Raw genomic sequence first — 57,671 nt, 5'->3', positions numbered from 1 at the left:
AAGCTTCAGGACAAGTACAAGGGCAAGACCGACCAGCTGTCCCGCCAGGCCATGGCGCAGGAACAGATGGCCATGTACAAGAAGCACGGGACCAACCCGTTCTCGGCCTGCCTGCCCATGCTGATCCAGATGCCGTTCTTCTTCGCGCTGTTCCAAGTGCTCTCCGGCATCAGCACTGCCCGCGACCAGGGCAAGGGCATCGGGGCGATGAGCCACGACCAGGTTGCCCAGTTCGACGAGTCCAGCATCTTCGGTGCGCCGTTGTCGGCAACGCTGCTGCACAATCCTGAAGGCAACCCGGTAGCGGTAACCATCCTGACCATCGTGATGATCCTGGCCATGACGGCCTCGCAGTTCATCACGCAGAAGCAGATCATGGCCAAGAACATGTCCGAGGAGGCCATGGCCAGCCCGTTCATGCGCCAGCAGAAGATGATGCTCTACATCCTGCCGATTGTGTTCGGCGTGGGTGGCATCAACTTCCCCATCGGTGTCCTCATCTACTGGACCACCACCAACCTGTGGACCATGGCGCAGCAGTTCTTTGTCATCCGCCGGATGCCGACGCCGGGCTCCCCCGCCGCCAAGGCCCTCGCCGAGCGCCGTGCCGCCAAGGGCCTTCCGGCCCTTCCCATCCTGGGCGGCAAGAAGGCTGACCCCGAAGCGGAAGCTGCTGCCGCCGCGTCGGTTGCCGAGGCCCGGACGCAGCGCATTCAGCCACAACGCAAGAACAGGAAGAAGAAGTAATGTCTGTTGAGAGCTCTGAGCACGCACTTTCCGCTGAAGCCGGCGAAGACCAGGACTCCGGTGCCGCTACCGCAGATGCGGGCAAGGGCACGACGGCAAGCCGCCTGGAAGAAGAGGGCGATGTAGCCGCCGATTACCTTGAGGAACTGCTCGACATCGCCGACATCGACGGCGACATTGACATTGAGGTCCGCAACGGCCGCACCTACATCTCGATTGTGGCCGAGGAAGAATCTGCCGGGTTGGATAGCCTCGTCGGGCACGACGGCGAGGTCCTGGAAGCCCTTCAGGAACTGACCCGGCTGTCCGTTCTTTCCGCAACGGAAAACCGCTCGCGCCTGGTGCTCGACATCAACGGCTACCGCAAGGAACGCGCGGGCCACCTGCAGAAGATCGCCGAAGACGCCGTCGCCTCGGTCAAGGAAACCGGCGACGCCGTCGCGCTCGAACCCATGAGCGCGTACGAGCGGAAGATCGTCCACGATGCCGTCGCCGACCTTGGATTCGTCAGTGAGTCCGAGGGCGAGGGTGCAGGCCGGCATATCGTCGTTTCCGCCGACTGAACCGTTGGCTGATTTACTGATGGTTGAAATGACGCCAGCCGAGCGCCAGGCGGCGGAAAAGATCTTCGGCGGCCGCCTGGGCCTGGCTGAACGGTACGTTGAACACCTGGCGACGTCAGGCACCGAGCGCGGGCTCATCGGACCGCGGGAAATCCCCAGGCTCTGGGGGCGCCACGTCCTGAACTGCGCCGTGATCGAGAGTGAAATCGCCCAAGGCAGCCACGTGGCCGACGTCGGGAGTGGCGCCGGACTTCCGGGACTTTGCCTGGCTATCGCCCGCCCTGACCTCGAACTGACGCTCATCGAACCGCTGGAGCGCCGGGTGATCTGGCTGCAGGAAGTGGTTGACGACCTCGGTTTGAGTAACGTCACCGTCATGCGCACGCGTGCCGAACTTGCCGTTGGGATGGTGACGGCCGACGTCGTGACCGCCCGGGCGGTGTCCGCCCTGAGTAATCTTGCCGGCCTCACCATTCCGCTGCTCGGCGGCGAGGGTGAAGTCGTGGCCATCAAGGGCCGCAGCGCCGCCGATGAGATCGACAAGGCGGCTAAGGCCATCCGCAAGCTTGGTGGCGTGGAGACGTCGGTGGTCACTGTTGGCCAGGACCTGCTCGAGGAGCCCACCACTGTGGTGCGCATCGTAGTTAAGAAGACCCAAAAGAGGGCCTAGCCCCGCAAGGTGCCGCGGGTCCTTAGGGTGTAGCGGTTAGGCTAGAGAACGGCAGTGAAAGCCGAACGAGAGTGAGTGTGTCCCAGTGACCAGTAGCGAAACCTCCACGCAGCGGATCCCCCCGTTCGTGTCTCTGGGGTCGGCGCGTGCCTTTGGCGTATCACCGGTCGCTACGACGCTAAATCAGCCCAGTCCGGTTGCAGCCACGAGTGCCCCCAAGGTTTCACGTGAAACCGCGGCGCGGGGCAACGTCCTGGATACCCTCGATGACTCGAGCCCCATCGCGCGGGAACTGGCGCACGAGAACAGAAGGCGGGAACGGCTCCTCGGGCGCAACCTGCCCAAGCCGGAGAAGACGCGCATCTTCACGGTTTCAAATCAAAAGGGTGGAGTGGGAAAGACCACCACCACCGTCAACATCGCTGCGGCGCTGGCGGCTGCTGGCTTGAACGTCCTGGTCATCGACATCGACCCGCAGGGCAACGCGTCCACGGCACTGGGCATTGAGCACCATGCCGACGTCGACAGCATCTACGATGTCCTGATCAACGATCTGCCTCTCGAAGACGTCGTTGCACAGTGCCCGGACATCAGCAACCTCATCTGCGCTCCGGCCACTATCCACTTGGCCGGCGCCGAGATCGAGCTCGTCTCCCTGGTGGCACGCGAGCAGCGCCTCCGCCGAGCCATCGACGTCTATGCCAAGGCACGGCAGAAGAAGGGCGAGCAGCGGCTCGACTACATCTTCATCGATTGCCCGCCCAGCCTGGGCCTGCTGACGGTCAATGCCTTCTGTGCGGCCGGCGAGGTGCTCATCCCCATCCAGTGCGAATACTATGCACTCGAGGGACTGAGCCAGCTGCTGAAGAACATAGAGATGATCCAGAAGCACCTGAATGCAGATCTGGAGGTTTCCACCATTCTGCTGACCATGTACGACGGGCGGACCAACCTGGCCGCTCAGGTCGCAGCTGAAGTCCGCCAGCACTTCCCGGATCAGGTCCTCGGCGCCGTCGTGCCGCGCTCCGTGCGAATCTCCGAAGCGCCGAGCTACCAGCAGACGGTCATGACCTACGATCCATCCTCCAGCGGCGCGTTGTCCTATCTGGAAGCCGCAGCGGAAATCGCTGAGCGTTAGAATTTTCCAAACACAGCAACAGCCGGAGCCCGGCATAGCCGGGCTCTTCCGATGGAGGGAATCATCCATGAGCGATAAGCGACGCGGGCTCGGTCGCGGTCTTGGCGCACTCATTCCAAGTTCCGCGTCCGCAAGCGCTTCGGGTAACGGAGCAGCTCCGTCGCGCCCCGTGGATCTGTTCTTCCCCGAGGCGCGCAAGACGGCTGAACCCGCCCCGGCCGTTGAGCCGGATACGCCAGATCTCGACGAAACGCCTGCACGCCGCTCCGGTCTGAAGGCTTTGGCCGAGGCGGGTACGGATGCAGCGGGTACGGATGCAGGCACCGAGAGTACTTCGGATGCGGCGAAGCCCTCCCCTGCCAAGTCCGCGGCGAAGACCGCCGCTTCCAGGAGCGGTGACTCGGAGGCCGGCGCGGTTTCTGCAAAGGCCGGGGCGACCAAGGCCGACAAGGATGCTGGGAAGTCTGAAGCCGTCCGCCCTGGCACGCCGTCGGCGGATGAGAAGCTTGCCGCTTCTGCCCGGGCCGCCGCTGCCGGGGAGAACGTAGACTCGGCTGCTGTCTCGGACAACGGCGTCGATCTCGTCGAGGTACCGGGCGTCCGTTTTGCCGAGATTCCTGTCACCGACATCCACCCAAACCGTAAACAGCCCCGTTCTGTCTTCGATGAGGACGACATGGCGGAGCTCGTTCACTCCGTTCGTGAAATAGGCGTCCTCCAGCCAATTGTGGTGCGGACTTCAACCGAAAAGGGTGGAGAACCGTATGAACTTGTCATGGGTGAACGTCGGTGGCGGGCAGTCCAAGCCGCTGGACTCTCCACGATCCCCGCGATTGTCCGGGACACGACGGATGACGACCTGCTCCGCGACGCACTTCTGGAGAACCTGCACCGCAGCCAGCTTAATCCGCTGGAAGAGGCGGCCGCCTACCAGCAGCTGCTGGAGGACTTCGGAACAACGCACGAGCAGTTGGCTGACCGTATCGGCCGTTCACGCCCGCAGGTGTCCAACACTCTGCGGCTGTTGAAGCTCCCGCCGCTGGTGCAGCGTCGTGTTGCGGCCAATGTGCTGTCCGCCGGCCATGCCAGGGCTCTCCTCTCGCTTCCCGACGCTGCCTCCATGGAACGCCTGGCGCAGAAGATTGTGGCTGAGGGCATGTCGGTCCGAGCCACCGAAGAAGCGGTCACCCTGCACCGTGAACCCGCGACGCCGGCGAAGAACAATATTCCGCGCCCAGGCGCACGTCACGAGCGGCTGGATTATCTGGCCTCCTCGCTCTCGGACAGGCTCGACACCAACGTGAAGATCTCGCTCGGAGCGCGAAAGGGGCGCGTGAGTATCGAATTCGCTAGCGTTGAAGATCTGAACCGCATCATGGACGTTCTCGCGCCAGGCGCGGAAAACTAAAGAACCTCTATCGAAAAGGGCCCGTTCAGGTGAACGGGCCCTTTTCTGTACCTTGAGGTCTTTTTCCTTCGCTGCTTCTACAGACGCTATTGCCGTGGGACCAAGGTTGGGCTGTGCGGCACCTGTCTTGGTCGTACAGTCAAGATGAATTGAGCTTCAGCAACTGGCTGACGGCTCGTGGGTTGCGGATTCCACGGTTGCCTTGCGGACAACCAGCACCCATGTCGGTGGGGACGAAACCTGGCTCAGGGGTTGGACGCAACAGAGCGGCCGTCGTCCTTTTCATGTGGCTGCGGCCCGAGACTTTCCTGCGCCATTGGGAATTCGGCCGACCGCAACTGTCTGCCACCATCACGCTCGGTGCCGCATTCCTAACAATTTGCCGGAACCACAGTTGCTTGTCTTCGGTCCCTGGCGGAGGATGGTGCACTGCGGACGCGAGAGCGCGGCGTTAGGGGCCAGAGAGACGTCCTTGGCTGCTTTCAGGGCCGCCTAGTCGCTTCTGCAGCCATTCTGCCTTCTACGGTGCTGCTAGCTCTTAGCGTGTGCCCTGCGTGTCCTTGGTGATGTGAAAGCGCCAGGCAGTCGGCCTCGGTTCGGCCGCGCGACATCAGCACTAGTGCCGCCGCCGCGTCTGTTGCGCTGTTTCACGTGAAACGTACACGCACGTGGTCCAATAGACGGCTGAGCTTCTGCTCGAGGTGCATTTCCGCGATGGCCTTTGTGTCCCCTCTTCTCCAAACATCCGGCCCGATAGATACACCAGTACAGTCCCTTGGACTGCACTTTTTGCAGTCCGCCCGTCGGAACTAGGGCGATTTGGCTGAATGCCGCAAAAGGATCAGCGTCCTACTTGCACTCAAATGATCGATCAACTCGCTGCATTGCTAGCAGATTTCGTCGCCACAGAGATGGACGAGAGTTGACCTCTAGCGGCGTAACTCAAGGGCCGCCAAAGGTGTAGGTTGGCGTGCCAACGGGGTTGGTGGCGCTCCGACGAAGCGGACCCTTGTCCGGCGCTGTTTCACGTGAAACGCGGCAACCAGTTGGCCGCCCGCCTGACAGCCAACGAGGGGTGTACGAGTTCTGCAGTGTCGGGCCACTTCTAGCCGGGCTGGCCCCTTCGATTTTCGATGTGCCATAGTGAGAGTGGCTCGGCAGCCGCGCATGGGTCCTACGGCCGACTGGAAAGCCAACGGCCGGGCGCCTCAGCGCTTGCTGCAAAGCGCGTCAGCTCGAAGGCCCAACTGAGGGCAGGCGGAACCATGGTCAGTATTCGGGGAACAGAGGAGCCACGGCGAGAACCTAGACCTAGAAGGAGGACGGTGTACAGCAGTTCTGTGATCCTCCCGGCCCCTCAATCGTAGCCCCTGGGATGCGTGTCCCCCGGCCTACAACTGGTCCTACCCTGGGCCCGCTTGGTGGTCCGGGGGTACGCAGATCCTGGACGCTCGCGCATGCGGCGGCGAACGGTACGGCATTCCTTGGTCCCCACATCGCGCGTTCACTGACCTCCCCTGCCAGCCGCTGCGGAAACGCAAATGATCCTCTTCTCCCTCCTCCGCAGCTCGGCGTGAAGCGCGGGCCAGCATGCGATTCACGTGAAACGTTCCGGCATGCGCCGTTCGACTGATCAGCAGTCGCGCCGGCGCCCATCGCCTTCACTGGGTGACTCGCCCAAAGTTTGGGATTTATGCAGCCATTCCCGCCGAAGGTCCGTGCCCGGCGACAGACAGAAGTTGCGACGCCCAACAACCGTAAGGCTCTGACGAAAGGAGACCATGACGGATCGCAACGGCGTTTAGCACATGCCGCGAGTGGCTGACAGATGTTGCTGCGAATGTGCCCGTGCATACCACTCACCCATCGACTGGATTTCCCAGTCTCTGAATGGGCCTGCGCCGCGAGGACCTATTCGTGGCTTCTGTAAAGGCGAGCCCCGACCGATGGGTGGGATGTGCCGCGAGCTGAGACCGCAGGATCGGTCTGCATCGAGCACGACGATGCCAGCGGGTTGCGCTGAGGCGGAGGCTGTCGCCGGACGAGCTCTGGCACCGGACCGACCAGTTCTGACCGACAGGTGACACAGGCTCCTACACAAGTTTCCGCCCCGGAAGCTAGGTGATAAGCCGGTGGATAAGCATGTGGATAACCTTGTGGGTATCGGGGTGGATATCGTGCTCCCGCTTTCCCCCAGGAGCCGCCTAGAGGAGTTGTCCTGGCCCGCGTGACACCCGAAGACGCTAGGCGCTCACTTGTTGTTTCACGTGAAACTGAAGACTGGTTTCCCGCACACCTGGTTTCGATTCTCCTCCATGTGCTCCACGAGCAGTTCACCGAATCAATATGGTTACCTACACCGCGTTTCACTGCCCGAGCCGGTCCCCGTGCTTGCCGACCGACTATCCGAAAACCGCGACACTCGGCCGGTGACGTGACGTCCCTTGAATAGCGCGCGCTGTGAGGCTCTTCACCGACTGAGCGAATGTGCCGTTGCCTTCCGCCATGCGTTGTGGATAAGCCTGTGGATTCGCCTGTGGATAACACTGTGAATAATGTCATGGTGAGACCTAGTACATGGCGCCCGTCAGCCACGATTCACGCTCGTGGCTCATTTCATTGTCATCGAAGGGACCTGTGTTGCGGTTGCGGAGCAGCTGCAACGAAGGATTTGTACTGTCCGCTGTCGCCCTCTTCGGCGCTGGTCTGACCAGCGAGGGGCCAGTCTAGTAACGTCGATTCCGCCCCAGGCATTCGCTGGTGCCAAGGGGCAGTACAGCAGGGGGTGCCGGGGCCCAGGGGGTCCCTGGTGATTGGGTCATCGGCCGATCGAGGTGGTTAAAAATGTCTCGGCCCTCATGATCGTTGAGCTCCTCATCAAGCAGCAGAAACGCATGCCCCGCAGCACGGTGGTCGAGCCCATGAACCTATGTCGTCTTACCTTCTTCGTCCTGCGTCCTACAGTGCAGAGCCCGTTCGAACAGTTCTGCGCGCAGGATCCCGATCCAAATGCAACGGTCCCTGGAGTGCGGTGCGAATCTCACGAAAGATTGCAGGTCCCATAGGACCCCAGTGAGTCCTCTCTGGGCTGTAGTCGAAACACCGGGAGCATGGGCGGCGCAGTGATGGAGCTCTATTCTGACGTCCTGCGTGGTCTTCGGGCGTGTGCGGTAGCCGCTGGCGGCACTGCCCGTGCGCTGCAGCCAGTATGAACGGCACCACAAAGAAGGGAGTTGCGAGCTGGCCACGGGCTAGCCTTCGCTCGTTCACACTTGATTGCCTTCCGGTTCGCCAGCCGTCGCGCCAGCCGGGGGCCGGAGGCACGCGCTGCACTCATCCCCCTACCGGAAGCCGCGCGGAAGCTATCGTGGCTATGGGCGCGGTTCGGCTCCTCTAACGGTGAGGTCTGCACCGGACGCTGAGGAGCCTAAATGAGACGGCGGTGACGACCCCGCCCTGTGGTCCCTAGAGCTTAACGATGGGGTGATCTTGCTGCTCTCGCTTCCGTGCATAAAGGAAGGCTGGGCACGCACGCATGTGGCTTCCCATACCTGAGACCTAGAGCAGGGCAGCCAAGTCGAAATCCGCCGAAGTCTCAATTCGAATTCCATCGCGCTCCCCCTAGTGGACTCGGTGCCGCGTCTCGTAAGACAGGGGCGGGAAGGGCCAGGCATGGTCGTGGAGTCAGCGGAGGCACGTGGCGCGGATCCCACCGCGATTGTGGTGATGCTACAGATCGAAGGCCACCAGCACTCCACGCGTGGTTTCACGTGAAACCTTGCAACCCACCGGGACATCAGCAGGTCCCTATCAACAGCTGAGCCGACGCGCAGGTCAAGGGGCATCATCCGGCGGCATCCGTGCATGCCCGCTGGTCCCAGATAAGCAGCGGCGGCCTGCGCGCAATTTTAGAGCCAGAAACGTGGCCGATACCTGCATAGCCCCTCGCTTAGGTTGTTCGAGTGGTTACCCGACGCCGGGTGGAGAGGGGCCCCCAATGTTGGGAAGAGGTCGGCTGGTAGCTACGCTTCCGCCGGAGTTTGCCTGCCTTGTTTCACGTGAAACACTGTTCCTGGCGTGCGGGTGCACCATCGTGGTGTAGGTCACGTTTCACGTGAAACTGGCCGGACGATAACTCGTGGCCACGAGCAGCGCGAAATCGGACTCTTAGTCGCGGGACAGACGGGCACTGCATCATAGCCCAATGGAGTGGCCCGGCCCCGTGCATCTGGCCGCCATGCTAGGAGCGCTCCGGATGCTCCCGAGACCGGAAGCTCCTGAGGACATGCCCGGTGGTTTCTTGGTACCGGTGCTGGGCGACTACAGTGGCGGCACGATGAGAAGTGCGCATGATGGTACCGAGTCGACATTTCAACTAACGCCCATTCCGCACTCGGCGTTAAGTGTTAGCAAGGAGGCTGGTGACCGCACTATGATGGTCGGTCCGGACGGACGCTGGCGCCTGCTTTTTTGCGGCGCACCCTCAGTGTTGCCCCGTGGTGGAGTAGGAAGCGGGTCGCGCCGGCGTTCCTAGAAGGGAAGTATTACGTGCCCGTGTGAGCTGAGAGGTCGGGCCGTACCCGGACACTTATCGCGTCCAGTTGGGGTGAGTTTCGTCTTAGCCCTTTGCCTGGGTGCGTTCTGCTCGGCGCGATCTGCCTTATACAGTTGTCATGCGGCCCAACGGCTGCATTGCGGCGTGCGCAATGGCCTACGTTGGGCATGGCCTGCATGCTGCGATTGTGGTGGTCGAGGCGCTTAGGGTGCTGGACGTTGTTGGTGGGGTTCCCGTTTTGGTGAGTGAGGGGCGACGTCGGCATTCCTCATTGGACGGGCACAGGGGGCGACATGGCCGAGACGGTGGTGAGCAGTGTTCGGCTTTGGTTCGTTTGAGCGCCGCCCCGACCGCGAAAGCGGGGAAAGCTCAGCTCTTCTCGCTGGTTTTGCCGTCGACACGGTCATAAGGAGGCAGCCTAGCGCGCACCCTCACCTTTGGGGGGCTGTAAACCTAGAACTTCCAAGGACTCGAACACGAAATCCCGCCCGGCTTACGGTTCATGTTTCACGTGAAACAAGTGCACTGCGTGGCATCCCCTTACTGAGGACGCTCGTGGGATGCCTCGGCGCGCATGCGGTTGCGGCTCTAGATGACGCTCGAGCGTAGTGCTCGTCCAGCGAACGCGGCCCAAGGGCCACCGCGTGGTATCGCTCAACTGGAGAGTGATTCGAGAGCTCACAGGGTAACTACTGGGTACTTCTGTACGCACTGATGTCGTACCCCCAGCGGGCGGCGGGGGCAGACACAGTTGTCTTCCCAGCGCTTGTGCAATGACAACCCCTGTCACGGTCTATTCAATCCGCCCGGGTGGCTTAGACAGTGACGCGTACCTGGCATTTCCCCGTGCGCTAGTGCTCGTCCATGCTGCCCTGCTGAACAGCGGATTTCGCCAGTTTGAGCAACGAGAGTGTCGACAGCGCAGACTGTAATGTTCATCCTGTGCTCTTGTGGACGTGGTGTGGCACCCGCCTCAGGGGGCCCGGAGGTGCGGCTGGTTTCACGTGAAACATCGTCCTCTGGGGCGGCGTGTCCCAGGCAGGAGCCTGGCAGTTCGCACTGGGGCGGGTAGTGTGCCTTCGTCGAGTCCCCCGAATCCGGATCGAGCGCGGCGCGATAAGCCGCGGTTGGCGGCGGTGGGTGCGCAGGAAGCATGAAGCGCGAACGCGGATGTCTGAGGGATTCTCGGCGAGGAACTGCTGTGAACGAGACCGCGAAAGGTTTCCTTCCGTCGCCTGACAGCCCGCAGCGGAAGGCGCTGGCGCAATGGAGGACCCTAGACGCGGCGAATGATGGGCCAGAGGGTGGCGGTGGCCTCCGGTGACTGGCGAGTCGACTGTACCCGGAGCTTGCCCGGCCGTGCAGTGGCCTTGGGCACCTTGCCCAAGATGCCTTACAGAAGGAGCGGGGCCCATGGTTACTTCGTCACCGAGAAATACCTGAGGAACAAAAAGGTGGCCACCACTCCCCTTGGAGTAATGGCCACCCTTTGGGCGGAACCCTGACCAGCGTTCCCGATCAGGTTCCCCGTCCGGCGTCTGGCCTTAGGACAGGACGTCCGCGAACTCCTTTTCGAAGAACTGCTTCGGCTTGGCACCGATGACAGTGCTCTTCACTTCGCCGCCCTGGAACAGGTACACGGCAGGAATGGAGGTGATGCCGTACTCGGCGGCGATGGCAGGGTTGTCATCAACGTTCACCTTGACGACATTGACCTTCTCGCCATACTCAACGGAGATCTCATCAAGGATGGGACCCAGCTTCCGGCACGGACCGCACCATTCGGCCCAGAAGTCAACGATTACCGGCTTGTCGGCGGCGAGTACGTCACTGCTGAAACTTGCGTCTGTTACGTCTTTTGCGTTGCTCATAACCCTTGTCTCTCTCTTCGAATGGTTCTCAGCGCCGGTTAGGCGTGAAGGTCTGCGAGGTAGTGCTCAACATCGATCGCTGCGACACAGCCGGAGCCTGACGCGGTGATCGCCTGGCGGTAGGTCGGGTCCACAACGTCGCCGGCGGCGAAGACGCCCTTGATGCTGGTGCGGGAGCTGCGGCCCTCGACGGCAATGGTCCCGGCGTCCGTGATCTCCAGGCTGTCCTTGACGAGTTCGGTGCGCGGATCGTTGCCGATAGCCACGAAAACTCCGGTCACGTCAAGTTCGGACTCGGTGCCGTCGACCAGGTTCTTCAGCTTCAGGCCGGTGACTTTGTCTCCGCCGAGGACGTCATCGACGGCGGTGTTCCACACGAAGTTGATCTTCTCGTGGGCCTGTGCTCGGTCTGCCATGATCTTGGAGGCCTTCAGCGTGTCGCGGCGGTGGACCACCGTCACGGACTTGGCGAACTTGGTGAGGAAGAGCGCTTCTTCCATGGCCGAGTCGCCGCCGCCGATCACTGCGATGTCCTGGTCCTTGAAGAAGAAACCGTCGCAGGTTGCGCACCAGCTGACGCCGTGGCCTGAAAGCCGCTTTTCATTGGCCAGGCCGAGTTCGCGGTACGCCGAGCCGGTGGACAGAATGATGGCGCGGGAGCGGAAGGTCTCCCCCGTTGCGATGGTGACGGTCTTGATGTCGCCGTCGAGATCCAGGGCGGTGACGTCCTCAAACTGGATTTCGGTGCCGAAGCGCGCAGCCTGCTTTTCGAAGTTCTCCATGAGGTCAGGTCCCATGATGCCCTCTGGGAAGCCGGGGTAGTTCTCGACGTCGGTGGTGTTCATGAGCTCACCGCCCGCGGTGACGGAGCCAGCCAGAAGCAGCGGCTTCAGGTTGGCACGGGCCGTGTACACGGCGGCCGTGTAGCCTGCGGGGCCGGAGCCGACGATGATGACATCACGTACTTCTGACGCGCTGTTTTCTGCGGTGCTCACTGAACGGTGAACCTCTTCCTTTGTCGATGCGCCAGCCTTCCGGCCGGCCACATGGCACAACTGATTGGCAGTGTGGAATATTCCAAACGTGTTTGCAGGCAGCCAAAAACGCCCGTGCCTGCACGAGAACACCGCCACGGGACTTTCCACAAGGGTACCGTCTCCGGCCATCCAGGGCATGCCCGTTACGCCCTGGAGGAACGTGGCCGCTGAACGGCAGTATCCGCTACTTAGGGCTGTGCCCTATTGGGCAGTGTCCTCTACTGGACCTTGATCTCCGCGAGCCGCAGGCCGTAGCCAAAGCGGGTCTTCGGGGCTGCGAGCTTGGGCAGGTTCTTGATCGAGACGATGACGTACTGGGCAGTTACCGGTTCGGCCAGAGGCATGGTGAGGTCAGGCGAGGTGAAGCTGTTGGTTCCCACCTGTTTTGCACCGTCCAGCGAGGGGCGGTCGTTGGTGAAGACCGTGATGTTTCCGCCCGAGGCGCCCAACTGGTTCAGGGTGATCGAGGAGACCTTGGAAGGGGTCTTGAGCTTGACCACCAGGGGGACACCCTCGGGGGCAAGGCCGCCCCAGTCCTCGGTGGCAAACTCCATGTCTGACCAGTAGCTCGCCGCGTTTCCGTCCGACGCCTTGCCGAGGTCGCCGTCGTACGTCGAAGCGAAATCAAAGTTGCCCTGGCGGGTGATCCCCTCGATGGCCGGCGGCCCTGCCGCCGGAGCGGTGCTTTGGGCCGGCGTACCGGTACTCGGCTGGGTGGCAGCCGACGGCGGGGCGGTGGCTCCGGGGGTTGCTTCCGATTGCGGTGCACTCTTGAAGAGGCTGCCGAGGTTGGTCACGGCAAAGATAAGTCCGACGATCAGGACGGCCGCGAGAAGGCCACCAACGAGCCAACGCATGGAACGCGGCTCCTTCTGCGGCTCGTCGTCTTCATCGTCGTAATAGTCGGCTGCGGGAGCAGTGCCGGTGCGGGCGACGGGAGGGAAATTGCCTGCACGGCGGTCCGGCTCGTGCGCGTCGCCGCCCTCGTCGTCATACCCGTCTTCGGGGGCGTAGTCATAGTCGTTCTCGGACCACAGCGACACCTTGGATGAGCCGCGGCCGTCGCCGGAAGCCCCCGCGGAACCTGCTGCCGCCGCACCGGCACCGGCCGCACCGCGCGGGGCGCTTCCGGAACGGTTGTTGTCGCGGTGCAGGAGCGCCTGCTCAACGTTGTCGTGCTGGACGGACTCGCGGCCGGCGTCCTGCTCGTAGCCTCTGTCCGGCTGAACCGGCTGCGGCGCAGTGGTTTCCGGGACGCCCTGCCGGTTTCCCCGCGAACCAGCCGCACCAGCTGCTGCCGCACCAGCCGCACCCGCTGCCGGCCCCGCTACGGGGCGGGCAATCGGAAGCGGCGGCACAACGGGAGCCTTCCGGACTGGCGCTGCGGGTGCCTGCGCAGGAGCCTGCTGCCCGCGGCCCTGCGGAGCCGCTGCCCCGTGGGTGGACCGGCCGCCGGCAGGGGCCGGGGCGGTGGCAGGGTACTGCCCGCCCGGCCCGGACTGGCCTTCGCTGTAGTTGATGTACCCGGCTTCGACCTCGTCGTCTTCGTCGTAGGTTTCGGGTTCGTGGGAGCGCGCCTGGCCGAAGATCTCGCTGCCCAGGGTGTCCGTGAAGAAGGGCTCCACGTAGGGCGGGTTGGAGGCAACCACAAGGTCCAGCAGGTCAGCCGCGGAGGTGTGGTTGGTGATCAGATAGGTCGTGGCGTCGCTGACACCAAGGTCCAAGATCTGCACGTTCCCGGGGCGCTCCCCCGTGGCAACTTCGCGGGCACTTTGAGCCACCTGGTCGGCGTTGTACGGGCCGGCCACCAGGATGCTGACCGAACGGTTCAGCACCTGGTCCACACCGTCCAGCACCAGATCCTGGTCATGCGAGCTCAGCACAGTGGCCGTGACCTTGTAGCGGCCACCAAGTACTGATCCGACATCGATCGGGTGGGACACGTGTTCCTCCTAGCCTGTCCGGGAAATGCTTCTGGCCCTGGCGATGCATCGCCCTGAAAGGCCTCCGGCGCGCCGGCGGACCCGTGGTCTGCAACTACCTTTGTTCCCCCTCGATCCTAGCCGATGCTGTGCAACGGCCGCGGAAGACGGGGCTGACCGGCTCTCTGCCGGGCTACTTTTTCTTCCTCCGCCGTGACGGGAAGTGGGGGTTATGGCCGGGGGATCCCTGGTAGGTTCGGCGGCCCGGGAGCGGGATTTCCCCGCGCAGGGCGTTCCCGCGGGCCGTCCCCGGGACGTCCTCCTCAGGAAGGTAAGCGGCGTCGTCGTAATCTTCCGGTTCCGGCTGCGGGGCGGGCCCTGCGCGGAAGGAGGCGGAATCGAACTCGCCGGAAATCCGGGGAATCAGGCCGGTGTCCGACGAGACCGTGGCGCGTTCCGGCCTCGGACGCCGCAGTGCAGCAGTGCCAGAGGACGCTCCGGCTGCCGAAGGGCCAGTGGCAGCGGGAGCAGCCGCCGGTGCACCGGAATCCGCGCCGGTACCGCGGCCCAGCCGCCCCAGCAGCGGCCGCAGAAGATCGCGCAGCTCGGTGACACGGAACAGCTTCAGCAGCAGCAGGTACACCGCCAGCATCACAGGCCCGACGACGATGATGGTCGCCAAGGCGGCGGGCCGGCTGCTCCAGGCGAAACCCACCGGGCTGTAGCTGCCCATAAGCCACAGCGCACCGACACCCGCGATGGCCGAGCCGAGGGCCGCGTAGCCCATACGGATGTATGAGCTGATGATCCGCGGACCGTCCAAGTGGCCCAGCAGGCGGCGCAGGAAGATGGCAGAGACGACCACCGAGAGGACGTTTCCTGCGGTGTAAAGGACGGCGATGGCGAAAATGATCTGGTCGAACGGCAGGAACTGAATGAAGAACGCGGCCACCACATTGACCAGGGCCAGCACCAGCTGGATGTAGAACGGCGTGCGCGCGTCCTCATTGGCGTAGAAGACCCGGGACATCATGAAGTTGGCGCTCATGAACGGGGTGCTGAGCGCCAGGATGGTAAGGGTCTGCGCCAGCATCACGCCGTCGGTGCGGGCACCGCCGGAGAAGAACATGCCCAAAGGCCCGGCGAGGGCGAACAGCGCCAGCGCACCGAACACCGTTGCCACCGCCATGGTCCGCAGCCCGTGCGACAGGGCTTCGCGGAGCTCCGCACGGTTGCCGTCCTGCGATGCGCGGGTCATCCGGTTGAACAGCACGGTGGCCAGGGAGAGCGCGATGATCGAGTGCGGGAGCAGGTACAGCTGGCTTGCCACTTCCAGGACCGCGTTACCCGGAAGCATGTCGCCGGCGGGGTCGCCGGCCTCCTGCAGCCGGAGCCTCTCGGCTCCGGGGATGGTGGCGATGCGCATGACGTACAGGAACGCGAGCTGCCCGGCAGCTGCGGTCAGAAGTGTCCAAACGCTTAGTCGCGCGGCATGGCCCAGCCCCACCCCACGCCAGCCAAAGCGCGGGCGCAGCCCCAGCTTCAGCCGGAATACCGGGATCAGAAGGATGGCCGTCTGGGAGAGGACGCCGATGGTGGAGAACCCCGCGACGAAGAACGTCTGGGACGCACCCCAGTTATCCAGCGAATGCGGGTTGACATTGTTCGTACCGAAGATCCAGATGAACATGCCAAGGCCGGCAATGGCCACGATGTTGTTCAGGATGGGCGCCCACATGGCCGGGCCGAAGGCACCGTTGGCATTCAGTACCTGCGTCAGCAGCGCGTAGAGGCCATAGAAGAAGATCTGCGGCAGGCACCAGAAGGCGAAGGTAACAGCGAGTGCCTTTTGCTGCGGCGAGTAGCCCTGCGTGGTGAGTTCGATGACAACCGGCGCAAACAGCGTCACCAGCAACGTCAGGGACAGAAGCACGAGAACTGCCAGCGTGAGCAGCCTGCTGATGTAGTCCGCTCCCCTGTCGGGTGCCTTGCTGGCTTTGATGATCTGCGGGACCAGCACGGCATTGAATACGCCGCCGGCCACGAGCAGGAAGATCAGGTTTGGCAGGTTGTTAGCGTTGATGAACGTGTCATTAACAGTCGAGCCCAGGCCCAGCGCCCAGCCCAGCATCCAGGTCTTGCCGAAACCCAGCACACGGGACACCAGCGTCCCGGCGGCCATGATGGCGCTGGAACGGGCCTCGCCGGGCTGCACTGCACTGGAGGCTGCCTCGCTGGCGGGCGCTACACCGGGCGGTGTTTCGCCCGGCTGCGCGGGCTGGTCGGAGGACGGATTGGCTGCTGACATCGTCTTCATCGTCTCACCCGGGCGCTGATATTGCGGCACGCAAGGGGGTACCCGGCAGGCATTGCCGGACGGTCAGAGGTGCTCGGGAAGGACTTCGCGTGCCAGGTCGGCGATGCGGCGTTCATTGGGGAACGAAAGCTTGCGGGCAAGCTCGTGGATGGGAACCCAGGCAACATCAACCGCTTCCTTGTCAGGATCGTTTTCGATGGTGAGTTCACCGCCGGTGGCGCGCAGCAGGTAGTGGTGCACCGTCTTGTGCACGCGGTGCCCGCTGACGGTAAACCAGTAATCGATACTGCCCAGCGGGGCCAGAATGTCACCGTCGATGCCGGTTTCCTCGGCAATCTCACGGACCGCGGCTTCCTCGTTGTTCTCCCGGCCCTCGGGGTGGCCCTTGGGCAGGCACCACTCCAGCCGTCCGCCCCTGTTAAGGCGGGCAATAATCGCTACCCTCAGTTCGTCGTCGGACGTGTCCACCACGACGCCGCCGGCGGAGACCTCCTCGACGGTGGGGAGCGAGGCCGGGGCCGAGTGCGGTGCAGGCGCGACGTGGGCACCGATTGCCGACGGCAACGGTGGGTTCGTCCTCCTGCCGGGAGCGCTCGGTACTGGATGGGCCATGCAGTCCACTCTAACGACTCTTGCCCCGCCGTGATGACCGGGACATGGCTTCCGGGTGGACTGCATGTGACGCGCTTTGCCGGCGCCGTCGCACAATGACGGGATTTGGTGCGGTGGGGGTTGGTTTTCTGACAAGCTTAAGTAACTATGGCGCACGCACATCAAAAGACTGATCTTCACACCGTTGACTTCCAGGTGGACCCGGTGGTGCTGGAGCTCGGGCAGCGGTTTGTGGACGCCGGTCATGAGCTGTCCCTCGTCGGCGGCCCGGTCCGGGACCTCTTCCTGGGCCGCACATCCCCCGACCTCGATTTCACGACGGATGCGACGCCGGACCAGACCGTGGCGCTGATCAAGAAGTGGGCGGACAACTTCTGGGAGATCGGCCGCGCCTTTGGAACCATCGGCATGCGCAAGGCCGGCTTCCAGATCGAAATCACCACCTACCGTGCGGAAGCCTACGACCCCGAGTCCCGGAAGCCCGTGGTGGCCTTTGGTTCCTCCCTCACGGACGACCTGCTGCGCCGCGACTTCACCATCAACGCCATGGCCCTGCGGCTGCCTTCGCTGGAACTGGTGGACCCGTTCGGCGGAGTCCGCGACCTGCACGCCTCCGTGCTGGCCACCCCGGGCGCTCCCGAGGCATCCTTCTCGGACGATCCCCTGCGGATGATGCGGGCGGCGCGGTTTGCGTCCCAGCTGGGGGTGTCCGTGCGGGACGACGTCCGCGTCGCCCTGACCCGGATGGCCGAGCGCATCAGCATCATCTCAGCGGAGCGTGTCCGCGATGAGCTGGTCAAACTCGTGTGCGGGCAGCATCCCCGCGTGGGCATCGACCTGCTCGTGGACACAGGCCTCGCCGAGTTCGTGCTGCCCGAGGTGTCCGCGCTCCGGCTCGAAGCAGACGAACACCACCGCCACAAGGACGTCTACCAGCACTCCCTCCAGGTCCTGGAGCAGGCGGCCGCCCTGGAGACTGATTCCGACGGCGCCGTCCCCGGCCCCGACTTTGTCCTGCGGTTTGCGGCACTGATGCACGACGTCGGGAAGCCGGCTACGCGCCGGTTTGAACCGGGCGGCGCGGTCAGCTTCCGCCACCACGACATGGTGGGGTCCAAACTGACGACGAAGCGGATGAAGAACCTGCGCTTCGACAACGACACCATCAAGGCAGTGGCCCGCCTCGTGGAACTGCACATGCGCTTCTACGGTTACGGCGACGCGGGCTGGACCGACTCGGCCGTGCGCCGCTACGTGACCGACGCCGGGCCCCTGCTGGAGCGCCTTCACCGCCTCACCCGCTCCGACGTCACCACGCGCAACCAGCGCAAAGCTGATCGCCTGTCCTTTGCCTACGATGACCTCGAATCCCGGATTGCGGCCCTCCGCGAGCAGGAATCCCTGGAGGCGGTCCGTCCGGACCTGAACGGCGCCGAGATCATGGCCCTGCTGGACCTCAAGCCCGGGCCCGTCGTGGGCAGGGCGTACAAGTTCCTGCTGGAGGAACGGATGGAAAACGGCCCGCTCGACCCGGCCGACGCCGAGTCCAGGCTCCGGGCCTGGTGGGCCGAGCAGCCCGAAGCCGTTGCCCTTGCTACATCTGAGTCTCCCGAGTCTTCCGGCTCTCCCGCCGACGTCGAATCTTCCCTAACCGAGGAGTCCAAGTGAACGCCGCCAACATCGCCCGACCCCAGCTCTGGATCCTGCGGCACGGTGAAACCGAATGGTCCAAGAGCGGCCAGTACACCGGGCTGACGGACCTGCCCCTGACGGTGGAGGGTGAGCAGCAGGCGGTCGAGGCGCGCAGGATCCTCGACAGCGTTGATTTCGATCTGGTCCTGACCTCGCCGCTGCGCCGCGCCCGGCGCACCGCGGAACTCGCCGGTTTTCCGGATGCCGTCCACGAACCGCTGGCCGTGGAATGGGACTACGGCGACTATGAGGGCATCAGCTCGGACCTGATCCGCAAGGACAACCCCGACTACCTGATCTGGACGCACGGGGTTCCCAACGGCGAAAAGCTGCATGATGTGGCTGCCCGGGCAGACAAGATCGTGGCCCGGGTCCTGGAGTCAGGGCTGGACAACGTGCTGATTGTGGCCCACGGCCACTTTTCCCGCATCCTCACCGCCCGCTGGCTCGAACTCGAACCTGAAGAAGGCCGGCACTTCATTCTGGGAACAGCAAAAGTCTGCACCCTGGGCTGGGACAAAAGAACACCTGCCATTGTCCGGTGGGGCCTGTAAAACGTACCTTTGCATTTGTTTTTCGGATTTCTCGGAAAATAAGTAGTCAACCAGATCATTCCTGGTGTACTTTTATTCCTGACCCCAGAGCGATCTGCCAGGGTCATGGCGCACGTTGTCCGGCCAGTCAGCCGGCACCGGCAGAGCAGAAAAGGAGGTTGGGAAAATGATTACTTTGACTAGCGGATGGAAGATGACTATCACCGCGTTCCCGACCCTCGTTGCTGACCCGCGCCCTCTTCACGGACTCGCCCGAGCCTAATCCTGACGGCCCTGCCGGTCTCCCCCATGTAATGGGAGAGCATGCGGGCCAGCGGCAAACCATTCTGCCGCTTTCTCAGAACCTCTGACGCAGGCGGTCTGCCGTAGCGGAACCACGCGGTCGCGCAGCTCCCCCATAGTTCGGAACCCTGCTTCCTGTTGGGTTTGCCGCGCTGCCGTTTCGCGGGCCAATACCGCTTTTCGGATTCCATTTCCCTACCGGGCATTTCTTTGCCTTTTTGACGGCCATTTATTTGCGTTCCCGAATGGCTCTAATTGCCGCGCCCGATTCTTTTCATCACTTTCTGAAGGGAGGTGAAAAAACTATGCTCCGCAAACTTCAGGAGGTTTTCTCCGACCGCGGTTCCAGCGGTGATGCCGGCCTTTCCGGCTCCGAGTCCGTAACGGTCCAGCAACCACAGTTCGACGGCCAGCTGCTGGACCAGAAACGGGAGGACGTCTACGTGCTCATGCATCAGCAGATGAGCGGTATGCGCTGAACTGAGGGCCAGGGACCCACCGGTAAGCTCGAGACCATGCAGGAGACACAGCCGCCGCCCGATCGAAAGCTCGCGCGCCTGGTGGTGCCGACCCGCAGCGACCGGCTCCTGCGCAACTTCACCGAGCTCATCGGCGGCCCCCTGGGCCGGCGGTCTGCCCCGGGGGTGGTTGCGCCCGGCTTCTTCACAGTGGAACGCGTGCTGATCATCCTGACCGTGCTCGCCGCCCTCGCTGCCATCGCCGTCAAGGATTACTGCCGGGTGAACGGCTGGGAGACGCCGTCGCAGTTTTACGCGACCTGCTATTCGGACTTCCCGGAGCTGTTCCGCAACCGGGGCCTGGGCGACGGGGCCTTTCCGTTTTTCACACCGGATGCCTTTTTCGAGTATCCGGTCCTGATGGGCCTGATTGCCGGCATCACGGCCCGCCTGGTGCCCGGCGAGGGAGTCACCGACGCCCGCATCCTCGGCTACTTCGATGTCAACGCCACCCTGATTGCCGCAGTCTGGATTGTCACCGTGCTGGCCACGGCGCGCATGGCCCGCCGGCGGCCCTGGGATGCAGCCATGGTGGCCCTGGCGCCGGGCATCGTCCTCGCCGGAGTGATCAACTGGGACATGTGGGCTGTGGCAATGCTGGCCCTCGGCATGTACTTCCTCTCCCGGGATCGGCTGGTCCTGGCCGGCGTCCTGATCGGCCTGGGGACTGCCACCAAGCTCTATCCCGTCCTTGTTTTCGGCGCCATCTTCCTGCTGGCCCTGCGCACAGGGAAGATCCGTGCCTTCCTCGTCCCGGCAGCCTCCGCCGCCCTAGCGTGGCTCGCCGTCAACCTGCCCATTGCGGCGCGGGACCCGGCCGGCTGGAAGTACTTTTTCGAGTTCACGCAGGACCGTCCCGCCGGCTACAGCTCGCCCTGGTTCGCGTACAACCTGGTGGCCGGTCGGGTGCGCTGGACGCTCCTTACTCCGGAGGCCATCAACACGCTGGCCCTGAATGTGTTCCTGCTTGCATGCGTCCTCATTGCAGTCCTGGCCCTGACCGCCCCGCGACGGCCGCGGATTGCGCAGCTGACCTTCCTGATCGTGGCGGCCTTCATCCTCACCAATAAGGTCTACTCGCCCCAGTTTGTCCTGTGGCTGGTGCCGCTGCTTGCCCTCGCCCGGCCGAAGTGGCGTGACTTCCTGGTCTGGCAGGGCATCGAGGGGCTGCATTGGGCCGCCATCTGGATGTATCTTGGCCAAGTGACCAGCGGCGGCGTATCACAGCACAACATCGACATGCCCTACTACGTCCTGGCCGTGGCCGCCCATATGCTGGCAACCGCATATCTCATGCTGCGGGTCGCCTGGGACATCTGGGACCCCCGCTACGATCCGATCCGGCGGCACGCCATGGACGACCCTCACGGCGGTCCCTTCGATAACGCCCCGGACAGGCTGCGGATCGATCTGCTCCGTCCCTCTGCGTCCCTGGTTCCGTGGCGGACGGTGGTCCGCGATGCCTGACGTCGCCGTCGTTGGTTCCGGACCTAACGGACTAGCCGCCGCCGTCGTCATGGCGCGGGCAGGACTGAAGGTGCACGTTTATGAGGCCGCGGACCAGCTCGGCGGGGGATCCCGGACGTCCCAAGTCATAGCGGAAGGGCACTGGCACGACGTCTGCTCGGCCGTTCACCCGATGGCACTGGCCTCACCCTTTTTCCGGGCCTTCGAACTGGCACGGCGGGTGGACCTGCAGCTTCCGCCGGTGCAGTTCGGCTCCCCGTTGGATGGTGGCCGCTCCGCCCTGGCATACCGGTCGCTTGACCGGACCGCCGACGAACTGGGCCGGGATGGCCGCGCCTACCGCAGGCTCGTCGCTCCGCTGGTGCGGCATATTGACGGGATTGTGCAGACGACGTCCGACCAGTTGCTGAGGGTTCCCGGCCACCCGCTGGCCGCCGCCATTCTGGGTCTGCGGACCCTCGAGCAGGGATCCCTGACGTGGAATTTACGGTTCCGGGAGGACCGGGCGCCGGCCCTTGTCAGCGGTGTGGCAGCCCACGTCGTGGGGCGCCTGCCCTCACTGTCCGGGGCGGGGGCCGGCCTGTTACTCAACGCTTTGGCGCACAGCGGGGGCTGGCCCATTCCGGTGGGCGGGTCGTCCGCGATCGCCGAAGCGATGGCCACAGACATCGAAGCCCACGGCGGCGTGCTGCAGAAGGGATTCCGCGTCACGTCGCTGGCGGAGCTCGAGCCGGCGAAGGCGGTGCTGCTGGACGTTGCGCCTCCCGCCCTCTCACGCATCGCCGGCAGCCGCCTGCCCGCCTCCTACCGCCGCGCGCTGGAGTCCTTCCGGTTCGGCAACGGTGCGTGCAAGGTGGACTTCATCCTGTCCGGGCCCGTTCCGTGGACCGCTGCGGAACTGGCAGGGGCCGGGACGGTGCATGTGGGAGGCACACGGGCGGAGATGGCCGAGGCGGAGAACGCCGTGTCCCAGGGCCGGCACCCGAAGCGTCCCTACGTCCTGGTTTCGCAGCCATCCGTCGTTGACGCCGGCCGCGCGCCGGAGGGCAGGCACATCCTCTGGACCTACTGCCATGTCCCTGCGGGGTCCGCGGTGGACATGGGCCAGGCCGTCATGGACCAGCTCGAACGCTTCGCGCCCGGGTTCCGTGACCTGGTAGTGCGGCACAAGGTCACGACGGCGGCGGAACTGGCCGCCTACAACGAGAACTACGTCGGCGGCGACTTCAGCGCCGGCCTCCTGGATCCCCGGGGCCTGATCCAGCGTCCGGTCGTCTCGCCCGTTCCATGGCGCACTCCCGCTCGCGGCGTATATCTCTGCTCCTCCTCGACGCCGCCGGGACCGGGCGTCACCGGCATGCCCGGGTTCCACGCGGCGAAACACGCGCTCATGGACATATTTGGGTTGGACGTCCCTGCCCTTGGCCTTTAGCCGGCGCTTCTCCCACAAGCCCGAACAGGTGTCGCTGTGGCGTGGCTGGCGCCGGCTGGCCGCCGGGGGATAATAACGCGGTGGGGAACACTAAAAAACTTTCACTTGTCCTTGCCGGTCTCCTACTGAGCGGCTCACTGGCGGCCTGCGACGATGGCCGCGGCGGCGCGGAAGCAGCGGCGAAGCAGCTGGCCTCCGCCGTCGCTGGCCTGGACCTCCGCCCGGTGGCCTTCGACGGCCGCGACTCGGCAGTGGCCAACGACCAGCTCAACCAGGTCTTCAGGGCGCTGGCGCCGGCCAAGCCCTCCGTCGAAGCGGGCGAGCTGACGCTCGACGGGGACACCGCCCGCATCCCGCTGAACTACAGCTGGAAGATTTCCACCGGCGAGTGGAAGTACACCGTCTCAGCCGACCTCCGGAAGTCCGGGGACAAGTGGCTTACCGTCTGGTCCCCCGGGCTGCTCGTCCCCAACCTCGCCGAAGGGGAGATTCTCAGCAAGGCCACCCAGTCGTCCCCGCGCGCCGACATTCTCGGTGCCGGCAACCAGAAGCTCGTGACTTTGCGCCCGGTGGTCAAAGTTGGCATCGACAAGCCCCAGCTGGCCGGCGCCGATGCCGCGGATTCCGCCACCAAGCTCGCCAAGCTGGTGGGCGTGGATCCCGCGGCCTACGTGCAGCAGGTGGCGGCGTCCGGCGCGGAAGCGTTCGTTCCGGCCATCACCCTGCGCAACACCAGCGACCGCGCCGTGACCGATGCCGAGATCGAGGCGATTCCGGGGGGCAGGGCAATCCCGGACGAACTGCCGCTGGCACCCACACGGAACTTCGCCCGGGCTGTCCTCGGCACGGTAGGCGAAGCCAGCGCCGAGCAGATTGAAAAGTCCAACGGGACCCTGACCGCCGGTGACGTGATCGGCACCGGAGGACTCCAGCAGCAGTACGACGCCCAGCTCCGCGGCACGGACGGCACCGTCGTCCGGGTGCAGCGGGCCGATCTGACCAGGGAAGAGATCCAGGCCGCACCCACGGACCCACGGCGCACCGTCTTTGAGGTGCAGGGCGTTGCCGGCACGCCATTGCAGACCACCCTCGACACGAAGCTGCAGCAGCTCGCCGAGGACACCCTGGCCGACGTCAAGCCCGCGTCCGCCATCGTGGCGATCCGGCCGTCGACGGGAGCGGTGCTGGCCGCCGCATCCGGACCCGGAAGCAACGGCTACAACACCGCCATGCTCGGCCAGTACGCGCCGGGATCCACCTTCAAGGTGGTGGACTCCCTCGCCATGATGCGCAACGGATTCACCCCTGATTCCACCGTTGAATGCACGCCCACGCTCACCGTCGACGGCAGGAAATTCAAGAACGCCGAGGGCTATCCCAAGGACTCCCTCGGATCCGTGACCCTGCGTGACGCCTTCGCCCACTCCTGCAACACCGCCTTCATTGCCGCCCGGGACAAGGTCACCCAGGCCCAGCTGGAGTCCGCCGCCACCTCACTGGGGGTGGCCGTGGAGGCACCGAAGCTGGGCGCCGAGGCGTTCCTTGGCTCCGTTCCTGGCGAGGCCGAGGGTACCGAACACGCGGCCGCCATGATCGGCCAGGGCCGGGTGCTGATGTCACCGCTGTCGGCGGCCGTGATGGCAGGCTCGGTGGCGAAGGGCTCGCCCGTGTCCCCGGTCCTGGTAGAGGAGACCGCTCCGGCAACGTCGTCGGCCAGCCCGGCGCCGACCCCGGAAGGTTCCGCCCCGTCGTCGACCGTCACAGCGGAAGCCCCGGCCAAGACCGCCCAGACGCCCGTCACCAAGGCGGAGGCCGCGGCCCTCGCAGACATGATGCGGGCGGTGGTGACTTCCGGCCACGCCGGATTCCTGGCCGAGGTCCCAGGCGAACCCGTCGGTGCCAAAACGGGAACCGCTGAGTTCGGCAACGCCAACCCGCCCAAGACACACGCCTGGATCATTGCCGTGCACGGGGACCTTGCGGTTGCCGTGTTTGTTGAGGACGGCGGGCTCGGCGCCACCACCTCCGGCCCGCTGCTGAAGAAGTTCCTGACCGCCGCCGGCTGACGCTTACGATACCTGGACAAAAACTCCGGCGGGCGGGGCGTGGGAGAATTGCCCGGTGGCCCATATTGACGTTTCCGGCATTGATTACTTCCTCTCCGACGGCACCCAGCTGCTGAACGGAGTGACCTTCAAGGTCCCGGACGGCACCAAGACGGCGCTGATCGGACCCAACGGAACGGGCAAAACCACCCTGTTCCGCATCATCTCCGGCGACCTGACCCCGGATGAAGGCGTGATCGGCCGCTCCGGAAACATGGGCATCATGCGGCAGTTCGTGGGGCAGGTCCGGGACGACTCCACGGTCCGCGACCTCCTCGTATCCGCCGCGCCTCCGGCGCTGGCGGACGCGGCCCGCGCAGTGGATGAGGCGGAGCTCGCCATGATGGAGCACGACGACGAGCCCAGCCAAATGCGGTACGCCCAGGCGATCGTCGACTGGGGAGACGCCGGCGGGTACGACGTCGAGACCGTCTGGGACGAGGTCTGCATGGCCGCCCTGGGCCTGCCCTTTGACCGCGCCCAGCACCGCCGCGCGTCCACGCTGTCCGGCGGCGAGCAGAAGCGGCTGGTGCTGGAGGCGCTCTTCGCCGGTCCCGACGAACTCCTGCTCCTCGACGAACCGGACAACTACCTCGACGTCCCGGGGAAGCGCTGGCTCGAGGACAAGCTCAACGAATCGAAGAAGACAGTCTTCTTCATCAGCCACGACCGGGAGCTGCTGAACAACGCCGCCGGCCGCATCGTCACGCTCGAGCCGGGCATCAACGGGGCCGGGGCATGGATCCACGGCGGTGGCTTCGGCTCCTACGTCGAGGCAAGGGCGGACCGTAACGCGCGCTTCGAGGAGCTGCGCAAGCGCTGGGACGAGGAGCACGCAAAGCTCAAGGAACTCGTCAACATGTACAAGAACAAGGCCGCCTTCCGCTCGGACATGGCCAACCGCTACCACGCAGCCCAGACCCGCCTGGCCAAGTTCCTTGAGGTCGGGCCGCCGGAGGCCCTGCCGATCGAGCAGAACGTCCAGATGAGGCTCAAGGGCGGCCGCACCGCCAAGCGCGCCATCGTGGCCGAAAAGCTGGAGCTGACCGGCCTCATGAGGGCCTTCTCCACCGAGATCTGGTTCGGGGACCGGGTGGGCGTGCTGGGCTCGAACGGCTCCGGCAAGTCGCACTTCCTGCGGCTGCTCGCCACCGGCGGCACGGATCCGGAGCGGGAACACCTTCCGGTGTCCGACGTCGAAATCGCCGAAGTGCCCCACGAGGGCACCGTGAAGCTCGGCGCCCGTATCCGGCCGGGGTTCTTCGCGCAGACCCACGTGCGGCCCGACCTGATGAACCGCACTCTTCTCGAAATCCTGCACCGCGGGGACGAACACCGTTCCGGCCTGGGCCGCGAAGCCGCCGCCGGGGCACTCGACGGCTACGGGCTGGCGGGACAGTCGGAACAGAAGTATGAGTCGCTCTCCGGCGGCCAGCAGGCGCGGTTCCAGATCCTGCTGCTGCAGCTCTCCGGTGCCACCCTGCTCCTGCTGGACGAGCCCACCGACAACCTCGACCTGCACTCGGCCGAGGCGCTGGAGCGGGCCATCGACCACTTCGAGGGCACGGTCCTGGCCGTCACCCACGACCGCTGGTTCGCCCGCACCTTCGACCGCTTCCTGGTCTTCGGCTCCGACGGCAAGGTGTACGAGTCCGCCGAACCCGTCTGGGACGAGAAGCGGGTGGAGCGCGCCCGCTAAGAGCGGACGCTCTCTCACTTCCTGCACGTTTGGGGCGACGCTCTCGCACCCGATGAGAGAGCGTCGATCGATTTGCTGCAGGAAGTGAGAGAGCGTTGGTGGTTGGTTAGAGTTGTCGAATGACCTCAACCCAGCAGCTCGCCGGCCGGCGGGTCTCCGCCGCCGCCCTGGCAACGTTCATTATTTTCGGTGCCAACGGCCTGGTCTTTGCGAGCTGGGCAGCCCGCATTCCCGCTGTCACCGAGATCCTGCGCATCTCGTCAGGCCAGATGGGGACCCTGCTGCTTTGCACCGCCGTCGGATCGCTGATCGCGCTTCCCACCGCTGGGCACGTCATCAACCGGATCGGCACCGCCAACACTGTCCGGGCCAGCGGCTTCCTCGCCGCACTGGCGGGTGTGGGAATCGCCGCGTCTCTCCTCGCTGAGTCGGTGCCCGGAACCGCCGCCGCGCTCTTTTTCTTCGGCATCGGCATCGGGCTGTGGGACGTGTCCCAAAACGTTGAGGGGGCCGAGGTCGAGCACCGGCTTCGCAAGACGGTCATGCCCAAGTTCCACGCGGCCTTCAGTGGCGGAGCCTTCCTGGGTGCCCTGGTCGGGGCAGGCCTGTCGGGGCTGGGGGTTGGCCTGCCGCAGCACCTGCTGGTCATCGCCGTTTCGGTAGCTGTGCTGACGTTCGTGGTCCCCCGCTACTTCCTCCCCCACACCGCCCCTGAACAGCCCGCCGACGGCGAAGCCAAGGCGGCCCGCGGACCCTCGGCATGGCGGGACGGCCGCACCCTGCTGATAGGCGTGGTGGTCCTCGGTGCCACCCTGACCGAGGGGGCGGGCAACGACTGGATCGCGAAGGCGTCCGTGGACGGCCTGGGAACCTCCGAGTCGACCGGCGCCCTGCTTTTCGCACTCTTCGTGCTGGCCATGACCGCCATGCGCTTCTTCGGCGGCACCGTCATCGACAAATACGGCCGGGTGGCAGTGCTCCGGGGAAGCATGGCCGCCGCAGCGGCCGGCCTGGCTCTGTTCGTATTCGCCGGAAACCTCTGGCTGGCCGCTGTTGGAGCAGCGCTGTGGGGAGTGGGGGCTGCCTTGGCGTTTCCGATGGGCATGTCGGCCGCGGCGGACGATCCGCGGCACGCGGCGGCCAGGGTGTCGGTGGTTTCCACGATCGGCTACGTCGCCTTCCTGGCCGGGCCCCCGCTGCTGGGCTATCTGGGGGACCTGACCGGAATCCACCTGGCACTGCTGGCCATCGGCGTGCCTATCCTGGTCGCCCTGCTGCTCGCCGGCGCCGCCAAACCGCTTCCCGTCAGGGAATGACCCGCTCCGGGACAGAAAGCGGCAGTAGCGGGATCACATCCTTGTACCGGGCGGTAGGGTGGGGAAATGCGACGAATGCTGCGCCGCGGACCCGGTTGGGTCGCCGCCCTCGACCGCACGCTGATGCGGGCCGTCTCCGGCTTTCCGGGCGGGCACCATGACACATTTTTCCGGCGGCTCTCGGCTTCGGCCAACAAGGGAAAGCTCTGGTTTGGTGTAGCGGCCGTGGCCGCTGCCATTCCGGGACGCACCAGGCGCGCGGCGGTCCACGGACTGCTGGCACAGGGGGTGGCCTCCGCCGTGACGAACCTCGTTTTCAAGACCCTGCTTCCCCGCGCCAGGCCGCTGCCTGAGCATTTGCCGGTCTTCCGCTTCGTCCATCCCCAGCCCACCAGTTCGTCCATGCCGTCCGGGCACTCGGCCTCGGCGGTGGCGTTCGCCCTGGGCGCCGGAATGGTGCAGCCGGTGCTGGGAGCCGTCGTGGCTCCCGTGGCCGCGGGCGTTGCGTACTCCAGAGTGCATACAGGCGCCCACTGGCCTTCGGATGTGCTGTTCGGTTCCGCGATCGGGGCCGGCGCAGCCCTCGTGACGAGGAAATGGTGGCCGGTGCGGGCACCCATGCCCGCCACCTCCAGGAGACGCGTAGAGGCGGCCAAAGTGCCTCACGGGGAGGGTCTGAGCATCGCTGTGAACACTTTGGGCGGCTCCTTCACCGAGGAAACTGCAGCGGCACTGAAGGAAGTATTCCCGCTGGCACATATAACACTCATGGCGCCCGAGGACGATGTTGCCCAGCGGATGGCGGAAGCGGCCACCATTCCGGGCATCCGGGCGCTCGGGGTGTGGGGCGGGGACGGAACTGTGGGCACAGCCGCGGCGGCCGCCGTCGAGCATGATCTTCCGTTGCTGGTGCTGGCGGGCGGAACCCTTAACCACTTCGCCCGGGACGTCGGCACGCCCTCCCTGGTGGAGGCGGTAGCCGCAGCGGAAAGCGGCGAAGCGGCACTGGCCGACGTCGGTGCCGTCGCAGTTGAACGCGGACTCGCGGACGATCCCGAAAAGGTGGAGCTCATCATGCTCAACACCGCGAGCATCGGGCTGTACCCGAACCTGGTGCGGCGCCGCGAACAGCTGCAGCCCGCCCTGGGAAAGCCGCTCGCCGGCGTCGTGGCGATGTTCCGGACCTTCGCGGTGGAGAAACCGATTACGGTGATCGTCAATGGCGTCCGGCACAGGCTCTGGATCATGTACCTGGGCCGCGGCCGCTACTACCCGAGGGACCACGCCCCGCTTGTCCGGCCGGTGCTGGACGACGGCGTGCTCGACGTCAGGATGATGACCGCCGATGAGTCCTTCGCCCGGCTGCGCATGCTGTGGTCCGTGCTGACCGGCACGGTGGCGACCTCCCGGATCACCCACCTCGCCGAGGCCACCCGGGTCCGCGTGGAATGCGGCACCGCCCCCATGGTGCTTGCGGTGGACGGCGAAGCCATGCCCGGCGTCCGGGCCGCGGAGTTCACCCTGAAGCGGGCCGCCCTGCGCTACTACTCACCGAGGGAAGACAGTTGAGGGCCTCATCCCACCGGATGACGCCCGGACACCCTGATTGGCCCCTGAATCATCCCTGAGACCGGCGAATTCGGCAGACGGCGTAGGTAGCGTGGAACGTGCACACCAGACAGCACGCCAGCAGCTATGCAAAGGAAAGCTTCCATGATTGAGGCAGAAGGCCTGACAAAGGTCTACGGCGACAAAACCGCCGTCGGCGGCGTCAGTTTCACCGTCCAAGCCGGCCAGGTGACCGGCTTCCTGGGACCCAACGGGGCCGGCAAGTCAACCACCATGCGCATGATCATGGGCCTGGACACCCCGACGGCGGGAACGGTCACCGTCAACGGCGTCCCGTTCGCCCGGCATGCGGCACCGCTGCGGGAAATCGGGGCGCTGCTCGACGCCAAGGCAGTCCACACCAGCCGCTCAGCGTACAACCACCTGCTGGCCATGGCCGCCACGCACAGCATCCCGCGGAAGCGGGTGCACGAGGTCATTGACATGACCGGCCTCGCGGACGTGGCCCGGAAAAAGGTCAAGGGCTTCTCCCTTGGCATGGGCCAGCGGCTGGGCATCGCCGCCGCGCTCCTGGGCGACCCGCAGACCATCATCCTGGACGAACCCGTCAACGGCCTCGATCCGGAAGGCGTGGTCTGGGTGCGCAACCTGGTGAAGTACCTGGCTTCTGAGGGGCGCACGGTGTTTCTGTCCAGCCACCTCATGAGCGAGATGGCCCTGACCGCCGACCATCTGATCGTGATTGGCCGCGGAAGGATCATCGCCGACGCCCCCATCAAGGACATCATCACCGGCAAGGGCCACAGCCGGACGCGGGTGCGCTCAGACCAACCCGACAGGCTCATGCAGGTCCTCGCCGGAACCGGGGTCTCAGTGGAGCTGCAGGACCACGAGCTCCTTGAGGTCACGGGCCTGGACCAGCGCCAGATTGCCCGGAGCGCCCTGGACAACCAGGTTCTGATCTACGAACTCACCCCGCTCCAGGCAAGCCTCGAAGAGGCCTACATGGAGCTGACCAAGGACGAGGTCGAATACCACTCGCTGATCACCACGGGAGCCCCGGTTCCCGCCCAGTCCGGAGGCAACTGACGCCATGAGCACCTCGACTTCCATCCAGCCCGCCGCCGGCCCCGGCCGCGCCACCCCCAAGGGAGCAAGCCCGGGGCCCGGTCCGAGCTTCTTCCGGGTCCTGAATTCGGAATTCATCAAGTTCCGCACGCTCCTGTCCACCATGATCCTGCTCGCTTCGACGGCCGTCGTCATGGTTGGCTTCGGCGCCCTGTCCGCCTGGGGAACCGGCCAGTTCGCGGACCAGGCCGCCTCCGACCCCGAGGCGGCTGCAGCGATCGCGGCCCAGGGCGGCGACCTCGCCGTCACGGTGCCCACCTCCGGCGTATCCTTTGCGCAGCTGATCCTGGGCTCACTGGGCGTCCTGCTCATGAGCTCCGAGTTCACCACCGGCATGGCCCGCTCCACCTTCGCTGCGGTGCCCAAGCGGCTCCCCGCGTTCGTTGCGAAGCTTGTGGTGGTCGTTGTCAGCGCCTTTGTCCTGACGGCGGTGTCCACCTACATCGCCGGCCTGGTGTCGGTGCCAATCCTGGACAACTTCGGCCTCAAGCTGGACCTTGCCAGCTCGCAGTCCGTCAAGCTGCTCCTCGTCACCAGCGCCTATGTGGCCGCGGTGGCCGCAATCGGCATGGCACTCGGCACACTGCTCCGGAATTCAGCCGGCGGCATCATGTCCCTCGTGGGCCTGTTCTTCGTGGCACCGATCGCGTTCCAGCTCATTCCGGGTGACTTCTTCGAGGAGGCCCGCAAGTACCTCCCCGGCAACACGATCAACCCGCTGACCGCAGTGGAGCACGTTCCCGACACGCTCGAAGTCTGGCAGGCGGCCCTCGTACTGGGCGCCTGGGTGGTGGTGCCGGTGGCCCTGGCCATGGTCCTGCTGAAGAAACGGGACGTCTAGCCGCACCAGGTTCTGCCCATGATTGACACCGTTTCCGGAAAGGACGCGCCAGCCACCCCGGCTGACGCGTCCTTTGCCGAGCTTGCTGCCCGACGGCGGGGGCGGGTCCGGCGCTACCTGTACCGGCGTCCGCGGGTCATGGATGCCGTGGTGGTCGCCTGCTATGCGGTGCTGGTGGTGCCCACCGTGATCGACGCCGTGAATGCGGGCAGGTGGGCCGCGATCGGGCTGCTTGCGACCGTTGGGCTGTCCCTGTTCCTGCGGCGCCGGCACCCGGTGGGCGTGGTGGTATTCATCGCGTTGGCTGAAGTTGGCGTGACCCTGCTTCATCCGTGGGGGTCCAACGTGTCGGCGGGGCTGTGGTTCTCGCTCTACGCCGTGGCCGTGGTGCACACGCGCCGTTTTGCCCTGGTCACGATGGCGGTGGCCTCGGCGCCGCTGGCACTGCTGTACTTCCTGGCCGCGGTGGGGCCGCTCGAGCGGGAACTGCCCAGGACCCCCTCCTCACCCGAGGAGTTCCGCCTCGTGACCAGCATTGCCGCGGGCACCAGCATCGTATTCTCCAACATCATCGCCACCGGAATCGGCATCTCCGTCCGGCAGCGGCGCGAGCACGAGCAGGAAACTGCAGCGTGGGCGGCCCGCGCCGCCCGTCTGGGGTCGGTTAATGAACGCAACAGGATTGCCCGGGAGATGCACGACGTCGTGGCCCACTCGCTGACTGTCATGGTGGCCCTGTCCGACGGTGCCGCCGTCGTGGTCCGAAGGGATCCGGAACGCGCAGCGGAGGTCCTGGCGGAACTGTCCCGGACCGGCCGTACCGCACTGGCGGACATGCGGCGGGTGCTTGGGGTTCTGCGGGATGACGCGACCGCCGGCCACGCGCCCCGTGAGCCGCTAGCGGACGGCGCCAGCTTCGGGAAGCTGCTGGACGGCTTCCGGGCCGCGGGCCTTCCGGTCCATTACTCTCACACGGGCCCGGCACTGCCGGAGGACGTGGCCTTGCAGCTGACCGTGTACCGGATCGTGCAGGAATCGCTGACCAACGTGCTGCGCTACGGACGGGCGCTAAGCCGGGTGGACGTGCTGGTGGTGCGCGAGGAATCCACGGTCACCATTGAAGTGCTCGACGACGGCCGGGGCACCGTTGACGCCGTCACCCCCGGCGGGGGCAGCCCGGGCGGCGCCCTTGGTGCCGCACCGCTCGGGACCGGACAGGGCCTAACGGGGATGAAGGAACGGGCCGGAATATACGGCGGTACGGTGGAGGCAGGCCCGGCCGCCGGCGGCGGCTGGCGCGTGCGGGCTGTCCTGGCACTAAATGGCGGCACGCTGAACGGCAATCTGCAGACCGGCACCACGCCGGCAGCGCGCTGACCGTACGCTGGCCGGCGGGACGCGGGACGGCAACTTGGAGAACGGCAAGATGGGGGAACAAATGAACGAGTCCGGACGCCTCCGGGTCCTGCTGGCGGACGACCAGCCGCTGCTGCGGATGGGTTTCCGGCTCATCCTGGAGGGTGAGGACGGCCTTGAGGTGGTGGGTGAGGCCTCCGACGGGGCCGACGCCGTCCGCCAGGTGGGCCACCTCGATCCCGACGTCGTGCTCATGGATGTCCGGATGCCCACGCTTGACGGGATCGAGGCCACCCGGGCCATCACCGGTTCAGGCTCGCGCGCCAGGATCATCATCCTGACCACCTTCGATCTTGACGAGTACGCCTTCGCCGGTCTCCAGGCCGGCGCCTCTGCCTTTCTGCTCAAGGATGTGGCACCCGCCGAACTGGTCCAGGCCGTGCGGGTGGTGGCGAGCGGGGACGCCGTCGTAGCGCCCCGGGTCACGCAGCGGCTACTGGAAATGTATGTCCGCGGGGCCGGACCCGCCGTGTCGGATGGTCCGGGCACGCCGGGCACGGCGGCCCCGCCGGCCGCGGCACCTGCTCCGCGCGACCCTCTGCTGGAGGACCTGACGCCCCGGGAAACCGAGATGCTGGAAGCAATGTCCGAGGGGCTGTCCAATGCAGAGATCGCGCACCGCTATTTCCTCTCCGAGGCCACCGTGAAGACGCACGTGCGGCGGATCCTGACCAAGCTGCACCTCCGCGACCGCGTCCAGGCCGTGGTGTACGCGTACGAAACAGGCCTGGTGACCCCGAGCAACCCCGACTACTGAAACCGGCCGCTCCCAACAGGCACAGCTTCCGCACAGGGAGGCCCTATGCAGGCCACAGCCCGCTGGAGTTGCATGGTGCCATGACAACCGCATCCCGCCTCCCCGATGGACAGCAGCGACGGCACGAGCCGCATCCCAACCATGACCGCGGACTCGAATTCGATCTTTCCACGCTCATGTCGCGACGCTCGCTGGGCATCGTCCTCGGCGCCGGCACGGCCGCCGCACTGGCGGCGTGCACGCCCGGCGGGCCGTCGTCGGCGTCATCGGCACCATCGGGATCATCGTCGTCGGCTTCCGCCGGAGCAACGGCCACCGCCAGTGCTTCCGCCACCACGACGACGACGGCGCCGGCAGCTTCCGCCTCGGCGTCGCCCACCGTGACCCGGGCGATCGCCGAGTGCGGCGTGGAGATTCCGCAGGAGACGGCCGGGCCGTATCCCGGTGACGGATCCAACGGGCCGAATGTCCTCGAAGCCTCGGGTGTGGTCCGGCAGGACGTCACCTCAAGCTTCGGCACGTCCACCACGAAGGCGGACGGTGTGCCGCTGACCGTCACGCTGACCCTGCTCGACAACGCCAACGGCTGCGTCCCGCTGGCCGGTGCGGCCGTCTATGCCTGGCACTGCGACAAGGAGGGGCGGTACTCGCTCTACGATTCGGGGCTGGAGAACGAGAACTTCCTGCGCGGCGTGCAGGAAGCGGACGCCAACGGCCAGGTCACCTTCACGACCGTCTATCCCGGCGCCTACAACGGCCGCTGGCCGCACATCCACTTCGAGGTGTTCGAGTCCATGAACAACGCCACGGCAGCCGGGCAGGTGCTCGCTGTCTCGCAGATCGCCCTGACCGACGCCGCCTGCCGGGAGGTCTACGCCTCCGCAGGCTACGAAACCAGCGCCCGGAACTTCCCTAACACCACGCTGAAATCGGACAACGTGTTCGGCGAAGACGGCGGCATCTACCAGCTGGCCACCATGTCCGGTACAGTCTCCGGCGGCTACACGGCAGGCCTCAACGTCACCATTTAGGGCAACGCTAGACTCGGAGCCATGCCTCTCCATTCCTCCTCCGCAGAGCACATCAGGGACCTGGGCGACTACGTCAGCGCCTCGCCGTCGAGCTTTCACGCCGCCCACGAAGGCGCCCGGCGCCTGGCGGAGGCGGGCTTCACCGGGCTGGACGAGCTGCAGCCCTGGGACGCCACGGCAGGAAAGTTCTACGTCATCCGGGACGGTGCGCTCATCGCCTGGGTCACTCCCGGGGATGCCGGGCCCACCACCGGCTTCAACATCCTGGGCGCCCACACGGATTCGCCGTCGTTCAAGCTCAAGCCCAAGCCGACCACTGGCCGCTTCGGCTGGCTCCAGGCCGGCGTTGAGGTCTACGGCGGGCCGCTGCTGAACTCGTGGCTGGACCGCGAACTGCAGCTGGCCGGGCGGCTCGTGATGCTCGACGGCACGCAGCACCTGACCGCCACCGGCCCGCTGCTGCGCTTCCCCCAGCTGGCCATCCACCTGGACCGGGCCGTGAATGAAGGCCTCACCCTCGACAAGCAGCAGCACATGAACCCGGTGTTCGGGCTCGGCGATCCTGGCGGGGAGGACCTGCTGGCGGTGCTGGCCGAGCGGGTGTCCGGCGAGGGCTCCCCGGTCGATCCGGCCAGGATCGGAGGGTACGACGTCGTCGTCGCGGACACGCAGCCGCCCGCGGTTTTCGGGGTCAGGAGTGAGTTCTTCGCCTCCGGACGCCTGGACAACCTTTCCGCAACGCACGCCGGGATCACGGCGCTGATCGCGCACGCTGACGCATCCGACGGCGGCCCAAACGCTTCCGGGGAAACCGCGCCTATTGCTGTGCTCGCGGCCTTCGACCACGAGGAAATCGGTTCTGCGTCCCGGTCCGGGGCCTGCGGGCCGGTGCTTGAAGACGTCCTGGTCCGGATCTCCGACGGGCTGGGCGCCTCGGCGAGCCAGCGGCGGCAGGCGTTCGCGGCGTCGTTCTGTGTTTCCGCCGATGCCGGCCACGCCGTCCACCCCAACTATGCCGAACGGCACGACCCCGTCAACCGCCCCGTCCTCAACGGCGGGCCGCTGCTCAAGATCAATGCCAACCAGCGGTATGCCACCGACGCTGCCGGGGCTGCCCTCTGGGCACGGCTGTGCGGCGAGGCAGGGATTCCCTACCAGGAGTTTGTGTCCAACAACGTGATGCCCTGCGGTTCCACCATCGGCCCGCTGACGGCCACCCGGCTGGGCATCAGGACCGTGGATGTGGGCGTTCCCCTGCTCTCAATGCACTCTGCCCGGGAGCTTTGCGGCGTCGAGGATCCGCACCGCCTGGCCCGGGTGACGGAGCTGTTCTTCGGAGCCGCGGCGCACGCCTAGTGCGCACGGGACAGATTTCGACCCCGTTACAGAAGTGCCCCTTAGGCAACGTTTGTTGCCCGTTGGTGCGCATAGCTGGAAGTGTGACTGTTTTGGGTTGCCGTGAACTGTAGCTTTGCACAGCCCGGACCTGCCCCCGGCTCCCTTAGTGTGAAACGCACAGTGTGGTCCCCGGCACAGCCTTCAGCCTTTGCCGCCCGGCCACCGCCCCAAAACCTGCAACCAAAACGAGGATGGCGCAGCCATGCACGCTGACCAACAATTGTCGAAATCCCTAAAGCCCCGGCACCTGTCGATGATCGCCATTGCCGGCGTCATCGGCGCCGGCCTGTTCGTCGGCTCCGGCGCGGCCATCCAGCAGGCCGGTCCCGGCATCCTGCTGGCCTACATGGCCGCAGGCATCGTGGTCATCCTCGTCATGCGGATGCTTGGCGAGATGGCGGCCGCGAACCCCGAAACCGGATCCTTCTCCACCTACGCCGACAAGGCACTGGGCCGCTGGGCCGGCTTCAGCATCGGCTGGCTCTACGCGTGGTTTTGGATCATCGTGCTGGGCATTGAGGCCACAGCCGGCGCCGCCATCATGCACCGCTGGGTACCCGGCATCGACCAGTGGGTCTGGGCCCTGGCGCTCATGATCCTGCTCACGCTGACCAACCTGGGCTCGGTGAAGTCCTACGGGGAGTTCGAGTTCTGGTTCGCCTCCATCAAGGTCACGGCCATCATCCTGTTCCTCCTTTTCGGCGTGGCAGCGATCCTCGGCCTGGTTCCGGGCGTTCCGGCGCCCGGCCTGAGCAACCTGACGGGCAACGGGGGCTTCCTTCCCAACGGACCGGGAGCAGTCCTGGCCGGAATCCTCGTGGTGGTCTTCGCGTTCTTCGGTGCTGAGATCGCCACGATCGCAGCCGGTGAATCCGAAAACCCGGTTGAAGCGGTCAAGAAGGCCGTGAAGTCCACGGTCTGGCGCATCCTTGTCTTCTACATCGGCTCCATCGCGATTGTTGTCACGCTGCTCCCCTGGAACTCCGCCAACGTGGCCAAAAGCCCGTACGTCGCGGTCATCGAACTGTTCGGCATCCCCGGCGCGGGCACCATCATGGACGTCGTGGTGCTGACCTCGGTGCTGTCCTGCCTGAACTCGGGCCTCTACACGGCCAGCCGCATGCTCTTTTCGCTCTCGCAGCGCGGCGACGCCCCCAAGTCCTGGACCCGCATCTCCAAGCGCGGCGTGCCCGCCGCAGCGGTGCTGGCCTCCACCGTGGTCGGCTTCATCACCGTGGGACTGAACTACATCGCCCCGGACACGGTCTTCCTGTTCCTGGTGAACACCTCCGGTGCCATCGCGCTGTTTGTCTGGCTGGTCATTGCCGCGTCCCAGCTGGTGCTGCGCCGCCGGATGGGAGCTGCGGCCAAGGACCTGTCGCTGAAGATGTGGTTCTTCCCCTACCTCACGTGGCTGGCAATCGGCAGCATCGTGGCGCTCATCATCGGCATGGTGATCCTGGATTCCACCCGCGAGTCGCTCCTGCTCTCCGTGGCGTTGGCCGCCGTGGTGGTCGGCATCGGCGTCTGGCGCTACCGCAAGGGCGGCCCGGGCCGGTCTGTGGTGCCGGCAGCTTCCGAGAAGTCCGCCGAAACCGCTGATGCAGGCGTGGGGTCCGGCCCGGCGTCCTAATCACGCCCCCTCTCTGCGCACTCTGATTAAGCATCCGCCCGGTTGGCCGTTTACGGCCCGACCGGGCGGATGCCTTTGTATAGGGGTCAGCCCTGCCTGGGGGCGAACATAATGACGGCGACCCCAACGAGGCAAACGGCGGCTCCGATGAGGTCCCAGCGGTCGGGCCGGAAACCGTCCAGAAGCATGCCCCACACTAGGGAGCCGATGATGAAGACCCCGCCATACGCCGCCAGGACCCGGCCGAAATGGGCATCGGGCTGGAAGGCGGCCACAAAACCGTAGAGCCCCAGCGCCACGATTCCGAGTCCGGCCCACCACCACGCCTTGTCCTCGCGCACGGCCTGCCAGATCAGCCAGGCTCCGCCGATCTCCGCCACGGCAGCCAGGGTGAAAAGGAGCACGGACTTCAGAATCGTCATGGCTCCAGTATTCCGCCCCGGGAGTTGTCCACAGCTCCGCGTCATATGACTGGCGCCGCCGCCGGATTCCCCCTAGATTCACAGCATCAGTGAGAGTCCGACAGAAATCTGGGGAAAATGTCGCATCAACCGCCTGTTTCCGCGCCCGCCCTGCCCGACCTTCCGGCGCATCAGCCTGGAGCATCTCTCGGCACGCAACCGGGCAATTCATTCTTCGATTTCCGCCGGCTTTGGACCGGTGCTGCCGCTGCGGCTGCCACCTACGCCGCCGTGTACCTGTTCAGCCTCGGAGCCGTACTGCTGTCCCTCGCAGGCATTGCCGCCAGCCAGGGCAACCCGGTTCCGGCACTGGGCGGAGCAATTGCCGCGGAGCAGGCACCGGACGCCTGGTCCCAGCTGGGCCAGCTGACCGCCCAGCTGGTGGCGATGGCGCATTTGGGCAGCGCGGGTACCGCCGTGGCAGGTGTGGTGCCCTTTCTTGGGTCCGTCCGGGGTGAGGGCCACCTCTATGCCGTCCCGTTGGCGGTGCTCCTGATCAGCGCGGCGGGCATCTATCTGGCCAGCCGTCTGGCCGAACTGCGGTTTCCGTCCGCTGGCCGGCCGCAGCTTCTGCTTCAGTCCGCAGTCAGCGGTGCGGTTTTCGCGCTGCTGGTCAACGGTGTGGCCGCGGCCGCTGCCGTCCGTTTTCCCCCGGGGGGCGGATTCAGCGTTGATCCCATCTCAGCAGCCGGCGGATGGTCCGTCTTGGTCGCTTTCCTTCTTGCTGCGGGGCTGTCTGTGCTGTCCCGGAACGCCATATATGCGCGGCAGGCGCCGTTCGCCGGTGCATCGCTCCTTCGCGGAAAGCTGAACCTGCCGCTCGCCGCCGTCGCAGTACACGCGGCTGTTTTTTCGGTCATCGCCGTCCCCGCGGCTTGGATCGCTGCCGCCGTCTCCGGCGGCTGGGCGGCCCTGCTCTCAGGTCCGCTGCTGATGGGCAACGCGGCAGGGTACGGCCTTGTGGCCGGCCACCTCGGAGGCCTCCACATGTTCTCGGAAACGACGGCGGTTTTCGGCGCGCAGCAGAGCGCTAATGAGGACCAGACTGTTTACGGTTTCGGTGCTGACGCAGCAGGCACGGATGCCACGGTCGCTGCGTGGGCGGCGCTGGCACTGGCATTGGTATGTACGGTCATTTCCGGCCTGTGCGTTCTGCTGCGCAGGGGACCGGTTTCCAACGGTGACCTGCGGCACTGGGCACCCGTGCCCGCAGGATTCCTGGTGTTGGGGCTGCTGTTGCTGCCTCTTCTGACGGTTCGCGCAGACTTTGATGCACCGGGACTCGCTTCCGGTCAGTACGTCCTGGCGCCAGCGTGGTGGTCGCCGGCCGTCTTCCTTGGCTGGGGGCTGCTGGTTGAGGCTTCCGCACGCTTCCTGGCGCCCTACCTGGTGCCGGTGGTGCCGGCCAGGCTGCAACGACTGCTCCGCGTCCTGCCCGCCAGGCCTCAGGAAAGCCGGCCGCGTGAAGCCGGAGCGGCGGCAATTGGCCCTGCCGTAACCCCTCCTGCTGAACGGCAACTTACGGCCAAGGGCAGGAAGCGGCTGCTGGTGTCAGCCGCCGTCGTTGGCGCGGTCGCGGTGCTCGCGGTGGGGTCGGTGGTGACAATCAATGCGGTCAAGCCCGGACCGGACCAGCCGGTGAAGGACTACGCCCAGGCGCTCGTTGACGGCGATGCCCGGAAAGCCCTGGAAATTTTGGATCCCGATGTGCCCAATGAGGAGCGGGTCCTCCTGACCAATGAGGTTCTCGGCGCTGCGGCGAACCGCATTGACGGCTTCTCGATCATTTCCACCAGGATTTCCGGTGAGTCGGCGCAGGTCAGTGCGGAACTGAGGCAGGGAGGGCGCAAGTACGAGCAGACGTTCGCCCTCGTCAAGAACCAGCCCGCGCTCCTGGACGACCATTGGAAGCTTGAGGCGTTCCCTCTGCAGCAGGTCACTGTCTCCGCCGATGTTCCCCTGGCGGCCGTCTCGGTCAACGGAATTACTATTCCCGCGGGTCAAAATGAGGCCACTGCTTTCGGTACAAACATCAGTCTCCCTGCGTTTCCCGGTTCCTACTCTGTGGGTCTTCCCGACAGCGAAAAGTACCTCTCAGTCGAGGACCAGCAGGTAGTAGTCTCGGGCGGCTCGCTGCCCCAGGCGCCGGAGACGGCCAGGCTCACCGTTAAGGCCTCGGATGAGCTGGTGGCGGAAACATCCCGCCAGGTGGCCGCCGCACTCACCGCCTGCGAGAAATCCACGGACCTTGAACCGGAGGGCTGCCCGTTCTCACGGTTTGCCTTCGGCGATGTCCGGAACGTTAAGTGGTCGATCACCGCCGACCCGGACTACGGGCTTAGCCGGTCGTTTGACGGCACTTGGCGGCTCAGCGGTGGTAATGCCGGCGAAGCCACGGTGAGCTACGAGAGGAATGCCTCCTTCAGCAAGACAGACCCCGAGTGGGAGAAGGAGACCGACAAGATGCAGTTCTATGTCCGAGGCAACGTCTCGATCGAGGCGGGCAAGGTGCTGGTGAGTCTTTCGCGCTTCTGACGCCCCGGTTTTCCACATGGCCGCGCCGGCACTTCCGCCCCGGCCGTCAGGGCCCATAGCCTCGGAGGTGTCCGAATCGCAGAAACCTCCCCGGTGCACTAAGATAGTGAAGTCTGTGCTGCGCCCTGGTCCTTTTGGCCGCGGGCGTGCACGGCATCGCAAATGAACCTCCTGTTACGGAAATACCGTAACCGCTTAGCCCAAAGGAGGTGGGTTCACATATGCGTCCTTACGAATTGATGGTAATCATCGACCCCGAGGTCGAAGAGCGTACCGTAGAGCCGTCGCTTCAGAAGTTCCTGAACGTCATCACCAACGATGGTGGAACCATCGAAAAGGTTGACATCTGGGGCCGTCGCCGTCTGGCTTACGACATCAAGAAGAAGTCCGAAGGTATCTACGCCGTGGTGAACTTCACCGCGACGCCGGCTACCGCCAAGGAACTTGACCGCCAGCTGGGTCTCAACGAGACCATCATGCGCACCAAGATCACCCGCCCCGAAGAGCAGAAGGTTGTTGCTGAGTAATTTCAGCTACCAACTTTCATTCTTTAAACCGCAGGAACGAACAAGGAGGCAGTAGATGGCAGGCGAAACCACTATTACGGTCATCGGTAATCTCACCAATGACCCCGAACTGAGGTTCACACCATCAGGTTCGGCAGTAGCGAACTTCACCATCGCGTCCACGCCTCGCACCTTCGACCGCCAGTCCAATGAGTGGAAGGACGGGGAAACCCTGTTCCTCCGCGCTTCGGTCTGGCGCGAGGCAGCAGAGAACGTCGCCGAGTCCCTCACCAAGGGCACCCGCGTGATTGTTTCCGGCCGCCTGAAGAGCCGTTCCTACGAAACAAAGGAAGGCGAGAAGCGCACCGTTATCGAGCTCGAAGTCGACGAAATCGGCCCGAGCCTGCGTTACGCCAATGCCAAGGTCAACCGCACCCAGCGCTCCGGCGGCCAGGGCGGTTTCGGCGGCGGCAACAGTGGCGGATTCGGTGGCGGTGGATTCGGTGGCGGCCAGGGTGGAAACCAGGGCGGCAACACCGGAGGAAACTGGGGCGGCAACCAGCAGCCCGCAGCGCAGGAAGACCCCTGGGCCACGCCCGGAGTCAGCAATGCGGGCGGCGGCTGGGGCAACGGCCCGGATTCCGAACCTCCCTTCTAAACAACAAACCAAAGGTCCGGCGCAGCATCCGCCAGAGCGTTCCATACGGCACTCTCCGGGCACGCCGCGGTCGGACCACCACCATCCCGTGGATCACGATTCACGGGCTCCCTAGAATAGGAGCTCCACGATGGCTAAGGCTGAACTCCGTAAGCCCAAACCAAAGTCCAACCCCTTGAAGGCCGCTGACATCACTGTCATCGACTACAAGGACGTAGCATTGCTGCGCAAGTTCATCTCCGACCGCGGAAAGATCCGCGCCCGTCGCGTCACTGGCGTCACGGTCCAGGAGCAGCGCAAGATCGCCCAGGCAATCAAGAACGCCCGCGAAGTTGCCCTGCTGCCCTACTCCGGCGCTGGCCGGGGTTAAGGAAAGGGATTAACTAACATGGCAAAGCTCATTCTGACCCACGAAGTAACCGGTCTCGGTGCTGCTGGCGACGTTGTCGAGGTCAAGGACGGTTACGCACGTAACTACCTGTTGCCCCGCGGTTTCGCCCTGACCTGGTCGAAGGGTGGCGAGAAGCAGGTTGAGTCCATCAAGGCTGCCCGCGTCGCCCGCGAGCACGCTTCCCTGGAAGATGCTCAGAAGCAGGCCGCCGCTCTGTCCGCCAAGCCGGTCAAGCTGGTTGTCAAGGCTGGCGAAAGCGGCCGCCTGTTCGGCACGGTCAAGCAGGCCGACGTCGCCGACGCTGTTGAGGCCGCAGGCCTTGGCAGCATCGACAAGCGCAAGGTTGAACTGCCGGCTCACATCAAGTCGGTTGGTTCCTACCAGGCCAACGTCCGTCTGCACGACGACGTTGCCGCTGTGATCGAACTCGACGTAGTCGCAGGCAAGTAGCAGTTCCGGCATTTGCCGGATCTGCTTCGCACTCCTGAACTGCTGACGGCCCCGCCGTCGGATTCCTCCGGGAAGCCGACGGCGGGGTTTTCGTCATTTCCGGCAGGTTTAGGCCGGCTGCCTACTGTTGGTGCAGCACCGTGGTGCAGTAGCGGTAGCCGGTGCTGATCAGTTCGGCCAGCACGGCTTCATCGACGTCCGCCAGTTTGTTGATATAGAGGCAGCCGGCGCCGGTCTTGTGCTTTCCCAGCCGCTCGAGGAGCGCGGCCGACTCCGGCGCATTCGTCAGGCCGTACAGCGAAAGGCTGGCCTTGCGGGGAGAAAACCCCACTGCTGCGGTGTCCCCTTCGCGCCCGGTGGCGTACTTGTAGTGCACCCTGCCGAATCCGACGATGGTGGGACCCCACATCTCAGGTTCCTGGCCCGTCAGTTCTGCCATGAGGGCACGCAGCCGCAGGGCGTCCTGCAGGCGCACCGGGTGCTCCACAGCCGCGATGAAGTTGTCCGCCGAAACCCCTGTCACCTGTGTCTTGTTTTCCGCCATGGACGCAGTGTACTGGGCGGTTTGCGGGGTGGCGGAATAAAGGGCGGACCAGCCCGGTTGAGCGATTAGATGCAAATGCATATAAAGCGCCAATCGAAGGAGACCGCCATGGAGACCCGCCGCATTACCGTTCTGTCCGCCGGACTGGGAGTTCCGTCGTCGACCCGTCTTCTGGCCGACCAGCTGGCCGCCGCCGCCACCCGGGAGCTGGCTGCCGCCGGCTACGGGGTGACCACCGACGTCGTGGAGCTCCGCGATCTGGCCGTGGACATCGCCAACAACTTCGTCACGGGTTTTGCCCCGCCCCGGCTGGCAGAGGTGATCGCCGGCGTCGAGGCCTCCGACGGCATCATTGCGGTCTCACCGGTGTTCAGTGCGTCCTATAGCGGGCTGTTCAAGTCCTTCATTGACGTCCTCGACCCCAAGTCACTGGACGGCAAAGCGGCCCTCCTGGGGGCAACCGGCGGAACGGACCGCCACCAGATGGTGCTCGACCACGCCATGCGCCCGCTCTTCAGCTACCTCCGCACGCGGACCGCCGCCACGGCCGTCTTCGCCGGTCCCCAGGACTGGGGTAACGCGGACGACGCCGGAACCCCCCTTTCGGTGCGGATCGAACGGGCGGCGGCGGAGTTCAGCCGCCTCCTGGAAGGGGAGCAGCCGGGCCGCAAACCCGCCCTGCCAGAGTCACTGCCCTTTGAAGAGCTGCTGGCCGGGATCTCAGGCGGGCGGTAACGCGAACTAATCGCAGCACCCGCTCGTTGAGCCGGGCATGAAATGTCCCATTGATTCTTCAGACCTGGTCATGAGCGAACGCAGCGGTGTGGAAATCGACTACTGCCCGCAGTGCCGGGGTGTGTGGCTGGACCGCGGCGAGCTGGACAAAATCATCGACCGCGTCAACGCCGGGGCGCCGGCGGCATCTGCGGCGCCGGTTCCCCCTGCACCCGCGTCACCTGCGCCTGGCATGGCACCTCCGCCGCTGTACCGGAACTTTGAACCACGGCGTGAAGAGCCGCGGCGGGACCAGCCGCGCTATGACGACCGGAACTACGGCAAGGGATATGACCGTGACTATGACCGCCGCCGCCACAAGAAGAAGGAAGGCTGGCTGGGGGACCTGTTCGACTTCTGAGTGACGCCGGGCCCGGCAGCCGGGGTAGTTAGTCGTCCAGCAGGGCGATGAACTCGCGCGCCTGTTTCAGCGTGATGTCCGAGTGCCGGATCAGCGCGTTGGCAGCTGCTTCGATATTGCCGCTCTTGGCGAGGGTGCGGATGCGGCCGTAGATCTCGTCATTGAGCATGTTGCTGCTGACCTCCCGGGTGACATCGCCTTTGCTGGCTATGGCCCGGTAGCGGTACGGGAACCGCTGCGGTGGCTCGTCGTCGTCCTCGGGTTCACTGGTCTCCTGGGCCGGTGGCTGGAAAGGCTGCGGGTGGGCTGCCAGCGCGGCCACCGCGTCCCGTGATGCGCGCAAGCCCTGCCCTGACACCTCGTAGTACAGCTTGATCGCGGCCATGGCCTGGCCCTGGGCGATGAGCGCGTACAGCCGCCGGTGTTCATCCTCGGACAGCTTGGCTGCCGCTTCCCTTGCCAGCTCTGCGGACTCCACGGGGGGTTTGGCCGGCTCCCTGACCGTTCGCCGGCGGTGGCCCAACGCACGTGCCGTGAGGGCCACGGCCACAGCAACGGCCACGAGGATCAGGAAGGGGATCAGGAGCGATTCCATGGTTACAGCCGATCTACATATTGCTTGGCGGTCAAAAGGTTGGAGTGGGTGGCCTGGCGCAGAAGCCGGATGGCCTGGACCTTCTGCCCGTTGCGCACCAAAGTCTGCAGCTGCAGCGCCAGCTGCGGGTTGAGCGTGGTCCCGGTCGCAAGTGTCTGGCGCTGGTCATGCTGCTGGATCTGCTGTTGCCGGTTCTGGCTCGGCAGGGCCGCAGCCTCCAAGCGTGCCCGGGCTGCCATGGCCGCCTGAACCTGGGCTGCATAGTGGGCCTGGGAACGCCTTGCCAGATCCAGCTGGTAGCGGTCCGCGTCGGACATGCCCCCATCACGCGGCTTCAGTGCCGTCGCGAGAGCCCAGAGGGCTGCGGCGAGGATAAGGGCAGGAATCAAGACCGTCAGAACGTCGCCCATACCTAGAGCTTAACGCCACATCCTCGTTATCCACAGCATATGCCCGGCTACGCATGGTGCGTTCCTCCCGTGATGCCGGTCACGACCCCGACGGCATGATCCGTCCGTGCGGCATGGCACGCGGGGGCGGGCCGGGAGATATGCCGGTGACCCATATCACAGAGGGGGAATGTAGGGGCCGAAAACACCCTTTGACGCTGGGATTACCGGCCGGTATCCCCAGCGGACGCCTAAGGCTGTGGATGAAGGTTTGCAGAAAAGTTTAATTCATCCACAGGAGAATCCGAACGTTTCAGCAGGTCAGACTGCATATATGCCGAAAAGAAAATTTCTATCCACAGCTTCCCCCACAGGCTGTGCACAAGCAGCGGCATCTTGTGCACACGTTATCCACAGAGGTGCGAAACCCCGGGCTTTGTGAGTGGGCAGGCGGGCGCTAACGTAGCGGAGACACCCCATTCGGGTGAGTTTTCCCTTTCGGACTGAAGGCCGGAGCCAGCGGACAGCCGGACTCCGGGCCATCAGTGCTGCCCTGTGGAAAACCTGTGGATGAGGGGTCGCCGGGGTTCAAGGCCCGGACCGAAAAATGTCAGGGCCTGCTGGTGTAGTTGCATTAGCCCGGGCAGCAGAATTGCTGCGCGGCACACCCGCGGCACACGGCACACGCGCCGCAGTCCTCCTGCACGGACTGCGGACACAATGGAGGACGGCAGCTTTGTCAGTTACGCACCTGGACTCAATCGAAGGTACCCGCGCGTCCGAAGGCAGCCGCAAACCTCCCCAGGACATCCCCGCCGAGCAGTCCGTCCTGGGCGGCATGATGCTCTCCAAGGACGCCATTGCGGACGTGGTCGAGATCCTGCGCGGGCAGGACTTCTACCGCCCCGCCCACGAAACCATCTATGAGGCCGTCATCGACCTTTACGGCCGCGGAGAACCCGCAGATGCCGTCACGGTGTCCGATGAGCTGACCAAGCGCGGCGAGATCAACCGGATCGGAGGACCGGCCTACCTCCATGAGCTCATTCAGACGGTACCCACGGCCGCGAACGCAGGCTACTACGCCGAGATCGTGGCCGAGCGCGCCGTGCTCCGGCGGCTGGTCAATGCCGGCACCAAGATTGTGCAGCTCGGCTACGGCCAGGACGGCGAAGTCGAAGACCTGGTCAACCAGGCCCAGGCGGAGGTCTACGCGGTCGCGGAGCGCCGCACCGCGGAGGACTACGTCGTCCTGAAGGACGTCATGGAGTCCACCGTGGATGAGATCGAGGCCTCCGGCCACCGCGGCGAAGGCATGGTTGGCGTTCCCACCGGCTTCTACGAGCTGGACGAGTTGACCCACGGACTGCATCCGGGCCAGATGATCGTCATCGCCGCCCGGCCCGCCGTGGGTAAGTCCACCTTCGCGCTGGACTTTGCCCGCTCGGCCGCCATCAAGAACAACCTCGCCACGGTGATGTTCTCCCTCGAAATGGGCCGCAACGAGATCGCCATGCGCCTCCTCTCGGCCGAGGCCACCATCGGCCTGCAGGACCTCCGCAAGGGCACCATCAAGGACGAGCAGTGGTCTAAGATCGCCACCACGATGGGGCGCATGAATGATGCCCCGCTGTTCATTGACGACAGCCCCAACATGTCCCTCATGGAGATCCGCGCCAAGTGCCGCCGCCTCAAGCAGCAGCACGACCTCAAGCTCGTGATCCTCGACTACCTGCAGCTCATGAGCTCGGGCAAGAAGGTGGAGTCCCGCCAGCAGGAAGTCTCCGAGTTCTCGCGTGCGCTGAAGCTGCTGGCCAAGGAACTCCAGGTCCCCGTCATTGCCCTGTCGCAGCTGAACCGTGGTTCTGAGCAGCGCCAGGACAAGCGCCCCATGGTCTCCGACCTGCGAGAGTCGGGGTCCATCGAGCAGGACGCCGACATGGTGATCCTGCTGCACCGTGAGGACGTCTACGACAAAGAGTCCCCGCGGGCCGGCGAGGCGGACATCCTCATCGCCAAGCACCGTAACGGCCCCACCAAGGACATTGTTGTGGCCTTCCAGGGCCACTACTCGCGGTTCGCCAACATGGCGGGGGATGCCGGCGGAGGCGGCGGCTTCTAGGCTGCCGGCGTTAGCCCGGCTGTGACTGCAGCAGGTGGTTGGGCAGCCTGTTCCCCGGGGCTGCCGCCCTGATCTCCAGGAGCTCCCGCGCATGGGCATGGAGCCGCCTGTCCTCGTCGGACACGGGCGTCCATGCAGGGATGGGGACCGAGGTGCCCTCGGCGTCGCGGGCAACCATCACGGTGAGGCAGTAGGTGGTCAGGTTCAGTTCACGGCCCTTGGGGTCCCCGGAGCGGACATGTACGGCAATGTGCATGCCCTTGGTGCCCGTGTAGACCAGCCGGGCTTCCACCTCCACCACGTGGCCAATCAGCAGCGGCCGGTAGAACCGGACTCCGCCGGAGAAGACAGCCACCGTGTCCCGGCCGCAGTAGCGTGAGGCGCACACATAGGCAGCCTCATCGATCCACTTCATGACGATTCCGCCGTGGACTTTCCCGCCCCAGTTCACGTCGGTGGGTGCCGCCATAAACCGCAGGACGACGCGCTCAGCGGTGCCGGCATCGGTATATTCCTGGGCGCTCATGGCTTTGACGATCTGTTCACGGATACCGATCCGCGCCAGGGCATGGTCCCGCTGTTCCAGTTCTTCCGCCGTTGCCGGCTCGAACTGCTTTACCGGGATGGGCTTCCCGTCCTCGCCAACCGCCACAAAAATCACCATGCACTGGCTCCGCATGGTGGCCGGCCCGCCTTTGGGGTCCCCGGAGGAGACCACCGTCCTGATATGCATGGAGGAGCGGCCCGTATAGACGATGGTGGCGGTGACCTCCACCATGTCGCCGATGTTCACCGGGTCGGCGAAGTGGATGTTCCCCACGTAAGCGGTGACGCAGTAGGACTTGGCCCAGCCCACGGCGGCCGCATAGGCCGCCTTGTCCACCCACTCGAGCACCGTTCCGGCGTCAACTGATCCGCTGTGGCCCACGTCCATGGGGGCGGCTAGGAAGCGGAGGGTTACTGAGTTGGCGGCAGTCTCGCTCATGGTCGCAGTTTACTTACCGCAGTCCTCGGGGCAGATCCCGGACTTCACAAACGCGCTCCCGCGCGCCATAAGCCCAGGCTGCCGTGCCTCCGGCGTCATGAACGGGACGGATTGGCTTGGGCGTTATTAATAATGATTATCATTAGTGTCATGTTACCGAGACGACCTGTCCTTCCTGCCCGACCTACCACCCGCCGGTGCGGCATCCCCATCGCGTCTTTCGCCAGGCCCTTCACGCTGCCGTTCACAAGACCCCACGCAATCCGGTTGGCGGCGGCCTGCGGGGCAGCCCTCCTCCTGTCCGGCTGCGCAGGAAGCCCCGGTCAGGAGGCGGCCGAGAGTTCCGCCAGCACGTCCCAGAACGTCGAGACCGCAGAACCCGCGGAACTTCGCGCCCCCAAACCACGCCTCGCGTACAGCTACGAGGGAGGCATCGGAGTGCTGGACGCCGAAACCCTCGAGCCTGTGGCGGATGTCGAGCTGGACGGCTACAACCGCATCAGCCCGGCCGGGGACGGCCGCCACGTCCTGGTGGCGGCGGATGACTCGTTCCGCGTCCTCGACGCCGGAGTCTGGACCGAGCGGCACGGCGATCACGGCCACTCCTACGCGGCCCAGCCCACGCTGACGGATTACGCGTTCGAGGCGAGCAAGCCCGGCCATGTGGTGCGGCACGCCGGAAGAACTGTCCTGTTCAGCGACGGGTCCGGCAAGGTGAAGTCCTTTGAGTCGGCCGCCCTCGGCGAACTGCCGGAGGACGGCCTTCCGGAAACGACCACCTACACGGCGCCCGAGGCCCACCACGGCGTGGCGGTGGAGCTGGAGGACGGCAAGCTGCTGGTGAGCGTGGGCGACGAGAACGCCCGCAACGCCGTGGCCCTCCTTGGGCCGGTCGCGGGTTCGGGCCGCAGGGAGACAGGTCCGGACCGCAAGGAGGTCCTCCGCAGCCAGAACTGCCCCGGCGTCCATGGCGAGGCAGTGGCTGGCGAAAACACCGTGATTTTCGGATGCGAGGACGGGGTTTTGGTTTTCAAGGACGGCAAATTCTCCAAAATCTCCAGTCCTGACGCCTATGGCCGGGTGGGCAACCAGGCCGGTTCGCCGGCGTCGCCCGTGGTGCTCGGGGACTACAAGGTGGACAAAGCCGCGGTCCTGGAGCGGCCCACCAGGATTTCGCTGGTGAGTACGGATACCAGGGCCCTGAAGCTGGTGGAACTCGGTACGAGCTATTCGTTCCGGTCCCTGGGGCGTGGGCCGGCCGGGGAAGCGCTGGTCCTCGGCACCGACGGCGCGCTGCATGTCCTCAACCCGGTGACTGGCGCCACAGTGTCCGCGATCCCGGTCGTTGCCGCCTGGCAGGAGCCGGAGGCGTGGCAGGACCCCCGGCCAACCCTGTACGTCCAGGGCTCCACCGCCTATGTAACCGAGCCGGCCACGGGGAAACTTCACGCAGTCGACCTGAAAGCAGGCAAGACCGTCCGCACGGCTACGCTGGCTCACACTCCGGATGAGCTGACGGGTGTCACCGGCTGCCTAACTGACAGGGTGAACCAGCAACAGCGGGCGGAAAACGAGTAAACGACAAACGACGGCGGCCGCCCACCGGGCACCGAAGTGCCGGGCGAGCAGCCGCCGTCGTCGTTCCCTGGACGGTCACCGCTCTGGAGCGGTGATTGTCTTCGGGGAAGGTTACGCGAGAACCTTGAGCTTGGAATTGCTGCGGCCGAACAGGGCCGCGTCCGCCGAGAGGCGGCCGGCTCCGGCAAGGGCGATGGCTGCTGCCCCCGCTGCAAGCAGGAGAACCAGCTCATAGCCGCCGGTGGCGACGAAGACTCCGGCCGAGGCATGGACGAGGAACAGGGCGCCAAGCATGTCCAGGGCGAGCAGTGCGGCGAAGACGCGGGTCAGCACGCCGAGGATGAGGGCGATGCCGCCCATCAGCTCCAGGGTGGCAACGACCGGGGCGGCGACCTCAGCGGCCGGTACCCCCATCTTGGCGAAGGATGCCTGGGTCCCGGCGATGGTGAATTCGCTGAACTTCTGCCAGCCGTGGGCGGCGAAGAGGAATCCCGTGATGACTCGCAGGATCGTCAGGGCTGTGGTGGTCTGGGTGGACTGGTTCATGGAGATTCTCACCGTTCGGTTCGATTGGGGGTTGTCTCTTTTGGGCACGCGGTCTGCAGCGCGTCCGGTGAAGCTTCCCTTCCACTGTCCCGAACTTTTGTTGAAGTGTCAACTAATGGGTCGGGGTTATCTTTTGCCCAGGCCGTTACGCTGAAGGCGTGCCCCCATCGCCTTCCGCCGCCGTTTCCACCCCCAAGCCCGACAGCCACGGACGGGAAATCCTCCGGCTTGCCGTTCCCGCCTTCGGCGCGCTGATCGCCGAACCGCTCTTCCTGCTGGCCGACTCGGCCATTGTGGGTCACCTGGGCGTTGCCCAGCTGGCTGGCGTGGGGCTGGCCTCGGCGGTACTGCACACTGCGGTGGGACTGATGGTTTTCCTGGCCTACTCCACCACCCCTGCCGTGGCGCGGGCGGTGGGGGATGGCCAGCTCGGACGGGCACTTGCCGCCGGGCGCGACGGCGTCTGGCTGGCCCTGCTGCTCGGGACCGCACTGGCGCTGGCTGGCTTCCTCGCCGCCGAGCCGCTGATCGGGCTCATGGGACCGAGCCCGGAAATCCGCACCTTCGCCGTGGGTTACCTGCGCTGGTCCATGCCCGGGCTGGTGGCGATGCTGCTGATCTTCGCCGGTACGGGCGTGCTGAGGGGACTGCAGGACACCCGGACGCCGTTGGTGGTGGCCACGGCGGGATTCACGCTGAACATCGTGCTGAATTTGGTGCTGGTTTACGGACTCGGACTGTCCGTCGTCGGGTCTGCGGTGGGAACCAGCATCGCGCAGTGGGCCATGGCCGCGGTGTATCTGGTGATGGTGCAGCGCAGCGCTCGTCGCCACGGCGTCAGCCTGCTGCCCGACTGGCATGGGATCCGGGCCATGACCAGGGTGGGCTCCTGGCTCATGCTGCGCACCCTGAGCCTCCGGATCGCCATCCTCGCCACCGTGCTCGTGGTCGCGGCCCAGGGTGCCGTGAATCTGGCTGCCCACCAGCTGGCCATGACAGTCTTCACCTTCCTCGCCTTCGCCCTGGACGCCCTGGCTATCGCCGCCCAGGCGCTGATCGGCAAGGAGTTGGGAGCCTCCAACCCCGGCAAGGCGCGAATCCTGACCCGGACCATGATCCGCTGGGGTACCGGCTTTGGCGTGGCCACCGGCGTGCTGCTCGCCGTGGTGGCCCCGTTCGCCGGGGCCCTCTTCACACCCGACGCCGGCGTCCAGTCGGTCCTGACCTCAGCACTGTGGGTTCTGGCCGCGGGCCAGCCCCTGGCGGGGTACGTGTTCGTCCTCGACGGGGTGCTGATCGGGGCCGGCGACGCGAAGTATCTGGCGATTGCCGGCGTCGTAAATCTTGCGGTGTACCTTCCACTGCTGCTGGCGGTGCCGCTGGCCGGGGCCGACGGCACCGCGGCGCTGGTGTGGGTGTGGGTGGCCTTTTCGCTGGGATACATGTGCGCCCGCGCCGTAACGCTGGGGCTGCGGGCCAGAACGGACCGCTGGATGGTGCTCGGCTCGTAGCGTGGGCCCGGATTCGCCGGCACAGGCTGGCGCACTAAACTGGAGCGGTGACTTCCCCCGCTACCCCCGCTGAATCCGACGCGCCCGCCCCCTTGGCGGAGCTGTGGAAGCCCGCCTTGCTGCGGGCCGCCGCCGCACTGGTGTTCGCCGCCGTGACTGTGTTCTGGGCGGCTCCTTCCGTGACTGGAATGTCGCTCGCGGGCGGGGCGTACCTGCTGGCCACCGGCCTGATCCTGCTGTGGGGCATTCCGCTGACCGGCTTCCGCCGCGAGGCGCCTGCCGGCCGCGTTCTTTCCGCCGCGGGAGCTGCCCTGACCGGAGCCGGCGTGGCCCTGCTGTTCCTGCAGGGCAGCCTGGTGTTCGCCGTTGTTGGTGCTGTGGGGCTGGCCGTGGCGTCGGCGTCCGAGCTGTACCTGGGCATCAGGTTCCGCGGGCGGCATGTCCTGGCCCGCGACTGGCTGGCATCGGGAATCATCGGGCTGGGCACGGCCGGCACCCTGCCGTTCTTCGTGGGGCTTGGCCCGCATGCGCTGCTGGGCGTTGCCGGCGGCGGCGCCATCATCTCGGGCGTGCTCTGGATCCTGGCGGGCCTCTCGCTCCGGCACGATGCGCGGGCCGCCGCGTCAAGGCCGTAAACTAGAACCAGGGGTTCTACTCCTTGTAGAACAGCCTTTGGCTACCAGTACCCTTCAAAACCAGCACACAGCACAGCGGGCAGGCCGCATCGCGCCGCTCGCACGGGAGGAATCACCTTGGCACACCAGAAACCAGGAGAACCGCGCAATCTGCGGACCTCGGTCAAGGGACCCCTGATGTTCTCCGCCTTCTGGGCTGTGGTGGCGTTCTTCGCGGTGCTGATCTTTGCCTCCGGCGGCAGCGCCCGGGCACCGCGGTTCGACCTGGCCTTCATCGCCGCCGGCATCGCCTTCATTGTCACCCTCGTCATCGCGGCGATGCTGTCCATGAGCTACAAGGACAACGCCGCGCACCTGGGCAAAGGCTCCGGGGTGAACCTGAGCTCCGCCCGGAAGTCCTCGCGGGGACACGGCGGCCACGGGACCCAGGCAACCCGAAGTGAGGGAACCCAGCGCCGTCCGGATGCCCCGGGTGCCGGTACAGCCGGAACGGGTGAGTCCGCGCCCGACGGCGGAGCCTCCTAACGCCCTCCCCGCTGGCCCGCCTTACTCCCCGCTGGCCCGCCTTACTCCCCGCTGGCACGGCGGGCACGATAGGCCGCGACATGCGCGCGGTTGGCGCAGTTTCCGGTGTCGCAGTACCGCTTGGACCGGTTGCGGCTGAGATCAAGGACCGCGGCGTCGCAGTCATCGGCCGCGCACACCAGCATCCGGTCCATCTCCTTGCTGCGGATCACGTCCACCAGCGCCATGGCGGCTTCGGTGCCCATCCTGTCCGCCAGCGGGGCATCGTGCGTGGTGGCGTGCAGGTGCCAGTCCCACTGGTCGTGCTTGAGGAGCTGGGGGAGTGCGCGGGCTTCCCGCAGGAGTCGGTTCACACCGTCCACGGCCGTATCCTCGTCGGCGGTCCACAAAGTTGCCAGTTCTGCGCGCAGTGAATGGACGCTGGCCAGTTCGGCGGCGTCGTGGGTGCGGGAGCCGGTAAAGCCCTCCTGCCGCAGGAAGTCGTCGAGGTCCTCCACCGTGGCCAGGCTTTCCTCGCCGTTGGCGGCAGAGTTGATGAGGTTCACCACGAAGCGCAGTGAGAGTTCTGTGTCAGGGGCAAAAACCACCTTGACTCCTTACAGTGCGGGGCGTAATGTCAGGACCAATACCCCACTTTACTCCTGACGGGAGGCCTCCGTGTCCGCACCGATCCGCCGCGCCAACACAGCGCTGATTTCTACGGCTCCGGCTCCTGCCGCGGCGCGGGCCTCGGCAAAGGCCTCCGGCTTCCTTGCATCAGGACTGGGCATCGCCCTCTTTTCGTCAGCCGTCTTCGGGCTCTCCGGATCCTTTGCCAAGTCACTGCTGGAAACCGGCTGGACGCCCGGGGCAGCCGTCACGGCCCGGCTGACAGCGGCAGCACTCATCCTTGCCATCCCTGCTGTTCTGGCGCTTCGGGGGCGCTGGAGCCAGCTGCGGTCCAACTGGGTCACGATCGTGCTGTTTGGCCTGATTGGTGTGGCTGCATGCCAGCTGTTCTACTTCAACGCCGTGGCCCGGCTGTCGGTTGGTGTGGCACTCCTGCTCGAATACCTCGCTCCGGTGTTGATCGTCCTGTGGCTCTGGCTGGCCAGCCGGAAGCGGCCCCGCCCCCTGACAATTGCTGGGACCCTGCTGTCCCTGGGCGGCCTTGTCCTCGTGCTGGACCTCACCGGCGCGGTTAAGGTCGACGCCGTCGGTGTGTTCTGGGGCCTCGCCGCTGCCGTCTGCTTGGCCATGTACTTCTTCATCACGGCCAAGCAGAATGACACCCTGCCGCCCATCGTCCTCGCGTCGGGCGGGCTTCTGGTGGGGGCAGCGGTGATGTGGCTGACGGCAGCCACGGGACTCCTGCCCATGGCCATCAGCACGGCTGACACGGAACTCGGCCCGTGGACCACCCCCTGGTGGGTTCCGCTCGGCGGCCTCGTGCTCCTGGCCACCGTGCTGGCCTACGTCTCAGGAGTCATGGCTGCACGCGCACTCGGCTCCAAAGTGGCCTCGTTCGTGTCCCTCACCGAGGTCCTGTTTGCCGTGATCTGGGCCTGGCTGTTGCTTGGCGAACTGCCCGGTGCCATCCAGCTCCTCGGCGGCGTGCTGATTGTCGGCGGGGTACTGTTCGTCCGGCTGGACGAGCTTCGGGGGGCCAAAGCGGGGGACCGGGCAGCGGTGACCGCACCGCTTGACCACGCGAACGACGTCGAACCCGTCCCCTGAGTCCTCAATAACGGACGTGTCTTGTGGCAGACCGCTTAAATGACGGAGGGCCGGACGCATGCTGCGTCCGGCCCTCCGTTACGTACCCGGTCTAGCCCTGGGAAGCTTCAGTCTGCTGCTGCGCGTTGCGGTTTGCCTGCTGGCCCGCCTCTTCCAGGGCGCGCGCCACCCTCTCGAGGGCCGGCAAGTGGTTGCTCCTCCACTCGTCACGGAACCTGTCAGCGTCCGGGCCCCTCCAGTCGACGCCGTCGAGCTGATTGTTCAGCTGGTTCTTCTGGTTCTGGATGTCATTCGAACCAGCGGTGAGCCTGGTGCCCAGGTTCCGCAGCGCTTCAACATCTGCACCCAACAAAGCCATGACGTATCTCCTTCAATCAACGGACCCGATCCAGTCGGCATCCCCCGTGGCCTCCGGCTCGTCCGGAAGATCCATTGCCTCAAAACTATCCTTCAGCCCAAAAGAGTGTCGATGGGCAGCGCTCCCCATGGAGTCCTACCCATGGGCGGTGCCCTCCCTGAAGCGGGGCGGAAGGGTCGATCCTCGGCGCTCCAGAGCCTAGCATGGGGGTATGTGCCGGAATATCCGTACCCTCCATAACTACGAACCGCACGCCACGTCCGAGGAGATCCACGCCGCAGCGTTGCAGTACGTTCGCAAAGTGAGCGGCAGTACCAAGCCGTCGAAGGTGAATGAGGAGGCGTTCGAGCGCGCCGTGCACGAGATAGCGCACGTGACCCAGCACCTGCTCGACGCCCTCGTGACCCACGCCCCCGCCAAGGACCGCGACGAGGAGGCGGCCAAGGCGAAGGCGCGCTCGGCCCTCCGCTTCGGTACCGCCTAGGCCTGGGTACTACCTGCCGAAGCGGCGGAGCCTCAGCGAGTTGGCCACCACCAGCACCGAGCTCGCTGCCATGGCCACCCCTGCGATCATCGGATTGAGCAGGCCGAGGGCGGCCAGCGGAATGCCCATCGCGTTGTAGAAGAAGGCCCAGAACAGGTTGGTCTTGATGGTGGCCAGGGTGCGGCGGGACAGCTCGATCGCGGTGGCCACCTGCCCCAGATCGTTGCCCATCACAGTCAGGTCGGCGGCTTCGATCGCCACGTCCGTGCCGGAGCCCATCGCGATCCCCAGATCGGCCTGCGCCAGGGCCGCGGCGTCGTTCACGCCGTCTCCTGCCATGGCCACGGTGGCACCGCCGGCCTGCAGCCGACGTACCGCTTCCACCTTGCCCTCGGGCAGGACGCCGGCGAAAACATCGTCCGCAGCGATTCCGACGGCGGTGGCCACCTGGGCTGCGACCGCGGCGTTGTCGCCCGTGAGCAGCATGGGCCGCAGGCCCAGGGCCCTGAACCGCGCGACGGCCGCCGCCGATCCCGCCTTGACCGTATCCCGCAGTTCGACGATGCCGGCAGCCTCGCCGTCGACCGCCACCCAGATGGCCGTCGCGCCGGACTGTTCCGCGGTCCGGAGTGACTGATTCTGCGCCGGCGTGGGCTCCACGCCGTTGTCCCGCAGCCACCCGCTGCGTCCGGCAACCACGAGCCGGTCTTCAACGGTTCCCACCACTCCGCCGCCGGGTGCGGAACGGAAGCCGACGACGGCGGGCAGGCCGGCGCCGTCGTCCGCTTCACTGCTGCTGTGGCTGGTGTGCGACGGCTGACCCACTACGGGCACGGCGGCCCGTGCGGCGGCGGCGATCGCGGCGGCGATCGGATGCTCCGACGCCGACTCGACCGCACCGGCCAGCCGCAGAACTTCCGCCTCGCTGAACGGGGCGAATGCCACGGTGGCCTCAACGGAGAGCTGGCCGCTGGTGACGGTTCCGGTCTTGTCCAGCAGGATGGTGTCCACCGTGCGGGTGTCTTCCAGGACCTGTGGGCCCTTGATGAGGATGCCCAGCTGCGCACCGCGGCCGGTGCCGGTCAGGAGACCCACGGGGGTAGCCAGGCCAAGGGCGCAGGGGCAGGCGATGACCAGCACAGCTACCGCGGCCGTGAAGGCCGCGCGGAGCTCCGGCCCGGTGATGTCGGGGCCGGTACCGTCCTGTCCGGCGGCGATCAGCCATCCAGCGAATGTGAGGAGGGCGATGGCCAGGACCACCGGCACGAACACTGCGCTGATGCGGTCGGCAAGCCGGGCAATGGGCGCCTTTCCGGTCTGCGCCTGGGAAACGAGCCGCCCCATCTGGGCCAGGGTGGTTTCCGCGCCGACTCGAGTAGCCCGGACCAGCACCCGGCCGGACGTGTTGATGGTGGCACCTGTGACCTGGCTGCCCGGACCGACGTCCACCGGCGCTGATTCGCCTGTGACCAGCGAGGCGTCCACCGCCGAGGCGCCGTCCACCACCACGCCGTCGGTGGCGATCTTTTCACCCGGGCGGACCACGATCAGGTCCCCGACAGCCAGCCGGCTTGCCGGGATCTTCACCTCGGCGCCGTCCTGCAGGATGGTGGCGTCCTTGGCACCGAGGTCCAGGAGGGCCCTGAGCGCGTCACCGGCCTTCGCCTTGGCGTTCGCCTCCAGGAACCGGCCCAGCAGAAGGAACGTGGTGACCACGCTGGCCACCTCGAAGTACAGGCCGCCGGAACCCGCGCCGCCCATCTGCTCCATCCCGGGGTGTTCGGTCAGGCGGGGGTCGGCCAGGAGTTGCCAGGCGGAAAACAGGTAGGCCGCGATCACTCCGAGCGATACCAGGGTGTCCATGGTGGA

Annotated in this window: 49 protein-coding genes (2 of these 49 running past the window's edge); 35 read left to right on the top strand and 14 right to left on the bottom strand. The window is 65.7% G+C overall.

Annotated features, from left to right (window positions below; translation table 11 throughout):
- The 5 genes from yidC to DBZ45_RS06720 form a co-directional block, all read left to right on the top strand.
- Positions 1-747: the 3' portion of a membrane protein insertase YidC gene (gene yidC / locus DBZ45_RS06740; protein WP_111903155.1), read on the top strand. 228 nt of this gene lie to the left of the window's left edge; only the last 747 of its 975 coding nucleotides appear in the window; the start codon falls outside the window, past its left edge; it ends in the stop codon at positions 745-747.
- Positions 747-1,310: a Jag family protein gene (locus tag DBZ45_RS06735; protein ID WP_111903154.1), complete on the top strand. Its 564-nt coding sequence runs from the start codon at positions 747-749 to the stop codon at positions 1,308-1,310. Before yidC ends, DBZ45_RS06735 begins: the two co-directional genes overlap by 1 nt.
- A gap of 19 nt (positions 1,311-1,329) precedes the next feature.
- Positions 1,330-1,980: a 16S rRNA (guanine(527)-N(7))-methyltransferase RsmG gene (gene rsmG, locus DBZ45_RS06730; RefSeq protein ID WP_111903153.1), complete on the top strand. Its 651-nt coding sequence runs from the start codon at positions 1,330-1,332 to the stop codon at positions 1,978-1,980.
- A gap of 85 nt (positions 1,981-2,065) precedes the next feature.
- Complete coding sequence (locus DBZ45_RS06725) at positions 2,066-3,118, top strand: ParA family protein (protein WP_111903152.1); 1,053 nt, start codon at positions 2,066-2,068, stop codon at positions 3,116-3,118.
- A gap of 67 nt (positions 3,119-3,185) precedes the next feature.
- Positions 3,186-4,526 (top strand): ParB/RepB/Spo0J family partition protein, encoded by a 1,341-nt coding sequence (locus DBZ45_RS06720; protein ID WP_111903151.1) that lies wholly within the window; start codon positions 3,186-3,188, stop codon positions 4,524-4,526.
- A 6,099-nt stretch (positions 4,527-10,625) separates the two neighbouring features.
- On the opposite strand, the gene trxA is transcribed toward DBZ45_RS06720, so the two are convergent.
- From trxA to DBZ45_RS06690, 5 genes are all read right to left on the bottom strand, one after another.
- A complete protein-coding gene (gene trxA / locus DBZ45_RS06710; protein ID WP_111903149.1) occupies positions 10,626-10,952 on the bottom strand; it encodes a thioredoxin in 327 nt (108 codons plus the stop codon).
- 38 nt (positions 10,953-10,990) lie between these two features.
- Positions 10,991-11,947 (bottom strand): thioredoxin-disulfide reductase, encoded by a 957-nt coding sequence (trxB, locus tag DBZ45_RS06705; RefSeq protein ID WP_111903148.1) that lies wholly within the window; start codon positions 11,945-11,947, stop codon positions 10,991-10,993.
- Positions 11,948-12,207: 260 nt separating this feature from the next.
- On the bottom strand, positions 12,208-13,932 hold the full coding sequence (locus tag DBZ45_RS06700; RefSeq protein ID WP_111903147.1) for an ABC transporter substrate-binding protein: 1,725 nt from the start codon (positions 13,930-13,932) through the stop codon (positions 12,208-12,210).
- A 172-nt stretch (positions 13,933-14,104) separates the two neighbouring features.
- Complete coding sequence (gene murJ, locus DBZ45_RS06695; RefSeq protein ID WP_111903146.1) at positions 14,105-16,219, bottom strand: murein biosynthesis integral membrane protein MurJ; 2,115 nt, start codon at positions 16,217-16,219, stop codon at positions 14,105-14,107.
- A 72-nt stretch (positions 16,220-16,291) separates the two neighbouring features.
- Positions 16,292-16,792 carry an NUDIX hydrolase gene (locus tag DBZ45_RS06690; RefSeq protein ID WP_003800186.1) on the bottom strand — a complete coding sequence of 167 codons (501 nt, stop codon included), beginning with the start codon at positions 16,790-16,792 and terminating at the stop codon, positions 16,292-16,294.
- Positions 16,793-16,987: 195 nt separating this feature from the next.
- Here DBZ45_RS06690 and DBZ45_RS06685 point away from each other — a divergent pair, with 195 nt between their 5' ends.
- From DBZ45_RS06685 to DBZ45_RS06615, 16 genes are all read left to right on the top strand, one after another.
- Positions 16,988-18,508 (top strand): CCA tRNA nucleotidyltransferase, encoded by a 1,521-nt coding sequence (locus tag DBZ45_RS06685; RefSeq protein ID WP_111903145.1) that lies wholly within the window; start codon positions 16,988-16,990, stop codon positions 18,506-18,508.
- The gene (locus tag DBZ45_RS06680; RefSeq protein ID WP_102972578.1) at positions 18,505-19,086 is read left to right on the top strand and encodes a histidine phosphatase family protein; all 582 of its coding nucleotides are present in this window, start codon (positions 18,505-18,507) and stop codon (positions 19,084-19,086) included. Before DBZ45_RS06685 ends, DBZ45_RS06680 begins: the two co-directional genes overlap by 4 nt.
- Positions 19,087-19,673: 587 nt before the next feature.
- Positions 19,674-19,847, top strand: a complete 174-nt coding sequence (locus DBZ45_RS22905) for a hypothetical protein (RefSeq protein ID WP_190243043.1) — start codon at positions 19,674-19,676, stop codon at positions 19,845-19,847.
- 36 nt (positions 19,848-19,883) lie between these two features.
- A complete protein-coding gene (locus tag DBZ45_RS06675) occupies positions 19,884-21,353 on the top strand; it encodes a glycosyltransferase family 87 protein (RefSeq protein ID WP_190243042.1) in 1,470 nt (489 codons plus the stop codon).
- Positions 21,346-22,785 carry a phytoene desaturase family protein gene (locus DBZ45_RS06670; RefSeq protein ID WP_111903144.1) on the top strand — a complete coding sequence of 480 codons (1,440 nt, stop codon included), beginning with the start codon at positions 21,346-21,348 and terminating at the stop codon, positions 22,783-22,785. Before DBZ45_RS06675 ends, DBZ45_RS06670 begins: the two co-directional genes overlap by 8 nt.
- A gap of 80 nt (positions 22,786-22,865) precedes the next feature.
- Positions 22,866-24,851 (top strand): penicillin-binding transpeptidase domain-containing protein, encoded by a 1,986-nt coding sequence (locus tag DBZ45_RS06665; RefSeq protein WP_111903143.1) that lies wholly within the window; start codon positions 22,866-22,868, stop codon positions 24,849-24,851.
- A gap of 55 nt (positions 24,852-24,906) precedes the next feature.
- Positions 24,907-26,589, top strand: a complete 1,683-nt coding sequence (locus tag DBZ45_RS06660) for an ABC-F family ATP-binding cassette domain-containing protein (protein WP_111903142.1) — start codon at positions 24,907-24,909, stop codon at positions 26,587-26,589.
- A 119-nt stretch (positions 26,590-26,708) separates the two neighbouring features.
- Complete coding sequence (locus tag DBZ45_RS06655) at positions 26,709-27,905, top strand: MFS transporter (RefSeq protein WP_111903141.1); 1,197 nt, start codon at positions 26,709-26,711, stop codon at positions 27,903-27,905.
- Between the two features lie 66 nt (positions 27,906-27,971).
- Positions 27,972-29,474, top strand: a complete 1,503-nt coding sequence (locus tag DBZ45_RS06650; RefSeq protein WP_111903140.1) for a bifunctional phosphatase PAP2/diacylglycerol kinase family protein — start codon at positions 27,972-27,974, stop codon at positions 29,472-29,474.
- A gap of 144 nt (positions 29,475-29,618) precedes the next feature.
- A complete protein-coding gene (locus tag DBZ45_RS06645; protein ID WP_111903139.1) occupies positions 29,619-30,563 on the top strand; it encodes an ABC transporter ATP-binding protein in 945 nt (314 codons plus the stop codon).
- Positions 30,564-30,567: 4 nt separating this feature from the next.
- Positions 30,568-31,443: an ABC transporter permease gene (locus DBZ45_RS06640; RefSeq protein WP_223256958.1), complete on the top strand. Its 876-nt coding sequence runs from the start codon at positions 30,568-30,570 to the stop codon at positions 31,441-31,443.
- Between the two features lie 18 nt (positions 31,444-31,461).
- The gene (locus tag DBZ45_RS06635; protein WP_111903138.1) at positions 31,462-32,820 is read left to right on the top strand and encodes a sensor histidine kinase; all 1,359 of its coding nucleotides are present in this window, start codon (positions 31,462-31,464) and stop codon (positions 32,818-32,820) included.
- A gap of 61 nt (positions 32,821-32,881) precedes the next feature.
- A complete protein-coding gene (locus DBZ45_RS06630; RefSeq protein ID WP_190243041.1) occupies positions 32,882-33,616 on the top strand; it encodes a response regulator in 735 nt (244 codons plus the stop codon).
- 80 nt (positions 33,617-33,696) lie between these two features.
- Positions 33,697-34,647, top strand: a complete 951-nt coding sequence (locus DBZ45_RS06625; RefSeq protein WP_111903136.1) for an intradiol ring-cleavage dioxygenase — start codon at positions 33,697-33,699, stop codon at positions 34,645-34,647.
- 21 nt (positions 34,648-34,668) lie between these two features.
- On the top strand, positions 34,669-36,003 hold the full coding sequence (locus DBZ45_RS06620; protein ID WP_111903135.1) for a M18 family aminopeptidase: 1,335 nt from the start codon (positions 34,669-34,671) through the stop codon (positions 36,001-36,003).
- Between the two features lie 244 nt (positions 36,004-36,247).
- Positions 36,248-37,678 carry an amino acid permease gene (locus DBZ45_RS06615; RefSeq protein WP_111903134.1) on the top strand — a complete coding sequence of 477 codons (1,431 nt, stop codon included), beginning with the start codon at positions 36,248-36,250 and terminating at the stop codon, positions 37,676-37,678.
- Positions 37,679-37,764: 86 nt separating this feature from the next.
- Here the strand turns inward: DBZ45_RS06615 and DBZ45_RS06610 are convergent, their stop codons facing one another.
- Positions 37,765-38,100 carry a YnfA family protein gene (locus tag DBZ45_RS06610; RefSeq protein ID WP_111903133.1) on the bottom strand — a complete coding sequence of 112 codons (336 nt, stop codon included), beginning with the start codon at positions 38,098-38,100 and terminating at the stop codon, positions 37,765-37,767.
- Positions 38,101-38,217: 117 nt separating this feature from the next.
- Here DBZ45_RS06610 and DBZ45_RS06605 point away from each other — a divergent pair, with 117 nt between their 5' ends.
- The 5 genes from DBZ45_RS06605 to rplI all read left to right on the top strand — a co-directional run bounded on the left by DBZ45_RS06605 (position 38,218) and on the right by rplI (position 42,679).
- Positions 38,218-40,674: a hypothetical protein gene (locus DBZ45_RS06605; protein ID WP_111903132.1), complete on the top strand. Its 2,457-nt coding sequence runs from the start codon at positions 38,218-38,220 to the stop codon at positions 40,672-40,674.
- Positions 40,675-40,895: 221 nt separating this feature from the next.
- Positions 40,896-41,201 carry a 30S ribosomal protein S6 gene (gene rpsF, locus DBZ45_RS06600; RefSeq protein ID WP_111903131.1) on the top strand — a complete coding sequence of 102 codons (306 nt, stop codon included), beginning with the start codon at positions 40,896-40,898 and terminating at the stop codon, positions 41,199-41,201.
- Positions 41,202-41,256: 55 nt separating this feature from the next.
- Entirely contained in the window at positions 41,257-41,838 is a 582-nt protein-coding gene (locus tag DBZ45_RS06595; RefSeq protein WP_102972563.1) for a single-stranded DNA-binding protein, read from the top strand.
- A 130-nt stretch (positions 41,839-41,968) separates the two neighbouring features.
- Entirely contained in the window at positions 41,969-42,208 is a 240-nt protein-coding gene (rpsR, locus tag DBZ45_RS06590) for a 30S ribosomal protein S18 (RefSeq protein ID WP_003800144.1), read from the top strand.
- A gap of 18 nt (positions 42,209-42,226) precedes the next feature.
- On the top strand, positions 42,227-42,679 hold the full coding sequence (rplI, locus tag DBZ45_RS06585) for a 50S ribosomal protein L9 (protein WP_102972562.1): 453 nt from the start codon (positions 42,227-42,229) through the stop codon (positions 42,677-42,679).
- A 121-nt stretch (positions 42,680-42,800) separates the two neighbouring features.
- On the opposite strand, the gene DBZ45_RS06580 is transcribed toward rplI, so the two are convergent.
- Complete coding sequence (locus DBZ45_RS06580) at positions 42,801-43,223, bottom strand: DUF1801 domain-containing protein (protein WP_111903130.1); 423 nt, start codon at positions 43,221-43,223, stop codon at positions 42,801-42,803.
- A 108-nt stretch (positions 43,224-43,331) separates the two neighbouring features.
- Here DBZ45_RS06580 and DBZ45_RS06575 point away from each other — a divergent pair, with 108 nt between their 5' ends.
- Both DBZ45_RS06575 and DBZ45_RS06570 read left to right on the top strand, forming a co-directional pair.
- Positions 43,332-43,958 (top strand): CE1759 family FMN reductase, encoded by a 627-nt coding sequence (locus tag DBZ45_RS06575; protein ID WP_111903129.1) that lies wholly within the window; start codon positions 43,332-43,334, stop codon positions 43,956-43,958.
- Positions 43,959-43,995: 37 nt separating this feature from the next.
- The gene (locus DBZ45_RS06570; RefSeq protein ID WP_111903128.1) at positions 43,996-44,358 is read left to right on the top strand and encodes a zf-TFIIB domain-containing protein; all 363 of its coding nucleotides are present in this window, start codon (positions 43,996-43,998) and stop codon (positions 44,356-44,358) included.
- A gap of 28 nt (positions 44,359-44,386) precedes the next feature.
- Here DBZ45_RS06570 and DBZ45_RS06565 read toward each other — a convergent pair whose 3' ends face one another.
- Both DBZ45_RS06565 and DBZ45_RS06560 read right to left on the bottom strand, forming a co-directional pair.
- The gene (locus tag DBZ45_RS06565; protein WP_111903127.1) at positions 44,387-44,953 is read right to left on the bottom strand and encodes a hypothetical protein; all 567 of its coding nucleotides are present in this window, start codon (positions 44,951-44,953) and stop codon (positions 44,387-44,389) included.
- A 2-nt stretch (positions 44,954-44,955) separates the two neighbouring features.
- Complete coding sequence (locus tag DBZ45_RS06560; RefSeq protein ID WP_111903126.1) at positions 44,956-45,363, bottom strand: hypothetical protein; 408 nt, start codon at positions 45,361-45,363, stop codon at positions 44,956-44,958.
- Positions 45,364-46,078: 715 nt separating this feature from the next.
- Here DBZ45_RS06560 and dnaB point away from each other — a divergent pair.
- Entirely contained in the window at positions 46,079-47,464 is a 1,386-nt protein-coding gene (gene dnaB, locus DBZ45_RS06555) for a replicative DNA helicase (RefSeq protein ID WP_111903125.1), read from the top strand.
- 10 nt (positions 47,465-47,474) lie between these two features.
- On the opposite strand, the gene DBZ45_RS06550 is transcribed toward dnaB, so the two are convergent.
- On the bottom strand, positions 47,475-48,449 hold the full coding sequence (locus DBZ45_RS06550) for an acyl-CoA thioesterase (RefSeq protein WP_111903124.1): 975 nt from the start codon (positions 48,447-48,449) through the stop codon (positions 47,475-47,477).
- Positions 48,450-48,716: 267 nt separating this feature from the next.
- On the opposite strand from DBZ45_RS06550, the gene aztD reads away from it, so the two are divergent.
- Complete coding sequence (gene aztD / locus DBZ45_RS06545) at positions 48,717-50,027, top strand: zinc metallochaperone AztD (protein WP_111903123.1); 1,311 nt, start codon at positions 48,717-48,719, stop codon at positions 50,025-50,027.
- Between the two features lie 111 nt (positions 50,028-50,138).
- Here the strand turns inward: aztD and DBZ45_RS06540 are convergent, their stop codons facing one another.
- The gene (locus tag DBZ45_RS06540) at positions 50,139-50,573 is read right to left on the bottom strand and encodes a DoxX family protein (RefSeq protein ID WP_111903122.1); all 435 of its coding nucleotides are present in this window, start codon (positions 50,571-50,573) and stop codon (positions 50,139-50,141) included.
- 158 nt (positions 50,574-50,731) lie between these two features.
- Between DBZ45_RS06540 and DBZ45_RS06535 the strand changes: the two genes are divergently transcribed.
- From DBZ45_RS06535 to DBZ45_RS06525, 3 genes are all read left to right on the top strand, one after another.
- The gene (locus tag DBZ45_RS06535) at positions 50,732-52,084 is read left to right on the top strand and encodes an MATE family efflux transporter (protein ID WP_111903121.1); all 1,353 of its coding nucleotides are present in this window, start codon (positions 50,732-50,734) and stop codon (positions 52,082-52,084) included.
- Positions 52,085-52,131: 47 nt separating this feature from the next.
- Positions 52,132-52,719, top strand: coding sequence for a hypothetical protein (locus DBZ45_RS06530; RefSeq protein ID WP_111903120.1), 588 nt, complete (start codon positions 52,132-52,134; stop codon positions 52,717-52,719).
- 117 nt (positions 52,720-52,836) lie between these two features.
- The gene (locus tag DBZ45_RS06525; RefSeq protein WP_111903119.1) at positions 52,837-53,244 is read left to right on the top strand and encodes a hypothetical protein; all 408 of its coding nucleotides are present in this window, start codon (positions 52,837-52,839) and stop codon (positions 53,242-53,244) included.
- 41 nt (positions 53,245-53,285) lie between these two features.
- Here DBZ45_RS06525 and DBZ45_RS06520 read toward each other — a convergent pair whose 3' ends face one another.
- Entirely contained in the window at positions 53,286-53,831 is a 546-nt protein-coding gene (locus tag DBZ45_RS06520) for a CGNR zinc finger domain-containing protein (RefSeq protein WP_111903118.1), read from the bottom strand.
- A gap of 106 nt (positions 53,832-53,937) precedes the next feature.
- Between DBZ45_RS06520 and DBZ45_RS06515 the strand changes: the two genes are divergently transcribed.
- Entirely contained in the window at positions 53,938-54,960 is a 1,023-nt protein-coding gene (locus DBZ45_RS06515) for an EamA family transporter (RefSeq protein WP_111903198.1), read from the top strand.
- A 91-nt stretch (positions 54,961-55,051) separates the two neighbouring features.
- Here DBZ45_RS06515 and DBZ45_RS06510 read toward each other — a convergent pair whose 3' ends face one another.
- Positions 55,052-55,318, bottom strand: coding sequence for a WXG100 family type VII secretion target (locus tag DBZ45_RS06510; RefSeq protein ID WP_111903117.1), 267 nt, complete (start codon positions 55,316-55,318; stop codon positions 55,052-55,054).
- 211 nt (positions 55,319-55,529) lie between these two features.
- On the opposite strand from DBZ45_RS06510, the gene DBZ45_RS06505 reads away from it, so the two are divergent.
- Positions 55,530-55,802, top strand: coding sequence for a DUF2277 domain-containing protein (locus tag DBZ45_RS06505; RefSeq protein ID WP_111903116.1), 273 nt, complete (start codon positions 55,530-55,532; stop codon positions 55,800-55,802).
- A gap of 9 nt (positions 55,803-55,811) precedes the next feature.
- Here the strand turns inward: DBZ45_RS06505 and DBZ45_RS06500 are convergent, their stop codons facing one another.
- Positions 55,812-57,671: the 3' portion of a heavy metal translocating P-type ATPase gene (locus DBZ45_RS06500; protein WP_111903115.1), read on the bottom strand. 507 nt of this gene lie beyond the right edge of the window; the window shows 1,860 of its 2,367 coding nt (coding positions 508-2,367); its start codon lies beyond the right edge, outside the window; it ends in the stop codon at positions 55,812-55,814.

The sequence above is a fragment of the Arthrobacter globiformis genome, assembly GCF_003261175.1.
GTDB lineage: Bacteria > Actinomycetota > Actinomycetes > Actinomycetales > Micrococcaceae > Arthrobacter > Arthrobacter globiformis_A.
The sequence above is the reverse complement of the archived record's forward strand: the minus strand, read 5'-3'. Positions and strand labels throughout refer to the sequence as shown.

Bases quoted from the DNA above. Each gene is read 5' to 3' on its own strand.
- DBZ45_RS06735 (WP_111903154.1), top strand. From the start codon at position 747: ATGTCTGTTGAGAGCTCTGAGCACGCACTTTCCGCTGAAGCCGGCGAA.
- rsmG (WP_111903153.1), top strand. From the start codon at position 1,330: ATGGTTGAAATGACGCCAGCCGAGCGCCAGGCGGCGGAAAAGATCTTC.
- DBZ45_RS06720 (WP_111903151.1), top strand. From the start codon at position 3,186: ATGAGCGATAAGCGACGCGGGCTCGGTCGCGGTCTTGGCGCACTCATT.
- trxA (WP_111903149.1), bottom strand. From the start codon at position 10,952: ATGAGCAACGCAAAAGACGTAACAGACGCAAGTTTCAGCAGTGACGTA.
- murJ (WP_111903146.1), bottom strand. From the start codon at position 16,219: ATGTCAGCAGCCAATCCGTCCTCCGACCAGCCCGCGCAGCCGGGCGAA.
- DBZ45_RS06685 (WP_111903145.1), top strand. From the start codon at position 16,988: ATGGCGCACGCACATCAAAAGACTGATCTTCACACCGTTGACTTCCAG.
- DBZ45_RS22905 (WP_190243043.1), top strand. From the start codon at position 19,674: ATGCTCCGCAAACTTCAGGAGGTTTTCTCCGACCGCGGTTCCAGCGGT.
- DBZ45_RS06675 (WP_190243042.1), top strand. From the start codon at position 19,884: ATGCAGGAGACACAGCCGCCGCCCGATCGAAAGCTCGCGCGCCTGGTG.
- DBZ45_RS06670 (WP_111903144.1), top strand. From the start codon at position 21,346: ATGCCTGACGTCGCCGTCGTTGGTTCCGGACCTAACGGACTAGCCGCC.
- DBZ45_RS06655 (WP_111903141.1), top strand. From the start codon at position 26,709: ATGACCTCAACCCAGCAGCTCGCCGGCCGGCGGGTCTCCGCCGCCGCC.
- DBZ45_RS06650 (WP_111903140.1), top strand. From the start codon at position 27,972: ATGCGACGAATGCTGCGCCGCGGACCCGGTTGGGTCGCCGCCCTCGAC.
- DBZ45_RS06645 (WP_111903139.1), top strand. From the start codon at position 29,619: ATGATTGAGGCAGAAGGCCTGACAAAGGTCTACGGCGACAAAACCGCC.
- DBZ45_RS06640 (WP_223256958.1), top strand. From the start codon at position 30,568: ATGAGCACCTCGACTTCCATCCAGCCCGCCGCCGGCCCCGGCCGCGCC.
- DBZ45_RS06635 (WP_111903138.1), top strand. From the start codon at position 31,462: ATGATTGACACCGTTTCCGGAAAGGACGCGCCAGCCACCCCGGCTGAC.
- DBZ45_RS06630 (WP_190243041.1), top strand. From the start codon at position 32,882: ATGAACGAGTCCGGACGCCTCCGGGTCCTGCTGGCGGACGACCAGCCG.
- DBZ45_RS06625 (WP_111903136.1), top strand. From the start codon at position 33,697: ATGACAACCGCATCCCGCCTCCCCGATGGACAGCAGCGACGGCACGAG.
- DBZ45_RS06620 (WP_111903135.1), top strand. From the start codon at position 34,669: ATGCCTCTCCATTCCTCCTCCGCAGAGCACATCAGGGACCTGGGCGAC.
- DBZ45_RS06615 (WP_111903134.1), top strand. From the start codon at position 36,248: ATGCACGCTGACCAACAATTGTCGAAATCCCTAAAGCCCCGGCACCTG.
- DBZ45_RS06610 (WP_111903133.1), bottom strand. From the start codon at position 38,100: ATGACGATTCTGAAGTCCGTGCTCCTTTTCACCCTGGCTGCCGTGGCG.
- DBZ45_RS06605 (WP_111903132.1), top strand. From the start codon at position 38,218: ATGTCGCATCAACCGCCTGTTTCCGCGCCCGCCCTGCCCGACCTTCCG.
- rpsF (WP_111903131.1), top strand. From the start codon at position 40,896: ATGCGTCCTTACGAATTGATGGTAATCATCGACCCCGAGGTCGAAGAG.
- DBZ45_RS06595 (WP_102972563.1), top strand. From the start codon at position 41,257: ATGGCAGGCGAAACCACTATTACGGTCATCGGTAATCTCACCAATGAC.
- rpsR (WP_003800144.1), top strand. From the start codon at position 41,969: ATGGCTAAGGCTGAACTCCGTAAGCCCAAACCAAAGTCCAACCCCTTG.
- rplI (WP_102972562.1), top strand. From the start codon at position 42,227: ATGGCAAAGCTCATTCTGACCCACGAAGTAACCGGTCTCGGTGCTGCT.
- DBZ45_RS06580 (WP_111903130.1), bottom strand. From the start codon at position 43,223: ATGGCGGAAAACAAGACACAGGTGACAGGGGTTTCGGCGGACAACTTC.
- DBZ45_RS06575 (WP_111903129.1), top strand. From the start codon at position 43,332: ATGGAGACCCGCCGCATTACCGTTCTGTCCGCCGGACTGGGAGTTCCG.
- DBZ45_RS06570 (WP_111903128.1), top strand. From the start codon at position 43,996: ATGAAATGTCCCATTGATTCTTCAGACCTGGTCATGAGCGAACGCAGC.
- DBZ45_RS06565 (WP_111903127.1), bottom strand. From the start codon at position 44,953: ATGGAATCGCTCCTGATCCCCTTCCTGATCCTCGTGGCCGTTGCTGTG.
- DBZ45_RS06560 (WP_111903126.1), bottom strand. From the start codon at position 45,363: ATGGGCGACGTTCTGACGGTCTTGATTCCTGCCCTTATCCTCGCCGCA.
- DBZ45_RS06550 (WP_111903124.1), bottom strand. From the start codon at position 48,449: ATGAGCGAGACTGCCGCCAACTCAGTAACCCTCCGCTTCCTAGCCGCC.
- DBZ45_RS06540 (WP_111903122.1), bottom strand. From the start codon at position 50,573: ATGAACCAGTCCACCCAGACCACCACAGCCCTGACGATCCTGCGAGTC.
- DBZ45_RS06510 (WP_111903117.1), bottom strand. From the start codon at position 55,318: ATGGCTTTGTTGGGTGCAGATGTTGAAGCGCTGCGGAACCTGGGCACC.
- DBZ45_RS06505 (WP_111903116.1), top strand. From the start codon at position 55,530: ATGTGCCGGAATATCCGTACCCTCCATAACTACGAACCGCACGCCACG.